Raw genomic sequence first — 57,671 nt, 5'->3', positions numbered from 1 at the left:
CGCCGTCCAGACGTCGGCCGCCGCCGCCCCCGGGCGCAGCAGGTCCAGGCAGAACCGCTGGGCCTCGAGGCAGAACTCGTACTCCTCGGCGTACCGCTGGGGGAGCGTCCCGAGCACGCAGGCCCGGCCGAGCTCGGTGTACATGCCGCCCGGGCCGTTGACCTCGATCATCAGGTAGAAGAGGTCGCCCTCGCGCATCACCCGGTCCTGGCTGTGCGGGTGGGCGACCCGCGCCGCCTGGCCGGGGGGCACCGAGGCGCACCAGTAGATGCCCTGCTCGCTGCCGAGGTCCTGGGCGACGTGTTGGGCGACGGCGGCGACCTCGCGGTCGCGGCGGCCCGGTTGCACGGCCTCGAAGGCGGCGGCCATCGCCGCGTCCTGCAGCGCCGCGGTGGCCCGGACGCAGTCGAGCTCCTCCTCGGACTTGACCGCGCGGATGCGGTTCACCAGGTCGGTGGCCTCCGCGAACGCCGCGTGCAGCTCGCGCCGGACGTGGTCGCCGAACGCCATGGGGATCGAGGAGGTCCCCACCCAGCCGATCCGCCCGGTGCGGTACGGGTGCAGGGCCTCGACGGCGAGCTCGGCGTCGTCCCGCTGGGTGTAGGGCGCCGAGGGCATGTAGGGGCTGGCCAGCGCCCGGCCCACCCCGCGCAGCACGGGGTCGCGCTCCGGGTCGACGAGGAGGTCCTCGCCGCGGCGGCCGTGCCGGACGACCGTCATCGGCGCCTCCCGGGGGAAGACGACGGTGACCGGGTAGCCGTTCGTGGCCGGGATGTCGGTGAACCAGCGGACGAAGCCGCCGACGTGGTCGTTGTTGTTCTGCATCACCAGGACGTCGAGGCCCTGGTCGGCCATGGCCGCGCGCACCTCCCGCCAGCGCCGCTCGAGCTCGGCGGTGCTGATCGGCCCGACGAGCCGCTCGGAGAGCGCCGTCACGAGCCGTGCGGTGCGGCGGTCCCGGCGGCAGCCGGCTCCGAGGTGGCCCGCGTGATCAGCTTGAGCACCTCGGTGCGCAGCTCGGCGAACCGGGGCAGGCCCTTGGTGTCGACCTGGCTGCGCGGGCGCGGGAGGTCCACGTCGAGGACGTCGACGACGACGGTGGGCCGGCTGGACATCACCACGACGCGGTCGCCGAGGTAGACGGCCTCGTCGATGTCGTGGGTGACCAGGACGACGGTCAGGCCGGCGTCCTGGCGGACCCGCAGGATGAGGTCCTCGAGGTCGGCCCGGGTCTGCGCGTCCACGGAGGCGAACGGCTCGTCCATGATGAGGAACTCGGGCCGGTAGGCCAGGGCGCGGGCGATCGCCACGCGCTGCTGCATGCCGCCGGAGAGCTGCCACGGGTAGCTCTCGGCGAACCCGTCCAGGCCCACCTCGCGCAGCGCCTCGTCGACCGCCCGCTGGCGCTCGCCGCGGTCGCGGATGGTGTTCTTCAGCGGCAGGGCCACGTTGCGCCCGACCTTGGACCAGGGCATCAGCGAGCGGCTGTAGTCCTGGAACACGCAGGCGATCTCCGGCGGCGGCGAGTCCACGACCTTGCCGCTCTTGGTCAGGGTCACCGACCCGCCGGAGCGGGGGAGCAGCCCGGCGAGGCACCGCAGCAGGGTGGTCTTCCCGGCCCCCGAGGGGCCGACCACGGTGACGAACTCGCCCTCCTCGACGGTGAAGGTGACGTCGCGGAGCACCTCCAGCGTGCGGCCGGAGACGGTGTAGGACTTCTGCAGGTGGTCGACGGTGAGCACGTCAGTCCTCGCGATCTTGGGTGTACCAACGGAGGAGTCTGCGCTCCACCAGGACGAAGAGGCCGTTGAAGAAGACGCCGAGGATGCCCAGCAGCAGCATCCCGGACCACATCAGCGACACCTGGAAACTCTGCTGCGCCAGCAGGGTGACGTAGCCGATGCCGTTGGTGGCGGCCACCAGCTCGGTGACGACCATCATCACGAAGGCCACGCTGAGCGCGATGCGCATGCCGGCCAGCACTTGCGGCGCGGCGGCGGGCAGCTGCACGTGCAGCACCCGCTGGACCCGGGTCAGCCGGAAGGAGCCGCAGACGTCCTCCAGCACCGGGTCGACGTTGCGCACCCCGTCGATCGTGTTGAGCATGACGGGGAAGAGGGTCACGAACGCGATGAGGATGATCTTGGGGGAGTCGCCCACCCCCAGGAGCACGATGCTCACGGGCACCAGCGCGGTGGCCGGCAGCGCCCGCCCGAACTGCAGGACCGGGTTGAGCGCGTGGGCCACCAGCGGCAGCCGGCCGAGCAGGACGCCCAGGGCCACGCCGACGACGACGGCGATCCCGAACCCGGCGAACATCCGGCCCAGGCTCGGCAGCACGTCGGAGGCGACCCGCTCGAACACCCAGTTCTCGCCGAAGTTGGTCAGGATCTTCTGCAGCGACGGGTAGAACGGCGAGACGTTGTCCGCCGAGGCGAACCACCAGGCCAGCACGACCGCCACCGGGACGATCAGCGACGTGGCGACCCGCAGCGGTCCGGCCGACCACTGGTTCCGGAGTGCCGGCGCGGTCACACCTGCCTCCCTCGATGTGAGCTGTGCCAGTGCAGCTGGCGGCGTTCCACCCGCTCCAGTACGACGTTGACGAGGACGCCGATCACGCCGACCATCCCGACGAGGGCGTACATCTCGGGGTAGACGCCGTTGGTCGCGAACACCGAGATGTCGCGGCCGAGGCCCTCCACCCCCGTGATGATCTCGACCGCGACGACGACGACGAGCACGTGCGAGGCCGCGATGCGCAGCCCCGTCGCGATGAACGGGGACACGGCCGGCAGCACGATGTACAGGAGCCGCTGGTGCGGCTTGAGGCCGAACACCCGGGCGGTGTCCCCGAGGATCGGCGCGATGCCGGCCACCCCGTAGTAGGTCTGGAACAGCATCGGCCAGACGGCGCCGACGGCGGCCAGGAGGTAGGCCATCTCCGGCGTCGCGCCCATCACGAGGATGAGCACGGGCAGGTACACCACGGCGGGGATGAACCGGAGGAAGTCCAGGACGTAGTGGGTGAGCCGGTACAGGAGCGGGATGGCGCCGAGCGCCACCCCGAGGGCCACGCCGATGGCGACACCGGCCAGCAGGCCGACCGCGAACTGCTCGACGGTGGCGCCCAGGCTGGTCGCGAACGTCGCGGTCGGCACCAGTTCCCAGCCCGCCCGGACGATCTCGCTGAACGGGGGGACCTCCTCGGGGAGCACCCCGGTCCGGGCGAGGACCTCCTCGACGCCGAGGAGGGCCGCCGTGGTGACCCAGGGGAGGAGCCGCACCAGCCAGCGGCGGCGGGCCTCCCCGCCGCCACCGGTCCCGCTGCCCGTCGGGGCGGGAGCGGCCGACCCGGCCGGGTCGACCTGCTCCCGCGGCCGCAGGGCCGAGCTCATGGCGCGATGAGCGAGTCGAGGTCGGGGGCCTCCTCGATCACGCCGTACTTCACGAGGAACTCGCCCTCCTTCTCGATCGAGTCGCGGTCGATCTCCGCCGAGTACTGCGGCAGCGGGGCGCTCTGGACCAGCTCGGCGTCGGCGCCGGTCTGCTCGATGATCTGCGCGCGGGTCGCCTCCGGGTTCGCGTTGGCGTACTCGGCGGACTGCTCCAGCGCGGTGCGCCAGCGCTCGACGATCCCGGGGTTCTCCTGGATGAACTGCTGCGACATGTAGAAGACGGTGTTGCCGTTCTCCGGGTTGTCGAAGGCGACGGCGGGGGAGTCACCGATGTCCCGGAACCCCTCCTGGCGCAGCGCCGTGGCGAACGGCTGCAGGGTGCTGATCGCGTCGACCTCCCCCTGCCGCAGGGCGGTGACGGCGTCCGGGAAGGGCAGCTGCACGAGCTCCAGCGTGCTCGGGTCGCCGCCGTCCTTCTCGACCGCCTCCCGGATCCAGAACTCCCAGCAGCACTGCAGCGAGTTCACCGCGACCGTCTTGCCCTCGAGGTCGGCGAAGGACTGCACGTCGCTGTCCGCCGGCACGATCGTCTGGTACTGCGTGCCCGCCGGGTCCTCGCGGTCGTTCACGGCGCCGGAGACGATGGACACCGGGATGTCACCGGCCGCCGCGGTGATCACCGGCGAGATGCCGCCGAGCGCCACCTGCTGCTGGCCGTTGATCAGCTGGGTGATCCCCGCGGCGCCCGTGGCGGACTGGCCGATGGTCACCTCGATGCCCTGGTCCTCGAAGAACCCCTGCTCGATGCCGAGCAGGAGGGCGGTGGACGACTGGGACGCCGCCACGCCCGCGGTGATCGCGACCGTCTCGGTCTCGCCGCTGCCGCCGCCGCTGCCGCCGCTCGACGCGGCGTCGTCGGAGCCGCCGCCGCAGGCGGTCACCAGGGTCAGCGCGAGGAGCGCGCCGGTGACCGCGACGCCGTCCTTCCGTCTGCTGAACAACAACGCTCGGTCCTCCAGTGGGTCGGGTGTCAGAGCGTGCAAGCCGCCCCCGGCAGGGCGCGGAGAGGCCGCCCCCTGAGCTTTAGTACGTATGCGTACGTTAGACCTGCGTCACAGTGCGGTGCAAGGGGCCGGGCGGGCGCCGACGGTCACCGGGACGGGGTTCCCGTGCCGGCCGGCTCCCGACGGGGGCGACGCGACGCCCTGCCGGGTGCGGTGGCTCCGGCGGGGGTTGACCGCCCCGGGCGCCCTCCCTACAGTCCCGGTCACTCGTCCGCATACGGACCGACGGTCCGGTTCCGCACCGACGGCGCGGGTCTCCGGCGGTGGGGCCGACCCGCGGCGTCGCGCCCGGGAACCCGCTGACACTGCCCACCGGCCGGGCGTTCCGCCGCGGCTCCCGTCCAGGAGGTGTGCCATGCCCGGCACCGTCGAGACGTCCGAGTACCCGTTCCGGCGGGAGATGTCGTGCCCGTTCGACCCGCCCCCGGACCTCGCCGAGCTGCGGCGCCGCGAGCCGGTGACCCGGGTGCGGCTCTGGGACGGCAGCTCGGCCTGGCTGGTCACCCGGTACGACGACGTCCGCGAGGTGCTCGCCGACCGGCGGTTCAGCTCCGACATGAACCGGCCCGGCTTCCCCACCCACGGAGCGGGTGTGGCGGCGACCCGGCAGAGGCACCGGACGTTCCTCAACATGGACGACCCGGAGCACGCGGCTCACCGCCGGATGCTGACGCGCGACTTCATGGTCAAGCGGGTGGAGCGGCTGCGCCCGCGGATCCAGGAGTCCGTCGACGCGCTGCTCGACGAGTTCCTCCGGCGTCCCGAGCCGGCCGACCTGGTCACCGGGCTGGCGCTGCCCGTCACCAGCGGCATGATCGCCGACCTGCTCGGGGTGCCCGCCGAGGAGCACGAGTTCTTCCAGAGCCGCAGCACCCTGCTGGTCTCCCCGGACGCCGACGTCGCGGAGTCGCTGCAGGCCTACGAGGACCTGCGCGATCTCTTCCGCGAGCTGATCCAGCGCCGACGGCGCGCGCCGGCCGCCGACGTGATCTCCCACCTGATCACGCTGGAGGACGACGGGCGGCTGGCCCCCGACGAGACGCTCAACATGCTCCGGCTGCTCATCACGGCCGGGCACGAGACGACGGCGAACATGATCGCGCTGGGCACCCTGGCCCTGCTCGAGCACCCGGACCAGCTCGCCTGGCTCATGGCCGAACCGACGGCCCGGGCGGCCGGGGCCGTCGAGGAGCTGCTGCGCTACCTGACGATCTCGCACTTCGGCCGCCGCCGCGTCGCCACGGAGGACGTCGTCGTCGCCGGCCGGCTCATCCGGGCCGGCGAGGGGGTGATCGCCGCGAACGACTCGGCGAACCGGGACGCCGCCGCCTTCCCCGACCCGGACGTGCTCGACCTGGGCCGCGACTCCCGGCACCACCTGGCCTTCGGCTACGGCACCCACCAGTGCCTCGGCCAGCCGCTGGCGCGGGTCGAGCTCCAGGTGGTGTACCCGACGCTGTTCCGCCGGCTGCCGCACCTGCGGGCGGCCGAGCCCGTCGGCGCGCTCCGCTTCAAGGAGTCGATGGTGTTCTACGGGCTCTTCGGCCTGCCGGTGCGCTGGTCGGCCGCCGATCCCGCGCCCGTTCCGTCGAGCGAGCAGGGAACCGCCCGGTGAGGGTCGAGATCGAGCCCGGCAGGTGCATCTCCTCGGGGCAGTGCGTCCTCATCGCCGGGTCGGTGTTCGACCAGGACGAGGAGGACGGGATCGTCGTCCTGCGGACCGAGGACGTCCCCGCGGCGGACGAGGAGGCGGCCCGCGACGCCGCCCGGATCTGCCCCGCCCAGGCCATCCGCACCACCGACACCGGGTGAGGGCCGTCCGCCCCTGTCCAGGAGGGGCCCGGCACCCGTATGATTGTCCGTATACGTAGTAGCTTTCCTCGCGAGGGTCCCTGCGCGCGCGGGCGTTCCGGTCGATGGAGTGCCGAGCCCGTGCGGCGGGGCTCCGACCCGGCGGGAGCACCGAGGGCGACGGGCCGCACGGCCACGAGGACCTGCCAGAGGGGGTTCCATGCAGTTCTACCTGAACGGCTTCCAGCCCGGTGATCCCGAGGTGCTGCCCGCGGATCCGCGGCGCGCCGCGGAGCAGTCGGCCGACCTGCCGGACGAGGTGGACGTCCTCATCGTCGGATCCGGTCCGGCGGGGTCGGTGCTGGGGGCGCAGCTCGCGAGCTTCCCGGGCATCACCACCCGGATCGTGGAGCGGCGGCCGGGGCCGCTGGAGATGGGCCAGGCCGACGGCCTCGCCTGCCGCTCGCTGGAGATGTTCGACGCCTTCGGGCTCAGCGGCCGCGTGATGCGGGAGGGCTACTGGGTCAACGAGACCGTCTTCTGGCGGCCGGACGAGCAGGACCGGACGCGGATCGCCCGGAGCGGCCGGATCCAGGACGTCGAGGACGGGCTGTCCGAGATGCCGCACGTGATCATGAACCAGGCGCGGGTCCAGGAACTCCTTGTGGGCGTCATGCGCAACTCGCCGAGCAGGCTGACGCCGGACTACGGCCTCGAGCTGCGGACGCTCACCGTCGCCGACTCGGGGGAGCACCCGGTCGAGGTCACCCTGCAGCGGACCGACCCGGAGCGGTCGGGAGACGAGGTCACCGTCCGCGCCCGCTACGTCGTCGGCTGCGACGGTGCCCGCAGCCGGGTGCGGCAGTCGATCGGCCGCGAGCTGCGCGGCGACTCGGCGAACCAGGCGTGGGGCGTGATGGACGTCCTGGCGGTGACCGACTTCCCGGACATCCGGTTCAAGGCGGTGATCCAGTCCGACGAGGGCAACATCGTGGTCATCCCGCGCGAGGGCGGCTACCTCGTCCGCTTCTACATCGAGCTCGACGAGCTGGAGCCGGGCGAGCGGGTGGCGGCGCGGGGGATCACCGTGGACCAGTTGATCGCCCGGGCCGGGCGCATCCTGCACCCGTACACGCTCGACGTCCGGGACGTCGTGTGGTGGTCGGTGTACGAGATCGGCCAGCGGCTCACCGACGAGTTCGACGACGTCCCCACCGCAGAGGTCGGCACCCGGTCCCCCCGGGTCTTCATCGCCGGCGACGCCTGCCACACGCACAGCCCCAAGGCGGGGCAGGGCATGAACGTGTCGATGCAGGACGCGTTCAACCTCGGCTGGAAGCTCGCCGCCGTCCTCGAGGGGCACGCGACACCGGAGCTGCTGCACACGTACTCGGCCGAACGCCAGGCGGTGGCCCAGCGGCTGATCGACTTCGACCGCGAGTGGGCGGCGATGCACAGCGCCCGGCCGGAGGACGGCGCCGGTGACGAGGAGGGCCACGCCCTCGGGCTGCAGCGCCTCTACACCGAGCAGGGCCGGTACACCGCGGGCGTGGCGACGCACTACGAGCCCTCGCTCATCACCGCCGAGGCGACGCACCAGCACCTCGCTCGGGGCTTCCCGATCGGGGAGCGGTTCCACTCCGCCCCCGTCGTCCGGCTCGCCGACGCCAAGGCGGTGCACCTGGGGCACGTGGCCCGTGCCGACGGCCGGTGGCGGCTCTACGCCTTCGCCGACCCGGCGGACCCCCGCGACCAGGCGTCCCGCCTCCGCGGCCTCTGCGAGTTCCTCGCCGCCGCCGACGAGTCGCCGGTCCGCCGGTTCACCCCCGACGGTGCCGACGTCGACGCGGTGTTCGACCTGCGCGCCGTGGTCCAGCAGGGCCACCGGGAGCTGCCGCTGGCGGCGCTGCCCCCGCTGCTGCTGCCGCGCAAGGGCCGGCTGGGCCTGGTCGACTACGAGAAGGTCTTCGGCCCGGACCCGAAGGCCGGCCCGGACGTCTTCGAGCAGCGCGGCATCGACCGCGAGCAGGGCTGCCTCGTCGTCGTCCGCCCCGACCAGTACGTCGCCGCCGTCCTGCCGCTGGACGGCCACGCCGCCCTCGCCGACTTCTTCGCGGGCTTCATGGTCGAGGCCCGGGACCTGGTCCCGGCGCGCTGAGGGGGACGGTCAGGACGAGCCGGCGTCGCGGAAGGCGACCCGGTCCAGCCAGCCGACCAGGGTCCCGAGCTCGCCGTCGAGGAGCGGCTCGGCCAGGGCCGCCTGCACCCGCTGCACCCGCTCGGTGAGCTGGAGGTGGGTCTCGCGGACGTCCGGAGCCAGGCTCAGCACCTTCTGCCGGCCGTCGCCGGCGTCGCGGGCCACGGTCACCAGCCCGCGGCGCTCCAGGCGGGCGACGATGTCGGCGGTGCTGGACTTGTCCAGCGACGCCAGCTCGCCGGCGGTGACCTGGTTCATCGACGGCCGTCCGTAGAGCGCGCTCAGGATCGCGTACTGCGACGGGGTGATCAGTCCGCCGACGTGCTCGCCCCACAGGCTCGCATGGACCTGCTCGACGCGCCGCAGCAGGTGCCCCGGGGTGGTCGTGAGCCCCAGCGCGGGGGCGGTCCCGGGCGCCGCGGCGTCCGGCGACTCCGGGTCGGGGAGCCGGCCGCGGTAGGCGACCCGGCCCAGGAGGTCGACGAAGGACCCCCGGTCGGCCTCGTCCAGGACGGCGAGCAGCCGTTCCTGCACCCGGGCCACCTTCCCGGTGACGCTCTCCAGGGCCGCGCGCGAGGAGCCGGTCAGCTCCAGGAGGTTGCGCCGGGCGTCCTGCGGGCTGCGCCGGCGGCGCAGCCACCCGTTGCGTTCCAGCCGCGAGACGATGTCGGCGGTCGTGGACTTGTCCAGCGACGCCAGCCGCCCCACCTCGCGCTGGCTCAGCGGTGCCCCGGCGGCGAGGGCACTGAGGACGGCGTACTGCGGTCCGGTGAGGTGTCCGTCGAGCTCCTCGGTGAACAGCGCGGTGTGCACCTGCTGGGCCCGGCGGACGAGGTGCCCGAGCGTCCCGTGCAGCGGGAGGATGTCCCCGCCGGCGACCGGCGCCCCGTCGCTCGTCGCGCCTGCGGGGCTCCGGGGGTGCTCCGGGACGGACCGCTCGACGGCCCCGGCGGGGGCGCCGTTCCCGTCGCCGTCCCCCGCGGGCAGTCTCCGGGCGCGACGATTGACGGGATCCATGCGACCACCATATGGTCCGTATACGCACAACCCAAGGCCGTCAGCCGATCCGGGGCGGTGCACCCCGGCGTCCTGCTCGTCCTCGAGGGTCGCCGGCACGGAGATCCAGGGGAGTCGCAGTGAGCAGAACCCGCACCGCACCGCCGGCCGGTGGGACCCCGGTGCCGCCGGGGCCGTCGACCCGGGTCCGGCCGGCGCCGGGGCAGGAGTGAGCGCGATGTCCCTCGGCAAGATCGACACCCACGCCCACTACGTCCCCCCGGTCTACCGCCGCTACCTGGCGGACGAGGGGTTCTTCGGCGGCCAGTCGACGCCGGACTGGAGTCCGGAGGCGGCGCTGGAGGAGATGGCCACCCTCGGGGTCCAGACCTCCGTGCTCTCCGTCGCCCGGCCGGGGTTCTGGTTCGGGGACGTCGGCAAGGCCGCGGGGATGGCCCGGCAGGTCAACGAGTACGCCGCTGACCTGGTGCGCGAGCAGCCCGACCGGTTCGGCCTGTTCGCCGCCCTGCCCCTGCCCGACCTCGCCGCCGCCCTGCAGGAGGTCGAGCACGCTTTCGACCAGCTGCACTGTGACGGCGTGGTGCTGCTGGCCAACACCGACGGGGTCTACCTGGGCGATCCGCGGCTCGACGAGCTCATGGCCGAGCTGGACCGCCGCGAGGCGGTCGTGTTCGTGCACCCGAACGCCCTCCCGGCCGAGCCGGTGCCCGGCGTGCCGGTGTTCGTCGCCGACTTCCTGCTGGACACCACGCGCGCCGCGCTCAACATGGTCCGCAACGGCGTGCTGCGCCGGTACCCGCGGATGAAGGTGGTCCTGTCCCACGGCGGCGGGATCCTGCCCTACGCCGCGCACCGGATCGCCAGCCTCACGCCGATGGGGGAGGGCGGGCAGGTCGACCGGGCGGGGTTCCTGGCCGAGTGCGGGGCCTTCTACTTCGACACCGCGCTGACCGCCAGCCCGCACAGCATGCCGAGCCTGCTGGCCTTCGCCCGGCCCGGACACGTGCTGTACGGCAGTGACTGGCCCTACGCGCGCGAGGACAACTCCGAGTACTTCACCGCGCAGCTCGACGAGTACCCCCTGGACGACGACGTCCGGCGCTCGATCGAGCGGGGCGCGGCGGAGAGCCTGATCCCCCGGCTCGCCCAGCCGCGCTGAGGAACGGTGCCCGCGGCGCCCGCGCCCTCCGGCGGGGGCGACCATCGATAGGATGATCGATGTTCCGTCGGCCAGGATCGGGTGATGTCGTGAGCGCTGCCTCGGCGAAGCGATGGCGGCGGGTGCACAGCGCCGCGAGCCGCAAGGTGGTCGAGACCCGGTTGCGCGAGGCGATCTCCCGGGGCGACATGGCGCCGGGGCACCGGTTGGTCGAGTCCGACCTCATGGCGCAGTTCGGGATGACCCGCAACGGGGTCCGGCTGGCCCTCGACGCCCTCGCCGCCGACGGGCTGGTGGAGCGCGTCCCGAACAAGGGGGCGCGCGTCCGCCTGGTCACCACCGACGAGGCGGTCGGGATCATGGAGTGCCGGATGGTGCTCGACGGCCTGCTGTCCCGGCGGGCGGCGGAGTCGGCGACCGACGCGCAGGTCGAGCGGCTGCTGGCCAACCGGGAGCGGATGCGCGCCGCCGTCGCGAGCGGGGACCTGGCCACCTACTCCGACCTCATCCAGGCCCACCACGCGATCGTGCAGGACATGGCGCGGCGCCCGGTGGCGGCCGACCTGGTCGCCCGGCTGCAGGGCCAGATCGTGCGGCACCAGTTCCGGCTGTCCCGGCACCCGGAGCGCGCTCCCGAGTCGCTGCAGGAGCTCGAGCTCGTCGTCGACGCCGTCGCCGACCGCGACCCGGACCGGGCGGAGGCGGCCGCCCGCGCGCACCTGCAGGGCGTCATCGACTCCGTTCTCAGCGAGCCGGTGCGCGCCTGAGCCGGCCCGTCCGGCGGCGGGGCGGCCGGAGCCGCCCCGCCGCCGGAGCCGTCACCGGGTGCGGTACTCGCCGCGGGCGAAGCTGACGAACGGCGCCGGGGCGACGGTGGCCCGGATCTCGCGCTGGACGTGCTGCTCGACGGCCGGCTTGGCCGAGTTGGGATCCTCGCCCCAGAGCACGGTGACCTCGGTGCCCGGCTCGGCGTGCGCCGCGTCGACGGTGGCCAGGGAGACCATCAGCCGGTCGTTGGCGAGGTAGCCGCAGTCCATGGAGATGCCCACGCGCCCACCGCCGGCGAGGACGGCGTCGGCGTGGTGGAGGCCGTACCGGGCCTTGGGCATCTCGATGTACTTCGCGCCGGGCCCCGGGCGGTAGAGCGAGCCGACGGCGTCGGTGACGTCGTCGCTGTCCCAGACCAGGGTGACCTTGGTCCGCGAGGGTTCCTGGGCCATCCGCTCCAGCGCCGCGCGGCCGACGAAGTCGTGGTCGAAGGCGATGGTGCGGCCGTAGCCGACGTCGTAGGGGGTGAGGTAGTAGTCGGTGATGTCGGGGGAGTCCAGGCTGCCCGACAGCGAGCCCATGGCCTGTGCGGGCAGCCACTCGCGGTAGGCCTTCGACCGCTCGTCGTCGGAGTAGATGGCCGGGAACGGTGCGGGCACCCACGCCGACTCGAGGTTCGCCGTGGAGTAGGCCTTGGCGCCGGCCCGGACGAGGCCGTGCTCCTCGCCCGCGGCCAGCAGCGCGTCGAGGACGGCCTCGCCGTCGGCCCACGGGCCGAACAGCTCGAAGCCGGGCTGGCCGGCCATCCCGTGCCGCAGGCCGCGGACCCGGTGACCGGCGATGGTGAAGTCGGCCATCTGGAAGAACCGGGTCGCCGGCAGCGGCGCGCCGGTGGCCTGCTCCAGGACGGCGACGGCGGTCGGGCCCTGCAGTTCGTACCGGTACACCTTCGGCGGGCCCTCCTCGCGGTCGTAGGAGTTGTCGTCCCGCTCGGTGGTGGCGTCGTACTCCCCGCTCTCGAGGTGGAACTGCACCCAGTCGAGCACCATCGGGTGCCCGACCAGGTCGAACAGGTCGTCCTCGAGGTGGAACAGGATCGCGTCGCCGATGAGGTAGCCGTCGTCGTTGACCGCGACGAACTGCTTGGCCTTGTCGACGCCGAAGTCGGCGAAGCTGTTGACGCCGACGTCCTGGAGCAGCCTCAGCGCGTCGGGGCCGGAGATGTAGAGGTCGGTCATGTGGTGGGACTGGTCGAGCAGCGCGCAGGACTCGCGCCAGGCGCGCTGCTCGGTGCGCCAGTTGGTGAACTCCGGGCGGACCGGGAAGGTGTGCGGCCGGATCTGGGAGTTGCGGAGCAGGTCGACGGGGTTGCCGGCGCGGGCGATGGCCGCAGCGAGGCTCTCGGAGGGCATGTGGGTGGGACCTCTCGTGCGATGGGTGGCGGAGGTAGTGCGGGACGCCCGGTCAGTCGCCGGTGTAGACCATGTCCTCGCCGGCGGGCGCGGTCTCGATCACCTCGTAGCGGACCGCGAGCTGGGCGAGCTCCTCGATGGCGGCGGGGTCCAGTTCGGCGTCGAAGACGGGCAGCCGGATCCGGTCGGCCACGTCCTGCGGGATCTGGGTGTAGGTCGGGATGATCCGGCGGACCTCGTCCGGGTTCTCCTGGGCGTACTCGATCGCCCGGGTCATGCCGGCCACGAACGCGTCGACCGCCTCCGGCTGCTCGGCGATGAACTGGTCGGTGGTCTCCCACGCGCCGTTGATGAAGCCCGGGGCGATCGTCGGCGGGGGAGCCAGGACCTGCCGGCCGCCGGCGTCGAGGATCGAGGTGATGAAGGGCTCGGGTGCGTAGGCGGCGTCGACGTTGCCGCTCTCCAGGTTGGCCGGCATGTCGGGGAAGGGGATCTCGACGAGCTCGATGCTGCTGGAGTCGACGCCGAGCTCGTCCAGTGCGGCGCGCAGGGCGACCTCGAGAACGCCCTTGACGGCGTTGACCGCGATCCGCTTGCCGGCCAGGTCGGCCGGGGTCTGGATCGGGCTGTCGCCCTTCACCAGGACGGTCTGCCACTCGGCCTCGTCGGTGTCGGCGCCGAGGTCGCCGCCCACCACGAACTTCAGCGGCAGGCCCTGGGACATCGCCGAGATGGCCGGCACGTAGCCGGCGCCGATGACGTCGAAGTCGCCGCTGACCAGGGTGGTCACCATCGTCGCGCCGCCCTGGGCGTACTCCACCGTGACGTCGAGCCCCTCGTCCTCGAAGAAGCCCTGCTCCACGCCGAGGTTGAGGGCGGCCGTGTTGGCGGTCGGCAGGGCCCCGACGACGACCGGTGTCAGGCCTCCGTCGCCGCCCTCCGCCTGGCCCCCGCCGTCGTCCCCGCCGCCGCACGCCGCCACGGCGAGCGTGACGACGAGCCCCAGGAGGGCCGCCCCCGCTCGCCGGGTGCGGCGGGCGGGCCCGCCGGTCCCCGCAGCTCTGATGCCCATGCTCCACCCCTGTCCGTCCGTGGTCGTGCGGCGTCGTCCCGTGTGACGGGCGCCACGGGCACAGTATCGATAATCGTGCCCGCCGGGAAGGGGTGCGGCCGACCGGTGCGGCATCCCGACGGGTCGCCCCGCCACCTCTGCGCCGGCCCGGCGGCACTGCGAGGCTGAGGGTCCACCCTCAGGAGGAGGTCCGCGATGGCCCACGTGTTCCCCGAGGACGCCGATCGCCGGCCGGTGGCCGTCGTCGGCGCCGGCTCCCTGGGTCGCCGCATCGCGGCCGTCCTCGCCGCGGGCGGCACGGACGTGCGACTCACCGACCCCTCCGCGGAGCAGCGGGAGGCCGCGCGGGGCTACGCGCTGGACTCGCTCGAGGAGTTCCACCGGGCGCTCGGGCTGGCCAACGAGGAGCGCGGGACGGTGTCCTCGACCGAGGACCTCCGGGACGCCGTGGCCGGTGCGTGGCTGGTGGTCGAGGCCGTGCCGGAGCGGGTGGACGTCAAGACGGCCGTCTTCGGCGAGCTGGACCGGCTGGCCGAGCCCGACGCCGTGCTCGCCAGCAACTCCTCGTCCATCCCGACCAGCCAGGTGATCGGCGAGGTGGCCCGCCCGGAACGGGTGCTCAACGCGCACTTCCAGTCACCGCCGGAGCACAACGCCGTGGAGCTCATGTCCTGCGGGCGGACCGACCCCGCGGTGGTCGACGCGCTGGTGGAGCGCCTCCCCCGGTACGGGCTCGTGCCCTTCCGCGTGCGCCGGGAGAGCGACGGGTTCATCTTCAACCGGATCTGGGCGGCCATCAAACGCGAGTGCCTCATGGTGGTCGAGGAGGGCGTGGCGTCGCCCGAGGACGTCGACCGGATGTGGCAGCTGTTCACCCGGCCGGGGACGCCGCCCTTCCGGCTGATGGACGTCGTGGGCCTGGACGTCGTCCTGGCCATCGAGGAGCACTACGCCGACGTGCGCGAGGGGATCCCCGACGGGCCGCGGCGGCTGGTGCGCGAGTACGTCGAGCAGGGGCGCCTGGGGCGCAAGAGCGGTCGCGGGTTCTACGACGACTACGGGTGAGGGCCGACGCGCAGTGGGGCCGCGCCCGGTGGTGACCGGAGGCGGCCCCGATGTGCGCGCGGACGGCGTCCGCCGCCGAGGTCAGACGTCGAAGCCGGCGCGGTCGATCTTGCGGTGGTAGCGCGTGCCCAGCTTGCCGCCGAGGACGGCGCCCAGCAGGGTCGCCAGCAGCGCCGCGACGAGGGCGATGATCCCGGCGGTGGTCAGGGTGTCCCCGCTGATGGGGATGGTCGGCAGGTTGAGCTGCGAGAGCACGTTGTACTGGGCGCCGAGGACGGCGCCGGCGACGGCGAGCAGCACCACGACGAGCAGTCCGATGACCCACACGGCGACGCCCTGCCGGACCCCGTCGAAGCGGGCCATCCGGCCGGCGACGTAGCCGCCCGCGAGATAGGCGAGGAACAGGACGACGAGCAACGCGATGCCGCCGGCGATGCCGATGGTGTCGGCCTGCTGGGTCGCGGCGTCGGCCGCCTGGTCGGCGGAGGAGGCCTGCGTCAGGCCGAAGGCCACCCCCGCGGCGGACAGGAGGGCGAGCAGGACGACGGCGAGACCGTTGGCGGACAGCCAGCCGAAGAAGGCCGCGCCCCACTTGATGCCGCCGAAGCGGGCGTGCTGCGCGTCGACGGCCTCGCGGGCGGCGCCGCGGGTGGCGTGCGCGCCGACGTCGGGCTCGGATCGGTTCGTGGCCATGAGTACTCCAGGGGTGGTCGGCAGGAGCCGCGAGCAGGCGGGCAGCGCAGCGCCGCCTGCGGGACGGCAGGAGAGGGACGGGGAGCAGCGGACGCCGGTCGGTTCCCGGCTCCGCGGTGCAGTGCGCCGGTGCTGGGTCCGGGTGCGCCTCTGAGTGGTGCCCCGTCGTATACGCCGTGAACAAGCTCCCGGCCGCGCCGCGACGCGCGCAGCTCCCGAGGTTTTGTCGACCCCGGCGTTGACGGTCGCCCCAGCAACTGTCTAGCGTTGCCGTGAGCGCCGCCACACTCGACCGGGGTGGCCTGTCCCGAGGAGTCGACATGCGCAGGTCCACAGTTCTCGCCACGGTCGCCGCGGTCTCCGTGGTGCTGGCCGGGTGCGGAGGCGGCGAGGCGGCCGACGAGGCCGAGGCGACGGGCACGGAGGCCGCCGTGACCCAGTTGTCCCTCGGGGTCCTCCCCCTGGTGGACCTGGCGCCGATCTACCTGGGGGTCGAGCAGGGCTTCTTCGAGGAGGAGGGGCTCGAGCTCAGCTTCACCACCGCCCAGGGCGGCGCGGCGATCATCCCCAGCGTGCTCGGCGGGGAGCTGGACTTCGGCTTCAGCAACCCCACGTCGCTGATCCTCGCGCGCAGCCAGGGGCTGCCCGTGAAGATCATCGCGCCGGGCGGGTCGAGCACCGGCGAGGTCGGGGCCGACTACGGCGCCGTCGTCGTGCGGCCGGACAGCGGCATCCCGGATGCCGCGGGCCTGGCCGGCCGCCGGGTCGCGGTCAACACGCTGCGCAACATCGGCGACACCTCGATCCGCGAGTCGGTCCGGGTCGCCGGCGGGGACCCGGACGCGGTCGAGTTCGTGGAGATGCCACTGCCGGACATGGGGGCCGCGCTCGAGACCGGTCAGGTCGACGCGATCTGGGTGGTCGAGCCCTTCCTCACCAGCGCGCTCTCCCAGGGGGCGGTGCCGGTGGCGTGGAACTGGATCGACGTCTCGCCCGACCTGATGGCCTCGGCGTACTTCACCTCGGAGGAGAAGCTGGCGCAGGACCCCGACCTGGTGGAGCGCTTCGCCGCCGCGGTCGCCCGGTCGGCCGAGTACGCGCAGCAGAACCCGGAGGAGGCCCGGGACATCATCACGACCTACACGCAGATCCCGGCGGAGGTCGTCGCCGAGGTCACGCTGCCGGGCTGGGAGCCCGAGGTGAACGTGGACTCGACCGAGCGGCTCATCGACCTCGCCCTGGAGGACGGCCTCATCGACGACGAGGTGAGCGTCGAGGACCTGGTGGCCGAGACTGCGCGGTGACCGCACCGGCGGCGGGGAACGGACGGCGGAGGACCGGGGAGGACGGGACAGCGATGACCTACACGGTGGACAGCATGCGGACGCCACCGCCCACGTACGCGTGGACGCGGTTCGGTGAGCCGGAGTACACCGACTGGCTGGACGAGAGCCTGTCGTGGAAGGACGCCTGCTACATCGGGAACTGGTCGTTCCTCTGGCAGCACCGGTTCACCGGGCCCGACGTCCTGCGGCTGTTCTCCGACTTCTCGGTCAACAGCTTCGCCCGCTTCGAGCTGGGCCAGTCCAAGCACGTGATCCACACCGACGTGAACGGCAAGGTGGTGCACGAGGGGATCCTCACCCGCTTCGGCGAGGAGGAGTTCATGCTGCACGGCCGCGGCGGCTTCTGGATGAGCCACCAGCTCGCGCGCGGGGCCTACGACGCCCGGGTCGAACGCGACGACTGGTTCATCTTCCAGGTGTCCGGCCCGAGCTCGGTCGACCTCCTGGAGGCGGTCTCGGGCTCGCGCCAGCTGCGGGACACCGGCTTCATGCGGGTCGCGCCGGTGACGATCGCCGGGCACCAGGTGTGGGCGCTGCGCCAGGGCATGGCCGGGGAGGTCGGCTTCGAGCTGCAGGGGCCGATCGAGCACGGCCCGGAGATCTACGACCTGATCGTGGCGGCCGGGCAGGAGTTCGGGCTGCGCCGGCTGGGCTGGCGGGCGGCGCCGATCAACCACCTGGAGGCGTGCTTCCCGACCATCGCGACCGACTACATCCCGGCCATCTTCGGCGCCGACATGGCCGACTACCTGGCCGAGTTCACCGCGTCCATGCCCGCGTTCGCCCAGCCCGCCTACATCGCGGGCAGCTACGACGGGGCGGAGGTCAGCGAGTACTACCGCAGCCCGGTCGAGCTCGGCTGGGCGCGCAACATCAGCCTGGACCACGACTTCCTCGGGCGGGCGGCGCTGGAGGCGGAGAAGGCGGACCCGCGGCGGGTGATCCGCACGCTGGTCTGGGACAGCCAGGACGTCGGCGACGTCTACGCGTCCCTGTTCCGGCCCGGGCAGAACTACCCGTTCATGGAGATGCCGCGGGACCCGCGGGGGTTCATGTGGGCCGACGAGGTCACCGTCGGGGACGACCGGGTCGGCGTCGCCACCTCCCGCGGCTACAGCTACTACTTCCGGGAGATGCTGTCCCTCTGCACCATCGACGTCGCCTCCAGCGAGCCCGGCACGCAGGTGACCGTGCACTGGGGCACGCCGCGGGGCCCGCAGAAGGCGATCCGGGCGACCGTCGCGCCCGCCCCGTACAAGGCCGACCGACGGCGCAGCGACCTGCACGCCGTCTGACGCCGGGGCCCGGGGCGAGGCCGGCTCAGGCCTCGGCCAGGGCCTCCGTGGAGGTGTGGTGCCGGGCGAGCTGCGCCGCAGCCGGGTCGTCGACGGCGACGAGCTCCCGGAAGCGGCCGGTGGCCTGCGGGCCCAGGGTGTCGTAGACGTCGGTGAACAGCTCGCGGGCGCGGTGCGCCGGCCATCCGCCGGGGAGGAGCTCGGCCGGCAGCTCCGGGTCGAGCGCCGGGAACGTCCGCCAGACGTCGATGAGCGTCGTCCGGAGGACCAGCGCCTCGGCGTCGGTGACCTCGCCCGCTCGCACCCGGTCCGGCACCCCGCCGAAGTCCCCGAGGAACCGGTGATAGGCCTCCCCCAGGTGCTGGAGGTCCCAGGCGCGCGCGGGGTCGCCGTCGCGGGGGCCGCACGCCGTGCCGACGACGATGGTGGCGGTGGTCAGGGCGAGCTCGCCCAGCAGGTCGTTGCCCTCTTCGGCGTGGTCGCCGGGCGCGACCCACACGCCGTCGAACAGGGCGGTGAAGCCCAGCCAGCGCAGCCGGGTGCGCAGCGTGGACCGCAGCGAGCGGTGCTCCTCGGGCACGGAGAAGGCGACCATGGTCCACCGGCCGTCCCACGGCTGCGGATCGCTCCCGAAGCGGAAGATCCGGCGGGTGCCCTCCACCAGGGTGGCGTGCCCGGTCTCGCTGAGGGCGTAGGCGGTCCGCCGGCCCTGGCGGGTGGCCACGAGCAGGTCCTTGCGGGCCAGGCGGCTGATGGCCGCCCGCGCGTTGGGCTCGGTGACGCCGAACTCGGCCAGGAGCCGGACCAGCGCCGTCGACGGCAGTGACTCGGTGCGGGAGTACCAGAAGTCGCCGAGCAGGGTCAGCAGCAGGTGCTGCGGCCGGGTCCCGACGGCCGCGCCGGTTCCGCCGTCAGGGCCCTGCGTTCCCTCGCTCACGCGGAGGATCGTAGGCAGCCCCGACCTCCCCACCTCGGTGGACAGCTGCGTTGACGCTCGTCCGCGTCGGCGTCTACCTTCAGGGGCGTCCCACAGGGCCGCGACGACGCGACGAACGAGGAGCCATGGACGACCTCCGGGAGCAGTACCGCCGCGCCAACCAGCACCGCGACCTGGCCTTCCTCGAGCGCCCCTACCTGGGCACGCCGGGCGCGCCGGCGCAGGACGAGACCAACACCAGCCGGCTGTGGGCCCACCTGAACGGCGGGTTCCTCATGGCGCACGAGTACACCCGCTGGTGGGAGGAGTCCCGCGCCCTGCGCACGACGGCGGTGCTGGGCGACTGGAGCTGGCTGAACAAGGTCCGGGTCACCGGACCGCGGGCCGAGGAGTTCCTGGACCGGGTCTCGGCCAAGAGCGTCACCAGCCAGCAGGTCGGCGCCACCCGGTTCACCCCCATGCTCAGCTCGGACGGGCGGATCGCCATCGAGGGCGTGACGCTCAAGCTCGCCGACGACGACTTCCTGTTCACCCAGTCCGGCGCCCAGTTCTGGCTGCCGCTGCAGGCGCAGGCCCTCGGCATCGACGTGGGCCTGGAGGACCAGACCCCCGACTGGACGTGCTTCGCCCTGCAGGGGCCGCGGTCGCTGCCGGTGCTCGAGGCGGTCACCGGGGAGTCCTTCGCCGACCTGCGCTTCTCCCGCTGGCGCCGGGTGACGCTGTTCGGCACCGAGGTGATCGTGCAGCGCCAGGGGGTCACCGGCGAGGTCGGCTACGAGTTCCTCATGCGCACCGACACCGGGCGCGCGCACGAGCTCTGGCGGCGGATCCGGGACGTCGGCCGCGAGGTCGGGCTGCGCGAGCTCGGCTACCGCGCCCAGATGATCGGCCACACCGAGAGCAACGTGCCCACCGTGATCCGCGACTACCTGCCCGACCGCTTCCCGGCCGACAAGCTGCCCCGCTTCGCCCGGCTGTGGGCGACCGAGGAGGAACTGGCGGCGCTCGACTCCGACCTGGGCGAGCACCTGGTCACCCCGGCCGAGCTCGGCTGGAGCCGTGCGGTCGACCTCGACCACGAGTTCGTCGGCCGGGACGCCGTGCGCGCCGAGGCCGACGCCGGGGGGCCGGCGCGCCGATGGCGGGCGCTGGTGTGGGACGCCGGCGATGTGGGGGAGCTGTTCGCCGCGCAGTTCCGCGACGCGCCCGCCCCGCCGGCGCCGGACCAGTCGTGGGGGCAGTTCCGGCTGCAGTTCCACCGCGTCCGGCGCGACGGCGAGCCGGCCGGCTGGGCGTCGGCGGCCGCGCACAGCCCCACGCTGCGCCGGATGATCAGCCACGCCCGGCTGGACGCCGGGGTCGAGACCGGCGCCGAGGTCACCGTCGACTGGGGCTACCCCGGCTCCCCGACGTGGCGGCTGCGCGCGACGGTCGCCGAGCAGCCGCTGCTGCCCGACCACCGCCGGGACGACCCGGTCGCGGCGGCCGCCGCCGCGACGGCCGCAGGAGGGGAGTGAGGACCGTGCACCAGTCCCTGGACATCGCCGCGATCCTGCGCCGGGCCGAGCAGTTCGCTCCCGGCCGGGAGGTGGTCAGCCGCCGGCCCGACCGTTCCCTGCAGCGCACCACGTACGCCGAGCTGGGGCGCCGGTCGCGGCAGCTGGCCTCGGCGCTGCTGGGGCTGGGCCTCGAGCCGGGCGCCCGGGTGGCCACCCTGCTCTGGACGCAGGCCGAGCACTGGGAGGTCTACTACGCCGCGCCGATCGCCGGCCTGGTCACGCATCCTCTCAACCCCCGGCTGCACGCCGACGACATCGCCTACATCGCCGACGACGCCGGTGACGAGGTCCTCGTCGTCGACGAGTCGTTCCTGGGCCTCTACGACCTGATCCAGGGGCGCACGCCGTTCCGGCACGTGGTCGTCGTCGGCGCCGCGCCGGAGGGGCTGCTGTCCTACGAGGAGCTGCTGGCCGGCGGGGACCCGGAGTGGCAGCCCGGCGAGCTCGACGAGTGGTCCACCGCGCTGGTGACCTACACCAGCGGGACCACCGGGCGGCCCAAGGGCGTCGAGGTCAGCCACCGCGCCATCGCGGTCCACGCGCTGTCGAGCGCGCTCGGCGGCTGGCTGGCGATCACCGACTCCGACGTCGTCCTGCCGGTGGTGCCGATGTTCCACGCCCTGGCCTGGGGCTGGCCCTACACCGCCGCGTTGCTCGGGGCCAAGCAGGTGCTGCCCGGCCGCTTCCTCGACCCGGCCAGCCTGCTCGAGCTCATCGCGGGCGAGCGGGTGACCCTCACCGGGGGCGTGCCCACCGTCTGGATGGGCCTGCTGACCGCCCTCGACGCCGAGCCGGGCGTGCACGACACCAGCTCGCTGCGCGCCGTCCTCAGCGGCGGCGCCACCGCTCCGCCGGCGATGATCGAGGGCCTGCGGCAGCGGCACGGGGTCCCGCTCGTCCACACGTGGGGCATGACCGAGCTGGTCATGGGCGCGATCGCCAACCTCACCGTCGAGCTGCAGGAGGCCCCGGAGGAGGAGCAGCGTCGGCACCGCTACGCGCAGGGCCTGCCGATGCCCTTCCTCGAGGTCCGGGCCCGCGGCGATGCCGGCCTCGTGCCCTGGGACGGGCGGAGCCTCGGCGAGCTGGAGGTCCGCGGGCCGTGGGTCGCCCGCGAGTACCTCGCGAACCCGCAGGCGAGCGCGGAGCAGTGGACCGACGACGGGTGGTTCCGCACCGGGGACGTCGTCGCGATCACCCCGCACGGCTACATCTCCATCCAGGACCGCGCCAAGGACCTCGTGAAGTCCGGCGGCGAGTGGATCTCCACCCCCGAACTGGAGAACGCCCTCATGGACCACCCCGCCGTGGCCGAGGCCGCGGTCATCGCCGTCGCCGACGAGAAGTGGACGGAGCGCCCGCTGGCCGTCGTGTCCTTCAAGTCCGGCGCCTCGGCCACGCCCGAGGAGCTGCGGGAGTTCATCGCCCCCAAGGTGGCCCGCTGGTGGCTCCCCGAACGCGTCGAGTTCGTCGAGGCGATCCCGAAGACGGCGGTGGGCAAGTACAACAAGATCGCCCTCCGGGAGCAGTTCGACAGCACCCGCGACCCCGCGGCTCCGCGGACGGACCGGGCGTGACCGGCGACGGGCAGGGGACGCCGCACCTGTACCGCGGGCGGGTCGCCTTCGTGGACACCGACGCCAGTGGCCGCATCCACTTCACCGCCGTGTTCCGCTGGGCCGAGGCGGCCGAGCACGACCTGCTCCGCAGCCTGGGTCACTCCTTCACCGGCGGCTTCCCGCGGGTCGACGTCCAGGCCGGCTACCGGGCCGCGCTCCGGTTCGACGACGAGTACGAGCTCGCCCTCGCCGTCGCCTCGGTGGGGAAGTCGTCGATCGCCTACACCTGGCGGATCCGCACCGGGGGCGAGGTGGCCGTCGAGGGGCGGCACCACGTCGTCTTCGTCGGCGACGGGGAACGCCCGCACCCCCTCCCCGAGGACCTCCGGGGACAGCTGACCAGCATGCTGCCGGCCGCTCCGCAGGGCGGGGCCTGACGCCGTCGCACCGCCGGCCCGACCGACCTCGCCCCGTCGAGCGCGGGAACGGGGGAGTGCAGACTCTGCGGGTGTCCCCGCCGCGCCCCTGGCCCCCCGTCCCCGGAGCACCGGCCGGGGGATCGGGGGAACGGTGCAGCAGGTGACCGGAGGCGCCGGCCGGGGGGACGTGGTGCTCGGCGGGCGCACCGCCTGGGTCGTCCTGGTCGTCGGCCAGGCGGCGGGGGTGGTCGCCGTCCTCCAGCGGTCGTCCCTGGGGGTCGCGGCCACCGACGCGTTCGAGCGGTTCGGCATCGCCGCCGCGACGCTGGCGACGTTCTCCGTGGCGCAGCTGGTGGTCTACGCCCTCATGCAGGTGCCGGTCGGCGTCCTCATCGACCGCTACGGCTCCCGGCGGCTGATCGTCACCGGCGCCCTCGTCATGGCCGCAGCCCAGGCGGCCTTCGCCGTCAGCGGCACGCTGCCGGCGGCGATCGCGGCGCGGATGGTGCTCGGCGTCGGTGACGCGCTGGTCTTCATCAGCGTCATGCGGCTGGTCCCGGCGTGGTTCCCGCCGTCCCGGAGCGGAACGGTCACCACGGCCGTCGGCCCGATGAACTCCCTGGGCTTCGTGGTCTCCGGGCTCGCCTTCGCGGCCGTGCTGCCCGCCCTCGGGTGGACGCCGTCCTTCCTCCTGGCCGCCCTGGTCAGCGTGGCGTCCGCGCTGGCGGTCCTCGCCCTCGTCCGGGACTCGCCCTCCCCGCGCCCGCCCCGCGTCCCCCTCGCCCGGGCCCTGGGCGTCGCGGCCTCGGACCTGCGGGAGGCGTGGCGCGAGCCGGGCACCCGCCTGGCGTTCTGGCTGAACTTCCTCACCCTCTTCCCGGGCATGATGTTCGGCGTCCTGTGGGGGTTCCCCTTCCTCGTCGAGGGCCAGGGGGTCTCGCCGGGGTTCGCCGGCGCGCTGCTGACCGTGCTGGCCGTCACCGGCGTGGTCTACGGCGCCAGCGTGGGCCCGCTGGTCAACCGCCACCCGTACCACCGCAGCCTGATCGGGATCGGCCTGGTCGGGCTGGTGGGCGCGATGTGGGGGACGGTCCTGCTCTGGCCCGGCCCGGCACCGCGGTGGCTGCTGGTCGTGCTGGTCCTCGTCATCCCGCTGGCCGGGGTGGCCGCGATCGTCACCTTCGACCTCGCGCGGACGGCCAACCCGCCCCGCCGGCTGGGCGCCGCGATCGGGATGGTGAACGCCGGCGGCTTCCTCGGCACCCTGCTGGCCGTGCTGGCGATCGGCCTCGTCCTGCAGGCGATGACCCCCGAGGGGTCCACCGAGTACTCGCTCGGCGCCTTCAAGTGGGCGTTCGCGACCCAGTACCTGCTGTGGGCGGGCGGCGCCGTCCTGACCCTCCGGTACCGCCGGCAGGCAGTGCGTGCCCTGGCCGAACGCGACCCGGCCGCGCTGGAGGCGCTGCGCCGCGGCGTGCACCTGACCCCGCCGACGTAGCGGCGCCGGCGGGCGGCCTCAGCCGGGCCGGTGCCCGTACAGCCGACGGGTCAGGTCGGCCAGGGCGCGGGCCCGCGGGGACAGCCGGACGTCCCCGGGCCAGGCGAGCACGACCGGGACGGCGGGCAGCGGCGGATCCACCTCGCGCTCGATGATGGGCAGGCCCTCGTAGCTGGACTTGTTCGGCGGCCGCTGCACCAGCAGCGCGTACGTGCGCCCCCGGGCGACGATCGAGCGGGTCAGCTCGTAGCTGCGGGTGTGGTGGCGGATGGTGGGCACGAGCCCCCGCTCCTGGAAGGCCGACATCGCGTAGTTGGTGCTGGGCGGCTGGTCGAACAGCACGAGTGGCTCCGGCGCCAGCTCCTCGAGGGTGACCGTCGGCTGCCGGGCGAGCGGGTGGTCCTCACCGAACAGGGCGTACCCCCGGGCCTCGTAGAGCAGGATCGACTCCAGCCCGTCGAGGCCGCCCATGTCGTACACGACCGCCACGTCGATCCGGCCCGTGAGCAGCGCCTCGTGCAGCAGGTCCTGCGATCCCTCCAGGAAGTCGAGGGTGACCTTGGGGTGCGCGGTCTCCATCTCGCTGAGCAGCCGGGGGAGCACCGTCGGCGCCAGCGTCACGAAGCACCCGATGCCGACCGGGCCGGCGAGCTCGGCACCGCCACCGCGGACCGTGTACGACAACTCGGCCGCGTCCGCGAGCAGCCGCCGCGCCATGTCGAGGACCTGCCGGCCCAGCGGCGTCAGCGTCACGCCCTGCGCGCGGCGCCGGACGCACAGCTCCGCGCCCAGGATCCGCTCCAGCTCGGTGATCGACCCCGACACGGCGGACGGCGACATGTAGAGCCGCTCGGCGGCGGCGCTGATCGTGCCCGTCTCCGCGACCGCCACGAAGTGGGACAGCTGGCGCAGCGAGAAGTCGCCCGGCCCGAGGTCGGTCGCGCTCACGGTTCCCTCCCGTCCCCGGCCGGACGACGGCGGCCCGTCGTCCCTCGTCGGTGCACCGGCGCGCGTCGGTCCTGGCCGGCCGCGGGCCCCACCCCGCTCATGATCACATCCGCGCCGTCCCGGGCATCCTCGGCTCCGCCGCAGTCCCTCCTCGGAACGCCCTGATTGACGGCTCCGACGGCCCGTGACGACACTCACACCACGCGGCAGCCGGCCCCGGAGGACGAGCGAGGAGTCCGGGGCCCGCCGCGGCTCAGCGGGGGAGCGCGGCCGATCGTGCTCCCCGAGACCCGGACCCGCGACGGTGGCGCACGCCCGCCGTCCGCTCCGTGCCGCCGCGAACCGCGACCGGTGCGACCGCCCAGAGGGAGACGACGATGACCAGCTCGACCGCGAGCCTGTCCGAGACGAGCACGGGCCTGCCCTCCGCGCCGGAGCCCATGACCGCGGACGAGGTGCTGGCGGCGGCCGAGCGGCTGGTGCCGGTGCTGCGCGAGCGGGCCGTCGAGACCGACCGTGAGCGCCGGATCGCGCCGGAGACCTTCCGCCTGCTCCAGGAGGCGGGGGTGTTCCACATCCTCAAGCCCAAGGAGTACGGCGGGTTCGAGCTGACCGAGCACGACCACGCCATGGTCATGATGACGCTGGCGCGGGGCTGTGCCTCCACCGCCTGGGTCGCCTCGATCCTCAGCTCCGACAACGTGGCGATCGTGGCCTACCCCCAGGAGACCCAGGACGAGATCTGGGGGGAGAACGGCTACGCGACGCTGGCCGGCAACACCAACCTCAACCCCAAGGCGACGGCCGAGCGGGTCCCCGGCGGCTACCGGCTCACCGGCAGGTGGGGCTTCTGCAGCGGGTCGGACTTCTCCGAGTGGCTGATCTTCAACGCGCCGGCGGGGGAGGACGGGGACGGGCACATGTTCCTCGTCCCCCGCGAGGACACCATCACGATCGACGACTGGTTCCCGACCGGCATGCGCGGCACCGGCAGCCGCACGATGGCCGTCGAGGACGTGTTCGTGCCCGACCATCGCGTGCAGGCGACGAAGGACACCGTCGACAAGATCAAGGAGCGGCGGGTGCTGCACCCGACGTTCGACGCGATGTACGCGCCGTGGCCCTCGCCGGGCAAGTTCCCGTTCGCGGCGGTCGGCGTCGGCGCCGCGCTGGGCGCGGTGGACTTCTTCGCCGAGACCGCGGGCTCCAGCACCCGGGTCGCCGGCGCCCTCGGCGGCACCGTGCGGCTCGCCGACCAGGACTACGTCGCCACCGAGTTCGCCGAGGCGGCCGGCGAGGCGGAGATGGCCCGGCTGATGGTCGAGGCCGGCAGCGCCGCGTTCTCCTCGCTCGCGCACCAGCGGCGGACGCCGACCCAGGCGGAGCTGGGCCGGGGCCTGCGGGACAACGCCCTGGTCACCCGGGTGGCCCTGCGCTCGGTGTCGCGGATCTTCTCGCTCGTGGGCGCCAAGGCCGGCTTCCCCGACCACCCGGTCTCGCGGGCCAAGCGCGACGTCGAGCTGGTCTCCCACCACGTGACCCTCAACTGGCGGCAGAACGCCGTCCACTACCTGGCGTCGCGGGTGTGAGGCGGGCGTGTCGCCGAGGCGCTCCAGGCGAGCGTCGGCGGCGACCTCGGCGACCGCGAGGACCTGGTCCCCCTCGCCCGGAGGTGGCACGGCATCGGCGCGGACTCGCGGGTGGCCTGAGCCCCCCGGTCCCCGTTCGTCCGGTACAACTCATCAGCCCCGCGTGTCCCACGTCCAAGGAGAGCCCGTGAACCACCGGCCACACCGCACCCGCACCCTGCTCGGCGGCCTCGCCGTCGTGGCGCTGACCGCCACCGCCTGCGGCGGCGACGACGGGGGGACCAGCGGGGGCAGCGAGGCGGGTGGTACCGGCGGCGAGACCGCCGAGCTGACCACCGTGCGGATCGGCACGCTGCCGATCGCCAACGCCGCCGCCATGTACCTGGGGATGGAGCAGGGCTTCTTCGAGGAGGAGGGGCTCACCCTCGAGCCCACCGTCCAGGCCGGCGGCAGCCAGATCATCACCGGCCTGGTCGCCGACGAGTTCGACTTCGGCTTCGTCGGCTGGATCTCCGCCGGCGTGCCGATCGCCCGCGGCCTGCCGGTCTGCGTGGTCACCGCCAACGACGCCACCGGCACCACCCCGGAGGACGACTGGCAGCTGATCCTCACCGGCGCCAACAGCCCCATGGACGGGCCCGAGGACCTGGCCGGCAAGCGGATCGGCGTCAACGCCCTGGGCGGGGTCGCGGAGCTGCAGACTCGCGTGGTGGCCGAGAAGGCCGGGATCGACCCGGCCTCGCTGCAGATGGTCGAGATGCCCTTCCCCGACATGCCGGCGGCGATCGCCAGCGGCACCATCGACGCGGCGTACGCCTCCGAGCCGTTCGTCACCACGATCCTGGACCAGGGCGGCAAGATCGTCGTCGCACCGGGCGCCTACATCGCCCCGGAGTACCCGCTGGGCAACTACATGACCAGCCAGCAGACCTTCGAGGGCGAGCCGGAGCTGGTCGAGGCGTTCACCACGGCGATGAACCGGTCGACCGACTACGCCCGGGACAACCCGGACGCGGTGCGGGAGATCATCCCCACTTACACCCAGATCCCGGCCGAGCTGGCGCAGCGGATCCGGTTGCCCATCTTCACCTCCGAGATCGACGAGGACGCCGTCGACGAGCAGATGGGCTTCCTCGAGCAGTACGGCGTGGTCGACGCCGCCCCCAGCGCCGACGACCTGCTCTGCGGCTGAGCCCGCTGTCCGCCGCGCCCGGCACCCGGGCGCGGCGGACTCCCGGACCCGGCGCGGGGAACGCACCGGGCACCCCGGCGGCGGCCCGCTCAGCCCGCCGTCCGGTCGGGCTGGTAGGTGTAGGCGGCGTCGCGGACGGCCTCGTCGGTCTCCAGCCCGGCGCCCAGCGCGCCGCCGACGGTGGCCAGCGAGCTGGTCAGCCAGGCCACCTCGACGTAGTCCGACAGGTGCACGGCGTGCGCCAGCCCGTCCTCGAACAGCGAGGGCGGCACCAGGAGCAGCGCGCCGGCGAGGGCCAGCACGAACAGCGCCGCGTAGAGCGCCAGGACGCCGATCACCACCGTCGTCGCGGTCGCGACGTTGAACAGCACCACCTGCTTGCGCACGCGCCGGTTCCTCGCCCGCTCCCACAGGTCCGCGCCGACGACCAGGGTCACCGCGATGGCCAGCACGGAGCCGACGGCGACCGCGGTCAGCCGCGGCCGGCCGAAGGCGTCGGCCAGCCGCCAGATGTCGGCGGTGACCAGCGCGAAGACCCCCGCCGCGATGGCCCCCGTCAGGGCACGGGACAGGCCGACCGCCAGCCGCCAGGGCCGGTTCGCGCGGACCATGCCCAGCAGCAGCCGCAGGTTGCCCGACAGCACCCGGGCGGTGAAGCGCACGCCCTCGGCCGACTCCGCGGGGTCGGTGGCCAGCTCGCGCAGCCGCCGCCCGAGCTGCTCGCGGTCGGGGACGTCGCCGGTGCCGAGCAGCGCCCGGACGAGACCGAGCGCGGTGTGCAGCGCCCGCCGGTGCAGGGCGACCGCGCCCAGGGCCGGCAGGGACAGCACCGCCACCCCGTGCACCGGGCTGGCGTGGGCGACGACCGGGCGGCGGTTCGCCGCCAGCGGCAGGTCGGTCAGGCAGAGGGCGAGGTCCCAGTCCTCGTCGAGCAGCCGGCTGCGGACGGCGGCGACGATCTCGGCGTCGTCGGCCGGTGGCTGCACCAGGCCGTCCTCGACGCACCGGACGTCCCAGGCGACCTCGGGGTGGTCCGCGGCCAGCCGACGGCCCAGCTCGCCGGTCAGCCAGCGGGCCAGGTCGGATGCGGCGCCGGGAGCGGCCACGAGCCCGACGACGACGTCGGGCAGGGCGGCCCCATCCACCGCCGGTCCTCCCTCGTCTCGTCCTGGGCCCGGGCCGGTCGCCCGGCGCGTGCGCGCCGACCGGTCCCCGGAACCCGGTGATCATGCACGGTCGGTCTCGGCCGACCGGTGCCGGGTCGGGCCGCCCCCGTCGGGGGAGTCCCGGGGCGGCGGCCTCGGCGGGCGCCCCGATCGTCCACAATGGACGCCGCCGGCTCCGCCGGGGGGTGCGCCGGCAGGAGACGGGGGACATGGACGACCACGGCAACGGGGCGTCGGGCGGGCTGCCGGACCTCGTCGGCAGCTCGGCCGCCACCGCCTGGGAGCTGCTGACCCTGGCCATCGACGCCGCCGGGATCGGCACGTTCGACTGGGACCTGCGCATCGGGACGCTGAGCTGGGACGCCCGGCTGATCGAGCTGTTCGGCTACGACGCCACCACGTTCGACCGCAGCATCGAGGCGTTCAACGCCCGGCTGCACCCCGACGACCTCGACCGGGTCGGCGCCCTCCTGAACCGGGCGATCGAGACGGTGGGCGAGTTCTCCGCGGAGTACCGGGTGGTCCTCCCCGACGGGGGGCAGCGGTGGCTCGCCGCCCGCGGGCGGGCGCTGGCCGACGAGTCGGGCACGGCGGTGCGGCTGCTGGGTGCGGCGTGGGACATCTCGGTCCGCCGGCAGGCGCAGGACCGGCTGGCGCAGCTGGTCGAGTCGATGGCGGTCGGCTTCATCGCGATGGACTCCGACTGGGTGATGACCCACGTCAACGCCCAGGCCGAGCGGGTCACCGGCATGCTCCGCGCGCAGCTGCTCGGGCGGACGCTGTGGGAGGCGTTCCCGGCCGCCGTCGGCTCCGCGTTCGAGGTCAACTACCGGCGTGCGGCCGAGACCGGGCAGCCGGTGGTGTTCGAGGCCTTCTACCCCGAGCCGCTCGACGTCTGGATCGAGGTCCGGGCCGTGCCGAGCCCCGACGGGGTGGCGCTGTACTTCCTCGACATCACCACCCGCCGGCGGGACCAGGAGCTGTCGGAGCGGGCCGCCGAGCGCGAGCGGCTGCTGTCGCGCATCACCGAGGAGCTGTCGGCGACGCTGGACGCCGAGGAGGCCGCCCGCCGGCTGACCCGGCTGGTCGTGCCCGGCATCGCCGACTGGTGCATCGTCACCCTGATCCACGACGAGGAGGCCAGCGGCGACCGCCGCGCCCTGCGCCAGGTCACGTCCTGGCACCACGACCCGCGGCTGCGGACGGCGGTGGACGCCTACGCCCAGGTGCGGCTGGGCGCGCTGCGCGACGACTCGCTCGTCGTCCGGGCCATGCGGACCGGGCAGCTGCAGCTGCTCTCCCGGGAGGCCACCGCACAGGCGCGGGAGATGGTCCAGCCGGGCCCGGTGCGCGACCTGCTGCTGGAGCTGGCCCCGGAGTCGATCGCCGTGCTCCCGCTGCCCGGCCGCACCGGCCCGGTCGGGATGCTGACACTGTGCTCGGGCCCGGGCCGGGGGGAGTTCACCCCGGCGGACCTGGTGACGGCCCGCCACGTCGCCGCCCGGGCCGGCGTGGTGCTGGACAACGCCCGGCTGTACCGGCAGCAGCGCGACCTGGCCGAGGGCTTCCAGCGGTCGCTGCTGACCCCGCCGCCGGAGCCGGACCACGTGCAGATCGTCGTCCGGTACGTCCCCGCCGGGGAGGCCGCCGAGGTCGGCGGGGACTGGTACGACGCCTTCCTGCAGCCCACGGGCGCCACCGTGCTGGTCATCGGGGACGTCGTCGGCCACGACGCCCAGGCCGCCGCGACGATGGGCCAGGCGCGGACGATCGTGCGGACGCTGGCCGCCCGTGACCACGACGGGCCGGCCGCGGTCCTCACCGAGGTCGGGCAGGTCATGCAGACGCTGCAGTCGGAGATCCTCGCGACGGCGGTGGTCGCCCGCCTGGAGCAGACCGAGCAGGAGCGGGCGGCGGGCCTGACCCGGCTGCGCTGGTCGAACGCCGGTCACCCGCCGCCGATGGTGATCACCCCGGAGGGGCAGGTGCGGGTCCTCGACGGCGGCCGCCCCGACCTGCTGCTCGGCGTCCGTCCCGACGCGCCGCGCCGGGAGTCCGAGGTGACGATGCCGTGGGGGAGCGTGGTGCTGCTCTACACCGACGGGCTGGTCGAGAACCGGCACGAGGACATCGACCACGGCCTGGACCGGCTGCAGACGGTCCTCCGGGAGCTGGCCGGGAGCGGCCTCGACGACCTGTGCGACGAGGTGCTGGCCCGGATGCTGCCGACCAACCCCGGCGACGACGTCGCCCTCATCGCCGTCCAGCTGCACCCCCAGGACCGACCGCGGCCGCCGCAGGCCGGACCCAACCGGGTGCCGCCGAACGTGCCGGCGGACTGAGGCCCCCGGTCCGGGCGCTCAGCCCCAGCTGGTGGACAGCCGCACGCTGACCCCACGCCCGTCGCGGCGGATGGCCACGTGGTCGCACAGCTGCCGGGCCAGCCACAGGCCCATGCCGCCGTGGGAGAGGTCCTCGCCGTGGGCGGGCCCGTACCCGGCGAAGGGGTCGTCGAGCCCCGAGCCGGAGTCGCGGACGGTCGCCACGAGCCGGCCCGGAGCGGTCCACAACCGCAGGCCCGCGGGCGGAGTGCCGTGCCGGACGGCGTTGGAGGTCATCTCGTCGACGGCCATGAGGAAGTCCTCGAGCACGTCCGGCGGCCCGTCGACGGTGCCCAGCAGGTCGCGGACGGCGTGCCGCAGGCCGGTGTAGTCGGTGATGGCGTCGTCGGCGAGGGCGGGCCGGGTGGCCTCCAGCGGCTCCTCGGGCACCGGCAGCGCCCGCAGGTAGCTCGCCGGGTCGACGAACTCCGCGTTGGGTGCCCGCCCGGTGGCCGTGGCCAGGCGGGGGTGGGTCCGGCGGACCGAGGCCAGGACCGGCTCGGGCAGGGCGGCGTCGAACACGCACAGGCCCCACAGCGGATGGGGGGCGAAGGCGACGTTGACCACCGCCTCGTAGGCCTGCCACTCCCGCCAGTCGGCCGCCGAGGTCCCGAAGTCGGTCTCGCCCACCACGCGGACCCGGTGACCCGGCGCGGCGTGCTCGGCGGCGAAGCGGCGGAAGGCGGTGATGGCCGTGGGGGTGCGGGCCCGGTAGAGGGCGTGCCGCTCGACGACCATCACCCGCGGATCGGCCCCGACGGCGGCGCGCAGGGGGCCGGTGGCCGCCGGTCCGACGGCGATGAGCGCGGCGTCCCCGGCGGACAGACCCTCGAGCAGCCACGGCGCGGCGATCGAGGTGAGCTGCTCGACGTCGTCGTAGACGAGGGCCTCGTGCCGGAACCCCGGTGTCGCGCGGCCGGTGGCCGGGTCGGGGCCGCCGTCCGGGTCGACCGGGTGGCTCGCGTCCAACGCCCTCGTCCCCCCGTGGTGCCGGCCCGCCGCAGTGCGGCCGCGTGGTCTCCGCTGCCGCTCACCTCCTGTCTACCCCACGACCGGCCGGCTCCGCCGCAGGACGGGGAACGGCACCGGCGATCCGCGCGGCCGGCCGGGGGACGGGCTGCTCGCCCTCGGGGGAGCGGCGAGCAGCCCGACGGGCTCAGTCCACCGGTGCGACGAGGGCGTCGAGGTCCTCGATGGGCTCGTCGATGAACCCGAAGTCGAGCATCGCCTCCATCGTGACCTCGGCACGCTCGGTGCTCGGGGCGCGGTCCTCCAGCCAGGCCGGGAGCTCCATGCGCGCGGCCAGTTCCGGGGTGAGCTGGGTGTAGGTCGGCAGGATGTCGAGCACCTGCTGGGGGTCGGAGGCGGCCAGCTCGGCACCGCGCTCCAGCGCCCGGGCGAACGCCGCCACCACCTCGGGGTTCTCCTCGGAGTACTGCGCGGTGGTCATGAAGCCGATGACCGGCATCTCGGCGAGCCGCTCGCTGCAGTCAGCAGGCCCGGCGATCGACCGCGCGCCCTGGTCCTCGGCGATGGTGACGAACGGCTCGCCGATGAACGCGGCGGCCACGTTGCCCTGCTGGACGGCCGCCGGCATGTCGGGGAAGGGGATCTCGACGAGCTCGTAGTCGCCGTCCTGCAGGCCGTTGGCGGCCATGCACTCCCGGACCTGCAGCTCCACCAGGCCGGCCAGGGTGTTGACCGCGACCCGCTGGCCCCGGAGGTCGGCCGGGGTCTGGGCCGGGGAGTCCCCCTTGACCATGATCCCGTTGACGCCCTCCTTGGGGCCGGTCATCTCCCAGACCATCTGCACGGGCAGGCCCTGGCCGGCCGCCTGGAGCACCGTGGTCCAGTTGGAGCTGCTGAACTGCAGGTCGCCGGCGACCATCGCCGGGAGGGCGGCCGACCCGCCGGCGACCGCCTGGGTCTGGACCTCCAGCCCCTCCTCCTCGAAGTAGCCCTCCTGGATGGCCAGGAACAGCGGCGCGTTGTCCGGGATGGGCAGGTTGCCGACCAGGATCGACACCGGGTTGTCGGGGCTCAGCTCCGTGCCCCCGCCCTCGGCGGCGGGCTCGTCGTCACCCCCGCCGCAGGCCACCAGCAGGGCGGCGGCCAGGGCGACCGGGAACCCCCGTCGGACGAAACGACTTCCTGCCACGTGCTCTCCTCGGATTCGGGACCGGACTCGACGCGCTCGGGTGCCGCGTCCCCGTTCCCCGCTCCCTGGGAGCAGCGGCGACGCGGACGGTGCCCCCGAGGGCGGCGGCCAGTGTGGCTCACGACACAGGGCTCCCACCAGTCGCCGCTCCCACGCGTCACGGGTTCCCGGCCGGTGGATCGCACTAGGCGATGCTCTGCACCCGGAACAGGTATTTGATCCCGGCCGCTGTGAGCACGAACACTCTCCGCACGACATCCGCCACGCGGACGCGGGCAGCGAGCGCCACGCACCGGCCCGCCGGCCGGCCCTGCCGGCCCACCTGTCACCTGCGCGAACGAGGGGATCCCGCATGTCCACCACGAAGCCGCTCGTGCGGCCCGACCGGCTCGGGGACGCGATCGCGTCCCGCCGGATGAACCGCACGGCCTGGGTCATCACCGGCATGCTGGTGCTGTTCCAGATCATCGCCTTCGCCGACAAGGCCGTCCTCGGGCTGGTCGCCGACGACGCGATGCGCGAGCTCGGCATCACGCCGGTGCAGTTCGGCTTCATCGGCAGTGCCTTCTTCTTCCTCTACGCGATCGTCTCCTTCGCCACCGGCATCCTCGCGAGCCGGGTCAGCGTCAGGTGGATCCTGCTGGTCATGGGCCTGACCTGGGCCGTGATGCAGTTCCCGATGCTCGCCGGGGGCGGTGCCGCGGTGCTGCTGGTGACCCGGATCGTGCTGGGCGGCGCGGAGGGCCCGGCCACGGCCATGTCCCTGTCGTCGGCGCACGGCTGGTTCCGGTCCGAGGACCGGGCGCTGCCCAGCAACCTCATCGCCGCCGGTTCCACGCTCGGGCCGGTCATCGCCGCCCCGCTGCTCATGTGGGTCATCGTCACCTGGGGCTGGCGCTGGGCGTTCGGCGTGCTGGGCATCGTCGGGCTGATCTGGACCGTGGCGTGGCTGCTCATCGGTTCGGACGGGCCGTTCGCCCGTCGCCGGCCCGCGGAGCAGGACCGGGGCCGCGCCGGCGACGCCGCGGAGCCGGGGGGCGAGGCGGTCGAGGGGGCCGGGATCGAGGTGGCGCCGCCGGCCGGGCGCGCGGTCGAGGAGCGGCACGGCTTCGACAGCCAGCACCCGGTGCCGGTGCGGGCCATCCTGCTCAGCGGCTCGTTCGTGGTCGCCGTCCTCGCCGGGGCGAGCAACTTCTGGACGCAGGGGTTCCTCACCACCTGGTTCCCGAAGTACCTGGGCAGCGTCATCGGGCTGACCCCGGGCGAGGTGGGCTGGGCCACCACCTTCCCGTGGGTGTTCGGCGCCGCGCTGCTGCTCGGGCTGGGGTTCCTGGGCCGGCAGCGGATGCGCGGCGGGTCGACGGTCCGGGCCTCGATCGTCCTGCCGTTCTCGGTGGCGCTGGTCATCGCGGGCGCGTGCTTCCTGCTGGCCCCCATGACCGGCGGCCTGGTGACCGTCGCCCTCCTCACCGTGGGCGCCGGCTGCAGCGTCATCTACCCGATGGCGCCGAGCGCCATGGCCTACGCGGTGACGCCCAGGCAGCGGCCGCTGGTGATGTCGGCCCTCGGCGGCCTCGCCTCCATCGGCGCGATCATCTCGCCGACCGCGGTGGGCGTCTTCATGGACCGGGCCGGCTACCGGGCGGCGCCCAAGGGCCAGCCGGAGACGGCGGAGATGGCCGCGAACATGGCCACCGGGGTGGACCACGCGTTCCTCCTGGCCGGGGCGATCCTGCTGGTCTGCGGCGTGCTGTCCGCGTTCTTCTTCCGCCCGGACCGGACCGGCCGGCGGCTGCAGAGCCGCCACGCGGAGCGGGTGGGCTGAGCTCCCGCCGCCCGGACCGGTCCGGGCGGCCCGCCCCGGTCAGGGTGCGGCGGGGTCGTCGGGCTCCGAGCTCCCCGGCCGGGGCGCCGTGAGGGCCGCGGCGGCGGTGCGGCACTCCTGGGCGAAGACCTCCATGCGCCGGTTCGGCCGCACGCCGTCCAGCCGGACCAGCCCGATCGCGAGCTCCTCGGCGTCGGTGATCATGACCGCCTCGACCTCGCCCTCCTGCGCCGCCGGGGACCGCGGGCGCTGGTTGAGGATCGCGAAGCCCGTCCCCGCCGCCACCAGGCCCCGCATGGTCTCGAAGCTGGTGGTGCGGACGATCTCCGGCGGCGTCACCCCGGCCCGCTGCAGCATGCCGAGCATGAAGCGGCTCGTCTCGGGCAGGTCGAGCATGACCATCGGCGCGGTCGCGAGCTCCCGCAGCGAGGCCGACCGCCGTCCGGCCATCGGGTGCTGGGCGGACAGCAGCGCGTAGGGCCGGATCCGGGCCACGGGCTCGAAGGCCATGTCCTCCCCGATGTCCAGCCCGTAGGTCAGGGCGACGTCGCAGGAGCCGGCCCGCAGTGCCGCCTGCAGCGTCCGCCCGTCGGCCTCCAGGACGTCGACGGTCATCGCCGGGTGGGCGGCGCGCAGGCGCGGGACGACCTGCGGGACGTAGAAGGGCGCCAGGGTGGTGAAGAAGCCGGCGTGCAGCCCGCCGGTCAGCCCGGTCTGGAGGTCCTCGCCGGCCTGCTGCAGCTCGGCGGCCAGGCGCAGCAGCTCCCGGGCCCGCTCGATGAGCTGGTGGCCGCTGGCGGTGAGCGTGATGCCGCGCGCGGAGTGGCGGATGAACAGGTCGCACCCGAGGTCGCGTTCCAGCCGCTGGATGGCCGTGGACATCCCGGACTGCGAGGTGTGCAGGCGGGCCGCGGCGGCGGAGATGTTGCCCGCCTCCGCCGCGGCGACGAAGTACTGCAACTGGGCGAGGGTGAAGCGCGGACGCGGGTGCACCGGTCGACCTCCCGATCGCACAAGGCGATGCGCTGTGCCCAGAACAACTGTTTGTAGCGGACCCCTGTGACCGCGAACACTGTTCGTAGCACATCCACCAGCGGGTTCGACGGCGAACGGCACAGCCACCGCTGACCCGTGGACCACGACGCGAGGAGCCGAGATGACGCTGACCCAGGACGAGCCGGACGTCGCCGTCGAGGCGAGCACGGACCCGTTCGACGAGGTGCTCGCCGAGCTGGCCGGGCGCCGCCAGGAGTTCCAGGAGCAGCGCTACGTCTCCCGGGACTTCGTGGACCGGCTCAAGCAGCTCGGCCTCTACCGCTCGGCCACGCCGGAGCGCTTCGGCGGCCAGACCATGCCGCCCGCCGACTTCCTGCGGGCCGTCGAGCGGATCTCGGTGGTCGACGGCTCGACCGGCTGGGTGGCCAGCTTCGGCTCCCAGCTGATCTACCTCGGCTCGCTCCCGCTGGAGAGCCAGGCGCAGCTCTACGCGAACGGGCCGGACGTCGTGTTCGCCGGCGCGCTGTTCCCGCTCGGCCAGGCCGCCCCGACCGACCGCGGCTTCCTGGTCAACGGCCGGTGGAAGTTCGCCAGCGGCTGCATGGCCGCCGACACGATCTGCGTCGGCATCCCCGGCGACGACTCCACGTCCGGCAAGCCGCGCGGCGCGCTGGTCTCCCCGGATCGGCTGCGGATCGTGCAGGAGTGGGACGTGGTGGGCATGCAGGGGACCGGGTCCTTCGACCTGGTCGCCGAGGACGTCGAGGTCGACCGCGAGTGGACGTTCATCCGCGGCGGGGCCCCCGTGGTCGACGAGCCGCTCTACCGCTATCCCGCGATCACCTACGCCGCGCAGTCCCTGTCGGTGGTCTCCGCCGGTGTCGCGCGCGCCGCGCTGGACTTCGCCGAGGGGGTCGGCAGCGGCCGGGGCAGCATCACCGGCGCCCCGAAGCTCGCCGACCGCCCCTACTACCGGGCCGGCATCGCCACGGCCGAGGCGACGCTGCGCTCGGCGCGCGCCTACTTCTACGAGGTGGCCGAGGAAGCCTGGGACGCGCTGGTGGCCGGCGGGGTGGTCAGCGACGAGCTGAACGCCCACCTGCGCCTGTCCGCCGCGCACCTGGCCCGCACCTCCTCCGAGGTGGTGCACCAGGTGGTCTCCCTCTCGGGCACCGCCGCGATCTACCGGAGCCACCCGCTCCCGGCCCTGCTCGACGACGCGCTGGTGCCGCAGGAACACGCCTTCCTCAGCCCGGCCATGTACGACGCCGCGGGCGCCGTCCTCATGGGCCAGCCGGCGACCGTCCCCGCCTTCCGATGAGCGCCCGCGCACGCCTGCAGGGCGCGTTCCGGGAGGCGATGGCGAGCGTGGCCGCGCCGGTGTCCGTCGTGACCTCGATGACCGGCGGCCTGCCGCACGGGGCCACCGTGAGCGCCTTCGCCTCCCTGTCGATGGACCCGCCGATGGTCCTGGTGTCCCTGGACCGGCGGTCGGGCCTGCTCGCCGTCATCCGGGAGTCGGGCAGCTTCGGGGTCAACGTGCTCGGCGCCACGCAGTCCTCGCTCGCCCTCGCCTTCGCGAGGACGGGCGGGACGGCGAAGTTCGACGGCGTCTCCTGGCAGGTCGACTCCGGCCTGCCCCGGCTGCCCGGGGCCCCCGGCTGGGTGGCGTGCGACGTGGCCCGGCTCGTGGAGGGCGGGGACCACGTCGTGGTCCTCGGGGACGTCGTCGTGGCGGAGACCACCGCCGGTGAGCCGCTCACCTACCACGGGCGGGCGTTCGGCACCCACGCGATCCTCGAGGCGGCCTCCTGAGCCTGCGCCGGCCGGCGTCGGCTCATTGCGGGGAAACCACCCCGTCTCGTGCGTGACACGCGACCGTCGTCTCAGTCACCGGAACGAACCGCTCGGCCGGGAGGCCGCGTGGGGGGCAAGGTCGTGTCAACCGCAGCGTGAGGACAGTGATGACATCAACGACCGGGTCGCAGGACCTGCCACTCGACGAGAAGACGGCCGCGGCCGAGGCGGCCGAACGGCTGACCGCCGCCGCCCGGACCCGCGTCCCCTGCGCGCCCGTGCGCGACCTCATCGGCTCCGACGACGTCGAGCAGGCGTACGCGGTGCAGCGGCGCCTCACGGAGGCACGGCTGGCCGAGGGCGCGCGGATCGTCGGCCGCAAGATCGGCCTGACCTCGCCCGCGGTGCAGAAGCAGCTCGGCGTGGACCGTCCCGACTTCGGGGTCCTGTTCGAGGACATGGACGTCTCGGGTCTCGCGGAGGTCCCCTCGGACCGGCTGCTGCAGCCCAAGACCGAGGCCGAGATCGCCTTCGTCCTGGCCACGGACCTCGGCGACGGCCCGCTGGACGACGAGCAGGTCCGCGGCGCGGTCGCGTACGCCACCGCGGCACTGGAGATCGTGGACAGCCGGATCGCCGGATGGGACATCACCTTCGGTGACACCGTCGCGGACAACGCCTCCAGCGGCCTGTTCGTCCTGGGTGAGAACCGGCTGCCCCTCGAGGACTTCGAGCCGGTCGCGGCGACCATGCGGATGCACCTCGACGGCGCGCTCGTCTCGGAGGGGACCGGCGCGGCCTGCCTCGGCGACCCCCTCGCCGCTCTGGCTTGGCTGGCCCGCACCGCGCGGGAGCTCGGCGACCCCCTCCGGGCCGGCCAGGTCGTCCTCTCCGGCGCACTCGGTCCGATGGCCGCCACCCCGCCCGGCTCGGTGGTGACCGCTGAGATCAGCGGGCTGGGCTCCGTCACGGCGACGTTCTCGAAGGAAGGGTGAGCGGTGAGCAAGACGAAGGTTGCCATCATCGGCTCCGGCAACATCGGCACCGACCTGATGATCAAGGTGATCCGGTACTCCGACGTGCTGGAGATGGGCGCGATGGTCGGCATCGACGCGGAGTCCGACGGGCTGGCCCGCGCCCGGCGGATGAAGGTGCCCACCACGTCCGACGGGGTGGACGGGCTCATCGCGATGGACGGCTTCGCCGACATCGAGATCGTCTTCGACGCCACCTCGGCGAAGGCGCACGTCGCCAACGCGCAGAAGCTGGCGCCGTACGGCAAGAAGCTGGTCGACCTGACCCCGGCCGCGATCGGCCCCTACGTCGTCCCGCCGGTGAACCTGGACGAGCACCTGGCCGCCGACGCCACCAACGTGAACATGGTGACCTGCGGCGGGCAGGCGACCATCCCGATGGTGGCCGCGGTCGCGCGGGTCACGCCGGTGCCCTACGCCGAGATCGTCGCCTCGATCGCGTCCAAGTCGGCCGGGCCCGGCACGCGGGCCAACATCGACGAGTTCACCGAGACCACCGCCCAGGCCATCGAGGCCGTCGGCGGTGCCGGGCGCGGCAAGGCGGTGATCATCCTGAACCCGGCGGACCCGCCGCTGATCATGCGCGACACCGTCTTCTGCCTGATCGGGGACGCCGACCACGACGCCATCCGCGCCTCGGTGGCGGAGATGGCGAAGTCGGTCGCCGAGTACGTGCCGGGCTACCGCCTGAAGCAGGAGGTGCAGTTCACCCCGATCCCCGAGGGAGAGCCGGTGCACACGCTGCTGCCCGAGGGCGCGCCCCCGGTGACCACGAAGGTGACGGTGTTCCTCGAGGTCGAGGGCGCCGCGCACTACCTGCCGGCCTACGCGGGCAACCTGGACATCATGACCTCGGCGGCCCTGCGGGTCGGCGAGAGCCTCGCCACCCGGACCCCTGCGCAGGTGACGGCATGACCGGCACGACCGCACCCGACCTCTACATCCAGGACGTCACGCTGCGGGACGGCATGCACGCCGTCCGGCACCGCATCACCCCGGCCGACGTCGGCCGGATCGTCGCCGCGCTGGACGCCGCCGGGGTGGACGCCATCGAGGTGGCCCACGGCGACGGCCTGGCCGGCGGCAGCCTCAACTACGGCCCGGGCAGCAACACCGACTGGGAGTGGATCGAGGCCGCCGCGGACAACCTGTCCCGCGCCGTCCTGACCACGCTGCTGCTGCCGGGCATCGGCACCATCGCCGAGCTCAAGCACGCCTACTCCCTCGGCGTGCGCTCGGTGCGCGTGGCCACCCACTGCACCGAGGCCGACGTCGCCGCCCAGCACATCGCCACCGCCCGCGACCTGGGCATGGACGTGTCGGGCTTCCTCATGCTCAGCCACATGGCGCCGGCCGCCGAGCTGGCGCAGCAGGCCAAGCTGATGGAGTCCTACGGGGCGCACTGCGTCTACGTCACCGACTCCGGGGGCCGGCTGACCATGGACGGCGTCCGGGAGCGGTTCCGCGCCTACCGCGACGTGCTCGACCCGGGCACCCAGCTGGGCATCCACGCCCACCAGAACCTGTCGCTGGCGGTGGCCAACTCCGTGGTCGCGGTCGAGGAGGGCGTCACCCGCGTGGACGCCTCGCTGGCCGGGCACGGCGCCGGTGCCGGCAACTGCCCGATCGAGCCGTTCATCGCCGTGGCGGACCTGCAGGGCTGGGCTCACCGCTGCGACCTGTTCGCGCTCCAGGACGCCGCCGACGACCTGGTCCGCCCGCTGCAGGACCGCCCCGTGCAGGTCGACCGGGAGACGCTCACCCTCGGCTACGCGGGCGTCTACTCCAGCTTCCTCCGGCACGCCGAGGCGGCCTCGAAGACCTACGGCATCGACGTCCGCACCATCCTGCTCGAGGTCGGCCGCCGGGGCCTGGTCGGCGGGCAGGAGGACATGATCGTCGACATCGCGCTGGACCTGAAGGCGTCGCGGGCGGTCCCCGAGGTCGCCTGACACCGGACCGTCACCGGGCCCCGCCCGCACCACTCCCGACGGTGCGGGCGGGGCCCGGTCGCGCGGTCAGCCGGCGGTGATGTCCGTGACGAGGGCGGCGGCCCGGTCGACGGCGTCCTTCTGGTGCGGCTCCAGCTCGTGACCGGCCTGGCCGGCGATGATCGGCAGGATCGGGTCCTCCAGCACCGGCACCCCGGCCAGCGTGGCGATGGTCAGCAGGCCGCAGAACGGCACGTAGACGGGGCTGTACCCGCCCTCCTGGACGAGCACCAGCCGGCCACCGGCCGAGGAGTCGGCGGCGGCCATGACCGTCTCGGTCAGGTGGACGAACGCGCGGCTGGAGATGAGCTGGCGGGCGAGCGGGTCCATGCCGTTGGCGTCGAACCCGGACGCGACCACGATGAGCTCCGGGCGGAACGCCTCGAGTGCGGGGGCGATCACCGCCTCCGCCGCGTAGCGGTAGCCGCCGTCCCCGGTGCCGGGCGGCATCGGGATGTTCAGGTCGTACCCGGTGCCCGCGCCCCTGCCCCGGTCGGTGACGGGGCCGGAATCGGGTGGGAAGCAGTTGTCCTGGTGCAGGGAGATGGTCAGGACCGTGGGGTCGTCGGCGAACGCCGCCTGCGTCCCGTTGCCGTGGTGGACGTCCCAGTCCACGACGGCGACCCGCCGGATGCCGAGCTCGGCCTGCGCGTGCCGCACGGCCACGGCGACGTTGTTGAAGATGCAGAAGCCCATGCCGGTGCCCGGGAGGGCGTGGTGCCCGGGCGGGTTCACCAGCGCGTAGCCGTTGTCCACGGACCGGCCGGCGACGGCCTCGACCATCGCGATGGCGCTCCCTGCGGCCAACGCCGCGATGTCGTACCCGCCCTTGCCGAACGGGGAGAAGCCGTCCCCGGCGTCACCGCCCTTCGGCAGCCCGCTCTCCCGCTGGATGCGCTCGACGTGCTCGGGGGTGTGCACCCGCAGGATCTCGGCCTCCGTGGCCACGCGGGTCGGGATGCGGGTGAGGTGGTCGAGGAGGCCCGAGACGGCGATCAGCTCGTGCATGCGCCGCTTGGTGTCGGGGTGGGCCAGATGCGCCAGGGGCTGGATCCCGGCCGCGGGATCCGCCGGGAACAGCGGTCCGCTGCCGGTGTCGTGCCAGCCGAACAGCTCGTGCCACACGTAGCCCGTCGTCATGGGTCAGCTCCTCACTCGTGGGGTGGTGCGGTGCGGTGGAGAGTGGCACGCCCGGGGGCCGTCACTGGGCCGTGTAGCCCCCGTCGACGTGGACGACGGAACCGGTGACGAAGGCACTGCCCTCGGCGAGGAGGGGGAGGACCGCGGCGCTCACGTCGGCCGGCGTTCCCCACCGGCGCACCGGGAGCTTGGCCGTCAGGGCCTGCTGGACCTCCTCGTCGCCCTGGACCTGGTTCATCGGGGTCCCGATGGGGCCGGGAGCGACACAGTTGACGGTGACGCCCGTCCCCGCGACCTCGAGCGCGATGCAACGCGTCAGGGCGTGGACCGCCCCCTTGGTGGCGGCGTACCCGCCGCGCTCCGCCGTCCCCACCGTCCCCAGGACCGAGCCGATGGTCACGATCCGCCCGAAGCCCCGCTCGAGCATGCCCGGCAGGACGGCTCGCACGGCCAGCCACGTGCCGAGGACGTTGGTCTCCCAGGCGGCTCGGAAGTCCTCCACCGGGAGCTCCAGCGCCGATCCCCGGGCCAGCCGGCCCGCCGCGGTGACGAGTCCCTCCGGGGGGCCCAGCTCGGCGGCGACGGTCGCCACGGCGCGGGCGAGAGCGGACTCGTCCGTGACGTCCGCGGGCAGGACGAGACCGCGGCCACTGCCGGCCTCGTCGAGTGCCTGCGCGGCGAGCTCTCCGCGGCCGGGGTCCCGCGCCAGGACGGCGACGTCCCGGCCGGCGGCCACGAGCGCCGTCGCGATCCCCAGGCCGATGCCGCTGGTCCCGCCGGTGACGACGACAGAGCCCATGGGTGCACCACTCCGGTGGGTCGGGGGGTCGGTGGGGGACGACCCGAGCTGCCCTGCCACGTGCACCGGCCGGGCGCCGCCCGGGCCCCGTCAGCCCCAGAGGGGGAAGCGGGGGGCGCCCAGGTCGATGTTCACGGTCTTGCTGGCGCTGTACTCGAGCATCGTCTCCCAGCACAGCTCCCGGCCGAAGCCGCTGTCCTTGACGCCGCCCATCGGAGCACCGGCGGGGAGGTCGAACCACTTGTTGACCCAGACGATGCCGGCGTCGAGCTCGGCCGCGATGCGGTGGGCCCGGGTCAGGTCGTTGGTCCACACCCCGGCGGCCAGGCCGTACCGGGTGCTGTTCGCCCGCGCCACGGCCTCGGCGTAGTCGGAGAAGCGCTCCGCGACGGCCACCGGGCCGAAGACCTCCTCAGCGGCGATCGAGGACCGGCCCGCGGGATCGGCCAGCACCGCGGGGCGGAGGAAGAAGCCCTGGCTGTTGGCCTCCGGCAGGGCGAGCTCCTCGTTCCCGGCGAGGAGGGTCACGCCCTGCTCGCGGGCCGTCTGCAGGTGCTCGCGCACCCGGGCGTGGTGCGGCCGGGACACCAGCGGCCCGAGCTGGGTGGCGGGGTCGAGGGCGTCACCGACCCGGATCGTCCGGGCGAGGGCGGCGAACTGCTCGAGGAACTCGTCGGCGATGCGCTCGTGCACCAGCAGCCGCGACGAGGCGATGCAGGCCTCCCCGTTGGCCAGGAAGATCCCCATGGCGGCGTCACTGACGGCCCGGTCGAGGTCGGCGTCCTCCGCCACGATGAGCGCGCTCTTGCCCCCCAGCTCCATGAGGGTGGGGGTCAGGGCCTCCGCCGCGGCCGCCATGACCGTGCGGGCCGTGGCGCCCCCGCCGGTCAGGGTCACCGTGGCGACGTCCGGGTGGCCGACCAGCGCGGAGCCGACCTCCGGCCCGAACCCGGGCACGACGTTGACGACACTGGGCGGCACGAGGTCGGCCACCAGGCGGACGAACTCCAGGATGCTCGCCGTCGCGTACTCCGACGGCTTGACGACCACGGTGTTGCCGCAGGCCAGGGCCGGCGCGAGCTTGTTGGCCAGGGTGATGAGGGGCGAGTTCCACGGCAGCACCACGGCGATGACCCCGAGGGGCTCGCGCAGGGTGTAGACGAGGGACTCCGGGCTCTCCACCGGGATCTGGTCGCCCCGGTGGTCGCGCACCAGGCCCGCGAAGTACCGGTAGATCGCGGCGCTGGACGGGATGTCCGCGAGCGCCACCTCACGGACCGGCCGGCCGTTCTCGGTGGGCAGCAGCCGCATCCAGAGGTCGGCGTGGGCCTCCACGCGATCGGCGATCGCGGCGAGGACGGCCTGGCGGGTGGCCAGGGACGTCCGACGCCACCCCGGCAGCGCGGCGCGGGCCGCGGCCACGGCCCGGTCGACCTGCTCGGCGCTGGCGGAACCGACCACCGCCCACGGCCGGCCGGTGCTGGGGTCGACGGCCTCGAAGCTCGACGTCGTCGACAGCCAGTCGCCGTCCACGAAGACCTGGTAGTCCTCCGCCGGCTGGAAGCGCTGGATCGTCTCGGCGGCGTCGGCGGTCATGTCGCTCCTCGGTGCAGCGTTCTCGGGTGGGCAGCGGCACGGCCCCTCGTCCCGCAATCTGGTCGGGGGAGCCGACGGCGGCAAAGGAACCGTCTCGGTGACCGGACCACGGGCGGTCCGGCCGTCGGCGACTCGCCGGCCGGGGCCCGGGTGCCCGGCCGCCACTACCCGCGCAGCGGCAGCTCCTCCCGGTGGAGGAACGCGTCGAGCACGTTGCGGGTCACGGCCGAGACGTCGTTGTCGCCGTCGTCGACCAGCAACGACCCGCACCACGCGATGCTGCCGGTCGAGAAGACCGCCCCACCGGAGGGCTTGGGCACCAGCACGAGGTCGCAGCGCACCTTGTCGCTCGTGGTGCCGTCGTAGCAGCCGTCGGGGAGGGCCACCTCCACCGGGTCGAGCCCGTACGCGCGGGAGAAGCCCGTGGCGGTCGCCAGGACGATCGCGTCGTCCGGTGTCCCGAGCGCGGCGTCGGCGCGGTCGATCTCGACGCCCGCGGCGCCGTGCCCGTTGACCATCGAGTCGAAGTCGCCGATCCGCCCGGCGGCGAGGTCGACGCCGTCGAAGACGAACGAGATGCGCGGGTCCTCGGGGTCCACGACGACGTCGTAGGGCCGGTTGGTGTCGAAGCCCTGCGAGGCCATCCCGACGCCGAGCAGCTTCTGCGGCGCCTTGCCCCGCAGCCGCCACAGGCCGCCGAGTTCCCCGGTGGTGGCGTGGTGCCACTCCCCGGGTTCCGGTTGCCAGGCCCGGATGCCGGCGGTGCGGCGGATCTCCATGGTGTGCTGCCGCTCGGGGTCGATCGAGGTGACCCAGTAGAAGCCGTTGCCGCCCATGTACATCAGCCGGCCACCGCCGCCGACGTACTCCTCGTAGGCCCTCACCATGGCGGTGGTCGGGTACTCGGGGTGGCTGCCGGTGAGGACGACGCGGTAGGGCGACAGGGCGTCCCGCCCCTGCCGGTGCACCTCCTCGTCGGTGATGACGTCGAACGCGTACCCCTGGCGGGTGAGCCAGCTGATCAGGTGCAGGTCGGCGCTGAACTGGTGCGCGGAGGTGGGGCCGCCGGCCACGGCCGCCCAGCGGTGGTCGTGCCGGACGTTGGGCAGCGGCTTCTGGGAGGAGGCGAAACAGACCCCGGACAGGTCGGTGTGCACGTCGTAGAGGCTGCGCAGCCCCTGCGCCACCAGGTACTCGTCGTGCTTGTTGCCCCCGAAGTGCGGCGGCGCCTCGACGCCGACGCCCTCCAGGTAGGCGCGCGCGCCGGGGTCGGCCATGACGTGCTCGCAGCTGTAGGCCAGGTAGCTCAACGTCGGCAGGACGACGACGACGTCGTGCCGCGTGGTGGTGGGGACGACGACGAAGGGGACGGTGTCGCTGGTGCCGTCGCTCGCCTCGACGTGGATGCCGTAGACCCCGCTCGGGAGGTCCGCGGGGAGTTCGAGGACGACGTCGTCCGCCCAGTTCGCGTCGTCGAGGTCGTCGTCGTGGAAGTGGATGGCGTTGTAGGCCTCCGGCGCCAGCCGCGGGTCGACGTCGTCGGCAGCTCCCGCCATGCCCAGGCAGGCGCGCAGCGGGAAGTTGACGCTGTGGCCGGCGAAGGTGTCCCCGAGCCGGTTGGCGACGGTGCGGAGGGAACCGGAGGAGGGCCCGAAGTCCCACGCCGCCACGAGCCGGCCCTCCGCGGGGTCCGCGCCGGGCGTGGCCCGCAGGGTGGGGGAGTCGATGCGGCCGTTGAAGTGGTCCGTGGGCACCGCGTCGCGTGCCGCCGTGGCCGCGAAGACGACGCCGACGGGCCCGGCTGCGTCCAGCCGCACGGCGGTCGAGGCGAGCAGTCGGTCGCCCTGGTCCGAGGTGAGCTCGAGCTCGGCGGCTCCGGACGCGACGTCCACGGCCAGCGTCATCCGGTACCAGCGACCGCTGACCACAGGGCCGGCAGCCGTGGGACCGCACGCGCCGCAGAGGCTGATCGCGCCGTCCTCGTCGAGGGCGGCCGCCACCACCGGGACCCCCTCCTGGGTGAGGGACACGACCGTCTGACGGTGCCCGGCCCGCGGCAGGGTGGGCCGGACGGCGGCGGTCAGGTCGAGCCGGACCGTGCCGGGCGGCAGCGGTGACTCCGCCGTCCGGACGGAGGAGCCGGCCCGCAGCGGCTGCACCCGGCCCGGGAAGCGGGCGCCGTCGAGGGCACTGGGGACCGGGCGGATGTCCGGCCCGGGCCCCAGTGGGTGGGGGTCACCGAGGACGAGGCGGACCAGCCGGGCGGTGAAGCTCTCGGCCGGAGTGCTGAAGCGGCCGCGCACCACCTCGCCGGGCTCGGAGCTCAGCCGGTCGACGTACCCGATGACGTTCACTGCTGGCGTTCTCCCTCTCTCCGCGCGGCCGGCCGGCCGGAGTCGTTGCCCGACTCGGTGACGACCCCGGTCCCGCGCGCACTCTGCAGAGATCGCGGCCGGGCGGGAACGGCGCCGGTTCGCTGAGCGGGCCGGGGACGCCAGGTCGTGCGCAGCGGCGGCCCGTCACAGGAGGGAAACCCCGAACTGACGAAGACGGAACACGGGGACTCTGGACGCTGAGGTTATACGAGTGGAGAATCGATCGTGGTGCAGGTCACTCGATGAGCAAGGAGCCCCCCATGTCCCTCCCGGCGCTCACCCGGCCCGATGCGCCGGACGAGGACGACGGCTGCCCCAAGTCGGTGCTCGGCAAGGCCCACCTGCTGCTGTCGGCCTTCGGCGCCGGCGCGTACCAGCTCCGGCTGACCGAGTTGAGCCGCCGCTCGGGCGTGCCGAAGGCGTCGGCCCACCGGCTGGCCCAGGAGCTCGTGCAGTGGGGGCTGCTCGAGCGGGCCGGGGACGGCTACCAGCTGGGCCTCCGGGTGTTCGAGCTGGGCCAGCGCGTGCCCATCGCGGCCGTGCTCCGTGGCGTGTCCCGGCCGGTGCTGGTCGACCTCTTCGCGACGACGAGGGCGACCATCCACCTGGCCGTGCTCGACGGCGGGAACGTGCTCTACGCGGAGAAGGTCGCCGGCGAGGCCAACATCCAGACGCACTCCGAGGTGGGTGGCCGGCTGCCGGCGACCTGCACGGCGACCGGCAAGGTCCTCCTCGCGCTCGCGCCCGACGGCGAGGCGGCGCTGCAGCAGTGGGAGCGGTTCGGTGTCGTGCGGCCGACCTCGCGGAGCGCCGCCACGGTGGAGGCGCTGCGCGCCCAGCTGGTGGAGGTCCGCAGACGCGGGTTCGCCGTCGAGGTCGAGGAGACCCTGGTGGGCTACGCGAGCGTCGCGGTCCCCGTCGTCGGATCCGACGGCAGCGTCTACGCCGCCGTCTCCGCGACCGCACCGGTCAGCCGCCTCGTCGTGGGCAGGCTCGTGCCCCAGCTGCAGGCGGCGGCCGCCGGCATCGCCCGAGCCGTCGACCGGCGGATCCCCGGGGGTGTCACGGCCTCGGACCGTCTGGCCGGGGGCGTGTGCACCGCCCGCTGACCCGGATCCCCGGCCCGGCAGGGGCCGCCGGCCGCTCCGGCTGACCGCCCGCCACCTGCCGCGGCAGGTGGCGGTCCGGTCACCGGACCCGCCACCCCAGCGGCAGGCCCACTCGGTGGTTCCCTTCCGGCACTCGACTGCGGGCCACCCGGCCCGCAGCCGGAACCTCGGAGGAGTGGACATGCAGGAAGCCATGAGCACCGGCGGGGGACTGGGCAACTCGCAACCGGACGGGAGGGGCGGCCGGCTGGCCGCCGGCAGTCTCACCGCACCGCACGTCGTCTTCATGGTGCTGGCGGCCGCGGCGCCGATGGCGGTCGTCGTCGCCATCATGCCGATCGCCTTCGCCCTCGGGAACGGTGCGGGGACGCCGGGGATGTTCCTCCTGGCGGCGCTGGTCCTCCTGCTGTTCTCCGTCGGGTACGTGCGCGCGGTCCCCTACGTCCGCAACGCCGGCGCCTTCTACGCCTACATCGCGCAGGGACTCGGCCGGCCGCTCGGCCTCGTGGCCGCGTACACCGCCGCCATCTGCTACAACGCGCTGTCGGCGGCCACCTGCGGGGCGCTGGCCTTCTTCGCTGCCGACACCGCGAACCGGATGCTGGGCATCGACCTCCCGTGGCCGGTGTGGGCGGCGATCGGCATCGCGCTGGTCCTGCTGCTGTCCTTCCGCAAGGTGACCGTGTCGGCCCGCGTGCTGACCGTCGCGCTCCTGCTCGAGGTCGCCATCCTGCTCGTCCTCGTGGTCGCGATCCTGTTCCAGGCCGGGATCTCGGCGTTCTCGCTGCAGGTCTTCGCACCGAGTGCCATCGCCAGCGGCTCGATCGGGGTGGCGGTCATCTACGCGCTCTCGTCGTTCCTGGGCTTCGAGGGGACCGCCATCTACGCCGAGGAGACCCGCGACCCCGTCCGCACGGTCCCGCGGGCCACGTACGGCGCGGTCGCCGTCGTGGGCGTCTTCTACGTCCTGTGCGCCTGGGGGCTGGCCGCGGCCACGGGCGTCGACCAGGTCGCCGCCGCCGCCGGCGAGGACCCGGGCAACTTCCTCTTCGCCGTCACCGAGCAGTACCTCGGCACCTGGGCGGTCGACGTCGTCGGCGTGCTGGTGGTGACGAGCTCCTTCGCCGCGGTGCTGGCGTTCCACAACGCGGCCGCGCGCTACTTCTACGCCCTGGCCCGCGACGGCTTCCTCCCGGCGCCGCTGGCCCGCACGCACCCCCACCGGGGCTCGCCCTACGTGGCGGGCATCGCCCAGGTGGTCGTCCTCTCGCTGCTGGTGTTCGGGTTCGCCGCGGCCGGCCTCGACCCCCTGCTCAACCTCGCGACGTCCCTGACCGGCCTCGGTGCGGTCGGCCTCGAGTCGCTGCTGACCCTGACCTCGGTCGCGATCGTGGTCTTCTTCTGGCGACAGGGACGGCGGGACTTCGGGCACGTGGTCGCGCCCGCGATCGCCGCGGTCGCCCTGGGCGTGGCGACCGTCCTGTCCTTCGTCAACTACCCGTCACTCACCGGCAGTCCGTCGCCGATCATCAACTCGCTGCCCTGGCTCCATCTGGTGACCGTCGTGGTCGGGCTGGCCGTCGCGCTCGTCGTCCGCCGGCGTGACCCCGCCCGCTACGCGCGGATGGGCAGCACGCGGGTGGACGAGGAGACCGCCACCCCGTCGTCCCTCCCGTGACGCCGCCCTGATCGACGCCACCCGGCAGCACCACCCCGCACAGAGAGAGCGAGGACGACCGCGATGCGGCACGACCTGTTCAACCCGCTGACCGCCGACGAGATCAGCACGGTGTCCCGGCTGGTGCGCCAGCACCCGGAGTTCGCCGGCCAGCGGATCGGCTTCAGCGCGGTCTTCCCCGACGAGCCGGACAAGGCCCGGCTCCGGGCCGGTGACGCGGTGTCGCGCCGGGCCCGCGCCATGGTGGTCGACCGCTCGTCCGGGCGGTCGCTCGACGTCCGCGTCGACCTCGACCGGGGCCAGGTCGACCGGCTCGAGGTCGTCGCCGAGGGCGCGGCCCCGGTCCTGCTCGAGGAGTTCGAGAACGTCGGAGCGGCCGTCAAGAAGGACCCGCGCTACCTGGCCGCGCTGGCCGAGCGGGGGATCACCGACGTCACCAACGTGCAGGTGGACCCCTGGTGCATCGGCAACGTCCCGGACGTCGACGGCGCCCGGGTCTGCGGGGCGATCTCCTACCTCCGCAACTTCCCGACCGACAACGGCTACGCGCACCCGATCGAGGGCGTCGTCGCCTTCGTGGACCTCGTCACCGAGGAGGTGCTCGAGGTCAAGGACCACGGGGTCCGCCCGATGAGCCAGACCGAGGCCAACTACGACCAGGCCTCCAACGCCCCCATGCGCACCGACGTCAAGCCCCTGGAGATCACCCAGCCCGAGGGCGTGGGGTTCACCATCGACGGCAACGAGCTGACCTGGCAGAAGTGGCGGTTCCGGGTCAGCCTCCACCCGCTCGAGGGCCTGGTGGTCCACGGCGTCGAGTACCGGGACGGGGACGAGTACCGCAGCATCCTGCACCGCGGGTCGGTCGCCGAGATGGTGGTCCCGTACGGCGACGCCGCGCCGGAGCACAACTGGCGCAGCGCCTTCGACGTCGGCGAGTTCGGTCTCGGCAAGCTGACCAACTCCCTGGTCCTGGGATGCGACTGCCTGGGCGAGATCCGCTACCTCGACGCCGTCCTGGCCGGCGAGGACGGCGAGCCCTACACGATCGGCAACGCCATCTGCATCCACGAGGAGGACGACGGCATCCTCTGGAAGCACCAGGACTGGGTCACCGGCACCACCGACGTCCGGCGGTCCCGCCGACTGGTCGTCAGCTCGATCGCCACGGTGGGCAACTACGAGTACGGCTTCTTCTGGTACTTCCACCAGGACGGCTCGGTCCTCGTGGAGGCCAAGCTCACCGGGATCGTGCAGACCCGGGCCGTCCACGACGGCGAGGAGACCCCCAGCGCCACGCGGATCGGGGAGAACCTGGTGGCCTCCTACCACCAGCACATCTTCAGCTTCCGGCTGGACTTCGAGGTCGACGGCCACGAGAACACCGTCTTCGAGAACGACGCGGCACGGATCCCGGTGGGGCCGGAGAACCCGACCGGGGCCGCCTTCACGGTCCGCAGGACGCTGATCGAGACCGAGCAGAGCGGAGTGGGCCTCACCGACCCGCAGGTGTCCCGCAACTGGACGGTCGTCAACCGGTCCAAGACCAACGCGTGGGGGGTGCCGGTCGGGTACAAGCTGCTCCCGGGCTGGTCCTCGGCCACCCTGCTGGCGCAGGACGAGGCCCCGGTGGCCCAGCGTGCGGGCTTCACCAAGAAGAACCTGTGGGTGACCCCCTACTCGCCCGACGAGATGCGGTCGGCCGGCGACTACCCCAACCAGCACCGCAGCGGCGCCGGCCTGCCGGCCTGGACCCGCGCCGACCGGTCGACCGTCGACACGGACGTGGTCGTGTGGTTCACCCTCGGGGTGACCCACATCCCGCGTGCCGAGGACTGGCCGGTCATGCCGGTCGAGCGGGCGGGCTTCCACCTGCTGCCGGTCACCTTCTTCGACCGCACCCCCGCCCCCGACGCCCCCCCGTCCGGGGCCGGCCACTGTCACTGAGCCGGGTGGCCCGGCGGGCGGTCGCGGCCGGATCCCTCCGGCCGCGACCGCTCCGGCACCCGCGCCGACCGTCCGGTCCCCGGGGGATCCGGCCCGCTTCCCGCACGGAGGACGACGGCGTGTCCGCACCGCTCCAGGAGACGGGGCGTCCCGGCCGTGCGCTCGCCGGCGGAGGCCTCCCGCGCGGCGTCGTGCGGCCGGTCCGCCTCGCCGCGCTCGCCAGTGCCCTGGGGGGCTGTGCGCACCTGGGAACCGCGTGGGCGCACCCCGGGGCGGCGGTCCGGGTCCTGCTGGTCGCCATGGCGGCGGTCTGCCTGCCCTGCGCGGTCCACCTGTGGCGGGGCCGGGCGGGCGCGGGCACGTGGTGCGTCACGGTGCTGATGGCCGCGGCGATGGTGCTGGTGCACCTGGTGCTCGTCGCCTCGGGCGGCCACGGCCACCACGATCCCGGGACGGTGTCGTGGCTGGTCCGGCCGGGGTTCGTGCTGGGCCTGCCGGTGGTGCTCCTCGTGGCCATCGGGGGAGCGGGGTACCGCAGCTACCGGGCGAGTCGGCTGTCCGGCTGCTGAGCGTCGCGCCCGGCCGCCGCCAGCTGTCCCAGCAGCTGCCGCAGGAGGCGCAGGGCCGCCTCGGTCCGCTCGGTGGAGCGGAACAGCGCGTGCTGCAGCACCAGACCGTCCAGAGCCGCGAACAGCAGCGTGACCTTGGCGCCGTCCTCGTCCTCGATCCCCAGGGAGTCGAGGGTCTGGCCGATCGCCGACAGGTACCGGTCGTAGAGGCCCGTCGCGAGCGCCCGGTCCCCGATGCCGCGGATGGCGTTGAGCACGACGTCGTACTGGAGGACCCGGTGGCTCCAGTCCTCGGTGTCGGTCAGCCCCTCCGCGAAGGACTCCAGGCGGTCGGTGGACAGCCGGACCTCGGAGATGTCCTCCGTGATCGCCCGCTCCAGGGCCTCCTCCAGCATGGCCTGGCGCGTGCCGAAGTAGTGCCGGACGAGGCCGTGCGTGACCTGGGCGCGCGCCGCCACCGACCGGTGGGTGACGGCGTGCTGGCCCTCCTCGCCGGCGATGGCGATGACGGCGTGCAGCAGCTGCTCCCGGGTGCTCGTCGGCTGGGCGTCGTGGGTCGCCCCGTCGGGCGGAGAGGACGACACGGGGGTTCCTCCGTCGATGTGGTGAGGATGGCGGCGCCCTGCCCGTGCCGGTGACGGCACGGGCACGTGGCCTCCCCCACAGCGTCCCCCGTGCAGCCGGGCCCGGCTGCACGCCGGTCCGCTGGACGGTCCGCCGGCGTTGACCCTCCCGTGAGCGGCCGCGAGGTTCGTCCGGGGAACAGGGCGCACGCACTCCGGCGTGCCACGGCGGGAGGACACCATGACGGTCGTCGAGAGGCTGCTGGTCGGCGGGGACTGGGTCGAGGCGGCCGACGGTCGGACGAGTCCCACCTTCGACCCGTCGACGGGCGGGCAGCTGGCCACCTTCTCCGAGGCGGGCGCGGAGGACGTCGAGGACGCGGTCGCCGCGGCGCGGCACGCCCTCTCCGCAGCGGCGTGGCGGGGCCTCACGCCGGACGCCCGGGGCCGGTTGCTCTGGCGGGTCGCCGAGCTGCTCGAACGGGACGCCGAGGAGCTGGCGGAGCTCGAGACCCGCGACGTGGGCCAGCCCATCGCCATGTCCCGCGGCGTCAACGTGGTCCTCGCCGCGCAGGTGTTCCGGTACTACGCCGGGTGGGCGACCAAGCTGGAGGGCAAGCTGTCCTCGGTCTCCGTGCCCGGCACGCTGCACTACACGCGCCGGGAGCCGGTCGGGGTCTGCGCGCTCATCACGCCGTGGAACTTCCCGCTGGCCATCGCTGCCTGGAAGCTGGCACCGGCGCTCGCCACCGGCAACACCGTCGTCCTCAAGCCGGCGGAGCAGACGCCGCTGAGCACGCTGCGCCTGGGGGCGCTCTGCCTGGAGGCCGGCATCCCCGCGGGGGTGGTGAACGTCCTCACCGGCGGGCCGGAGGTCGGCCAGGCCCTCGTCGCGCACCGGGACGTCGACAAGGTCTCCTTCACCGGGTCCACCGAGGTGGGGCAGCAGATCGTCGCCGCGGCCGCCGCCGACCTCAAGCGGGTCAGCCTGGAGCTGGGCGGCAAGGCCCCCAGCATCATCACCCGCGACGCCGACATCGACGCCGCCGTCGTCGGCAACCTCCAGGGGGCGCTGTTCAACACCGGTCAGGCCTGCGGGGCCTACACCCGCTTCTACGTCGACCGGGCTCGCGTCGACGAGTTCACCGAGAAGATCGCCGCCGCCTCGACGACCCTGCCGATGGGGCGCCCGTTGGACCCCGCCACGGTCCTGGGCCCGCTGATCTCCCAGGAGCAGCTCGACCGGGTGGCCGGCTACGTCCGGAGCGGGGTCGACCAGGGCGCCCAGCTGGTCGCCGGGGGAGACCGTGCCTCGGGCCCCGGGCTCGACGACGGGTACTTCTTCACCCCCACCGTGTTCACCGGCGTCGGGGACGACATGACCATCGCCCGCGAGGAGATCTTCGGGCCGGTCTTGTCGATCTTCGCCTACGACGACGTGGACGAGGTCGTGGCCCGGGCCAACGACAGCGACTTCGGGCTGGCGTCGGTCATCTGGACCCGCGACCTGGTCACCGCGCACACCCTGGCCGAGCGGATCTGCGCGGGCACCGTCTTCGTCAACCAGCTGCCCCTCATCGACCCCGGCGCCCCGTGGGGCGGTTTCGGCCTGTCAGGGTGGGGGCGTGAGATGGGGACCTTCGCCCTGGACGAGTTCACCGAGACCAAGGGCGTGTGGGTGAACCTGGCGTCGTGAACCCGACCTGCGCTCGGGAGCCGATGACCGGCGCGGTCCTCGACGTCTCCGCCCACCCGGAGACGCTGGCCGACGTCCTCGCCCGGCGGGCCGGCACCGATCCGGGCGCGCCGCTGGTGACCTTCCCCGGCGGCCGGACGCTGACGGTGGGGGAGTGCTGGGCCGTGGCCGAGGACACGGCGCGGACGCTCCTGGCCCGGCCCACCGGTCTCCGGCCCGGCGACGCGGTCCTCACCTGCCTCCAGCCGGGCGCGGCGCTCGTCGGCGTCCTCGCCGGTGCCGCCCGGGCGGGTCTCGTGGAGGTGCCGCTCGCCCTCGACGTCCCGGCCGGGACGGCGGTGGCCACGGCCCGGGACAGCGGCGCCACGGTCGCCGTCCTCGGGACGTCGGCCGTCTCCGCGAACCCCGGCCTCCTGCAGGCGGCCGGCTCGCTCCGCGTGTTCACCGTGGACGACGGCGGCCCGGTCGCGCGCGTGCCCGGCCTCGCCCGCCTCGGGGACGTGCACGCCGGCCGGCTCGGCCCGCTCCCGCCCATGCCGGCGCCGGGGGACCCGGCCCTCGTCATGAGCACCTCGGGGACCACGGGCCGGCCCAAGGGGGTGCTGCTCCCGCACTTCGCCGGGGTCCGCCACGCCCGCCGGGTGGCCGCGTCGCTGCGGTACGGCCCCCGCGACGTCCTCTACAACGCCTTCCCCTGGAACCACGTGAACATCCGGCACGCGGGGCTGGGCGCGGCGCTGGTGAGCGGCGCCCGCCTGGTCGCCGTCCCCCGCTTCTCGGCGTCGTCGTTCTGGGACACCTGCCGGGCCGAGGGGGTGACGGCGTTCAACTTCATGGGCGCGGTCGCGGCGATCCTGCTGCGCGCCCCGGCGAGCGCCCGGGACCGCCGGCACGCCGTGACCCGGGCCTACGGCGGTCCGGCGCCCGCCTGGCTGGTCGAGGCCTTCCTCGACCGGTTCGGCGTGCAGCTGCTCGAGGCCTACGCCTGCACGGAGCTCGGCGACGTCAGCAGCAACGCCGTCGGCGACGTCGTCCCCGGCACGGCCGGGCGCCCGCTGCCCGAGTACGAGGTCCGGCTGGTCGACGACGAGGGCTCCCCGGTGCCCGCCGGCGCCCCCGGACGCATCACCGTCCGCCCCCGTGTGCCGCACACCAGCGCGCTCGGCTACGTGGGGACCGCCGCGGGCGCCACCCTGGACGGCGGGTGGACCGACACCGGGGACCGCGGGCTGCTCGACGCCGGCGGGCGGCTGGTCTTCGCGGGCCGCTCCGGGGACGTCGTCCGGCGGCGCGGGGAGAACATCTCGGCCTGGGAGGTCGAGACCGTCGTCAGCCGGCTCCCCGGCGTCCGCGAGGTGGCGGCGGTGGGCATCCCGTCGGAGTTCACCGAGGAGGACCTCCTGCTCGCCGTCGTCCCGGCCGACCCGCAGCTCGACGTGGCGGCCGTCCGGGACTGGTGCCGGCGCCACCTGCCCCGGCACGCCTGCCCCCGCTACGTGGCCGTGCTCGACGCCCTTCCCCGCAACGCCGCCACCAAGGTCCGCAAGGAGGCGCTCCGTGCCCGGGAGGTCGTCGCCGCCGCGGACGACGCCGAGGCCCGCACGCGGGGTCCCGTTCCCGCACCCCGCCCGGGGCTCGCGTCCGAGCCCACGTCCTGAGAGGAGCTGCATGTCCGGCCCAGAGCCAGCACCGGTGCCCCTGCGCGTGCTCGACCTGACCGACGAGCTCGGCGGCGCCGCCGTCCGCACCCTCGTCGGCATCGGAGCCGAGGTGGCCCGCTGCCCGGCCCCCGGTGCCCGGTCCGAGGGGCTCGCCGCCGAGCTGCACTGGTACGCCGGCACCTCGCTGCTGGCGCCGGAGCCCGCGGGGTCGCCGGCCCTCGACCGGTGGGCGCGCGACGTCGACGTCGTCCTCGAGAGCGGGCCGGTGCGCGCGCTCCGGGGCGTCGAGTTCGACGCGGCTACCGGGCAGCCGAGGTCGCGGTGGCCGCACGCCGTGCACGTCGTGGTCACCCCGTTCGGCCTGACCGGTCCGCGCCGGGACTGGCTCGGCGACGACCTCGTCGCCGCCTCCGCCGGGGGCATGACCTGGCTGGGCGGTCGCGCCGACGGCCCGCCCAAGCCCCCGCCGCGCGAGCAGGCGGTGCAGCTGGCCGGCGTGCACGCCGCCATCGCCGCCCTCCTCGGGGTCCTCGCCGCCGACCGGGACGCCGCCGACCGGGAGGGCGGGACCGGCGAGCCGGCCGGGCAGCTGGTCGACGTGTCGGCCCAGGAGGCGGCGGCGGCGACCCTGGAGACGGCCGCCATCAGCTGGATCCACGCCGGGTCGTTCCCGCGGCGCAACGGCGGCGTCTACCAGCACGTCGCCCACCGCGTGTTCCCGGCCGCCGACGGGTTCGTGGCCGGCGGCTACTCCGGCAGCGACCGCATGTGGACCGACCTGCTCGCCTGGATGGTCGAGGTCGGCGAGGCCGAGGACCTGGCCGACGAGGCCTGGGCCGACCCGATCCACCGGTGGGCCGGCCGGCCGCACGTCGACGAGGTCGTCGCGCGCTTCGCCGCTCGGCGGCCGGCCGCCGAGCTGGCCGCCGAGGGCCGCCGGCGCGCCCTCCCGTGGGCCGAGGTCAGCCGCCCGGAGCAGCTGCCGGACAACGAGCAGCTGCGCAGCCGGGACTTCTTCGTGCGGATCGCCGGGGAGCCGGGGCGGCCGGAGCTGGTCGACGTCGGGCCGCCCGTGGCGGTGCCCGGGGTGGACCGGCCGCGCACGCTGGCGGCACCGCGGGCCGTGGCGGCGCCCTCCTGGAGCGCCGGTGCCCGGCCCGGGCGCGCACCCGCCGGCCGGACCGCTGGCCGGGCTCCGGGTTCTCGACCTCA

Annotated in this window: 48 protein-coding genes (1 of these 48 running past the window's edge); 28 read left to right on the top strand and 20 right to left on the bottom strand. The window is 74.1% G+C overall.

All coding sequences use genetic code 11. The features are described 5' to 3' along the window. The 5 genes in view from PGN05_RS02120 to PGN05_RS02100 are tightly spaced (at most 1 nt apart) and all read right to left on the bottom strand, a layout consistent with a single transcriptional unit that may run on beyond the window. Positions 1-936: the 5' portion of a M24 family metallopeptidase gene (locus PGN05_RS02120; RefSeq protein ID WP_419750757.1), read on the bottom strand. It extends 261 nt beyond the left edge of the window; the window shows 936 of its 1,197 coding nt (coding positions 1-936); its start codon is at positions 934-936; its stop codon lies beyond the left edge, outside the window. Continuing rightward, positions 933-1,742, bottom strand: coding sequence for an ABC transporter ATP-binding protein (locus PGN05_RS02115; RefSeq protein WP_419750755.1), 810 nt, complete (start codon positions 1,740-1,742; stop codon positions 933-935). The genes PGN05_RS02120 and PGN05_RS02115 overlap by 4 nt, the downstream gene beginning before the upstream one ends. 1 nt (position 1,743) lies before the next feature. Further along, positions 1,744-2,535: an ABC transporter permease gene (locus PGN05_RS02110; RefSeq protein WP_419750754.1), complete on the bottom strand. Its 792-nt coding sequence runs from the start codon at positions 2,533-2,535 to the stop codon at positions 1,744-1,746. Then, entirely contained in the window at positions 2,532-3,398 is an 867-nt protein-coding gene (locus PGN05_RS02105; protein WP_419750752.1) for an ABC transporter permease, read from the bottom strand. The genes PGN05_RS02110 and PGN05_RS02105 overlap by 4 nt, the downstream gene beginning before the upstream one ends. Continuing rightward, positions 3,395-4,399 carry an ABC transporter substrate-binding protein gene (locus PGN05_RS02100; RefSeq protein WP_419750750.1) on the bottom strand — a complete coding sequence of 335 codons (1,005 nt, stop codon included), beginning with the start codon at positions 4,397-4,399 and terminating at the stop codon, positions 3,395-3,397. The genes PGN05_RS02105 and PGN05_RS02100 overlap by 4 nt, the downstream gene beginning before the upstream one ends. Positions 4,400-4,817: 418 nt before the next feature. Between PGN05_RS02100 and PGN05_RS02095 the strand changes: the two genes are divergently transcribed. The 3 genes from PGN05_RS02095 (at position 4,818) to PGN05_RS02085 (ending at position 8,411) form a co-directional block, all read left to right on the top strand. Then, positions 4,818-6,077 (top strand): cytochrome P450, encoded by a 1,260-nt coding sequence (locus PGN05_RS02095; RefSeq protein ID WP_419750749.1) that lies wholly within the window; start codon positions 4,818-4,820, stop codon positions 6,075-6,077. Continuing rightward, positions 6,074-6,274, top strand: coding sequence for a ferredoxin (locus PGN05_RS02090; protein WP_419750747.1), 201 nt, complete (start codon positions 6,074-6,076; stop codon positions 6,272-6,274). The genes PGN05_RS02095 and PGN05_RS02090 overlap by 4 nt, the downstream gene beginning before the upstream one ends. A 199-nt stretch (positions 6,275-6,473) precedes the next feature. Continuing rightward, positions 6,474-8,411: an FAD-binding monooxygenase gene (locus PGN05_RS02085; protein ID WP_419750745.1), complete on the top strand. Its 1,938-nt coding sequence runs from the start codon at positions 6,474-6,476 to the stop codon at positions 8,409-8,411. 9 nt (positions 8,412-8,420) lie between these two features. Here the strand turns inward: PGN05_RS02085 and PGN05_RS02080 are convergent, their stop codons facing one another. After that, complete coding sequence (locus PGN05_RS02080) at positions 8,421-9,467, bottom strand: MarR family winged helix-turn-helix transcriptional regulator (RefSeq protein ID WP_419750743.1); 1,047 nt, start codon at positions 9,465-9,467, stop codon at positions 8,421-8,423. Positions 9,468-9,684: 217 nt separating this feature from the next. Here PGN05_RS02080 and PGN05_RS02075 point away from each other — a divergent pair, with 217 nt between their 5' ends. Then, a complete protein-coding gene (locus PGN05_RS02075; RefSeq protein WP_419750741.1) occupies positions 9,685-10,626 on the top strand; it encodes an amidohydrolase family protein in 942 nt (313 codons plus the stop codon). Positions 10,627-10,715: 89 nt separating this feature from the next. Then, entirely contained in the window at positions 10,716-11,393 is a 678-nt protein-coding gene (locus tag PGN05_RS02070) for a GntR family transcriptional regulator (RefSeq protein ID WP_419750739.1), read from the top strand. A 51-nt stretch (positions 11,394-11,444) separates the two neighbouring features. Here the strand turns inward: PGN05_RS02070 and PGN05_RS02065 are convergent, their stop codons facing one another. Next, on the bottom strand, positions 11,445-12,806 hold the full coding sequence (locus PGN05_RS02065; RefSeq protein WP_419750737.1) for an aminomethyl transferase family protein: 1,362 nt from the start codon (positions 12,804-12,806) through the stop codon (positions 11,445-11,447). Between the two features lie 52 nt (positions 12,807-12,858). Further along, on the bottom strand, positions 12,859-13,878 hold the full coding sequence (locus tag PGN05_RS02060) for an ABC transporter substrate-binding protein (RefSeq protein WP_419750735.1): 1,020 nt from the start codon (positions 13,876-13,878) through the stop codon (positions 12,859-12,861). A gap of 195 nt (positions 13,879-14,073) precedes the next feature. Here PGN05_RS02060 and PGN05_RS02055 point away from each other — a divergent pair, with 195 nt between their 5' ends. Continuing rightward, on the top strand, positions 14,074-14,943 hold the full coding sequence (locus PGN05_RS02055; protein ID WP_419750733.1) for a 3-hydroxyacyl-CoA dehydrogenase family protein: 870 nt from the start codon (positions 14,074-14,076) through the stop codon (positions 14,941-14,943). Positions 14,944-15,024: 81 nt separating this feature from the next. Here PGN05_RS02055 and PGN05_RS02050 read toward each other — a convergent pair whose 3' ends face one another. Then, entirely contained in the window at positions 15,025-15,636 is a 612-nt protein-coding gene (locus PGN05_RS02050) for a hypothetical protein (protein ID WP_419750731.1), read from the bottom strand. Positions 15,637-15,956: 320 nt separating this feature from the next. Between PGN05_RS02050 and PGN05_RS02045 the strand changes: the two genes are divergently transcribed. Together PGN05_RS02045 and PGN05_RS02040 are read left to right on the top strand one after the other, a co-directional pair. Next, positions 15,957-16,940 carry an ABC transporter substrate-binding protein gene (locus tag PGN05_RS02045; RefSeq protein WP_419750729.1) on the top strand — a complete coding sequence of 328 codons (984 nt, stop codon included), beginning with the start codon at positions 15,957-15,959 and terminating at the stop codon, positions 16,938-16,940. 53 nt (positions 16,941-16,993) lie between these two features. After that, positions 16,994-18,277: a hypothetical protein gene (locus PGN05_RS02040; protein ID WP_419750727.1), complete on the top strand. Its 1,284-nt coding sequence runs from the start codon at positions 16,994-16,996 to the stop codon at positions 18,275-18,277. Positions 18,278-18,302: 25 nt separating this feature from the next. On the opposite strand, the gene PGN05_RS02035 is transcribed toward PGN05_RS02040, so the two are convergent. Further along, a complete protein-coding gene (locus tag PGN05_RS02035) occupies positions 18,303-19,214 on the bottom strand; it encodes a PaaX family transcriptional regulator C-terminal domain-containing protein (protein ID WP_419750726.1) in 912 nt (303 codons plus the stop codon). 125 nt (positions 19,215-19,339) lie between these two features. Between PGN05_RS02035 and PGN05_RS02030 the strand changes: the two genes are divergently transcribed. The 4 genes from PGN05_RS02030 (at position 19,340) to PGN05_RS02015 (ending at position 24,249) form a co-directional block, all read left to right on the top strand. After that, entirely contained in the window at positions 19,340-20,731 is a 1,392-nt protein-coding gene (locus PGN05_RS02030) for a hypothetical protein (RefSeq protein WP_419750724.1), read from the top strand. A gap of 5 nt (positions 20,732-20,736) precedes the next feature. Continuing rightward, positions 20,737-22,350, top strand: coding sequence for a long-chain-fatty-acid--CoA ligase (locus PGN05_RS02025; protein ID WP_419750722.1), 1,614 nt, complete (start codon positions 20,737-20,739; stop codon positions 22,348-22,350). Then, on the top strand, positions 22,347-22,769 hold the full coding sequence (locus PGN05_RS02020; protein WP_419750720.1) for an acyl-CoA thioesterase: 423 nt from the start codon (positions 22,347-22,349) through the stop codon (positions 22,767-22,769). The genes PGN05_RS02025 and PGN05_RS02020 overlap by 4 nt, the downstream gene beginning before the upstream one ends. Before the next feature lie 142 nt (positions 22,770-22,911). After that, a complete protein-coding gene (locus PGN05_RS02015; RefSeq protein ID WP_419750718.1) occupies positions 22,912-24,249 on the top strand; it encodes an MFS transporter in 1,338 nt (445 codons plus the stop codon). Positions 24,250-24,267: 18 nt separating this feature from the next. Here the strand turns inward: PGN05_RS02015 and PGN05_RS02010 are convergent, their stop codons facing one another. Further along, positions 24,268-25,197 (bottom strand): LysR family transcriptional regulator, encoded by a 930-nt coding sequence (locus PGN05_RS02010; protein WP_419750716.1) that lies wholly within the window; start codon positions 25,195-25,197, stop codon positions 24,268-24,270. Between the two features lie 377 nt (positions 25,198-25,574). Between PGN05_RS02010 and PGN05_RS02005 the strand changes: the two genes are divergently transcribed. Next, positions 25,575-26,786, top strand: coding sequence for an acyl-CoA dehydrogenase family protein (locus PGN05_RS02005; protein WP_419750714.1), 1,212 nt, complete (start codon positions 25,575-25,577; stop codon positions 26,784-26,786). Between the two features lie 187 nt (positions 26,787-26,973). Continuing rightward, on the top strand, positions 26,974-27,978 hold the full coding sequence (locus tag PGN05_RS02000; protein WP_419750712.1) for an ABC transporter substrate-binding protein: 1,005 nt from the start codon (positions 26,974-26,976) through the stop codon (positions 27,976-27,978). Positions 27,979-28,067: 89 nt separating this feature from the next. On the opposite strand, the gene PGN05_RS01995 is transcribed toward PGN05_RS02000, so the two are convergent. Further along, a complete protein-coding gene (locus tag PGN05_RS01995) occupies positions 28,068-29,123 on the bottom strand; it encodes a hypothetical protein (RefSeq protein WP_419750710.1) in 1,056 nt (351 codons plus the stop codon). A gap of 230 nt (positions 29,124-29,353) precedes the next feature. On the opposite strand from PGN05_RS01995, the gene PGN05_RS01990 reads away from it, so the two are divergent. After that, positions 29,354-31,486: a SpoIIE family protein phosphatase gene (locus PGN05_RS01990; protein WP_419750708.1), complete on the top strand. Its 2,133-nt coding sequence runs from the start codon at positions 29,354-29,356 to the stop codon at positions 31,484-31,486. Positions 31,487-31,504: 18 nt separating this feature from the next. Here the strand turns inward: PGN05_RS01990 and PGN05_RS01985 are convergent, their stop codons facing one another. Then, positions 31,505-32,494 carry an anti-sigma factor RsbA family regulatory protein gene (locus tag PGN05_RS01985; RefSeq protein ID WP_419750706.1) on the bottom strand — a complete coding sequence of 330 codons (990 nt, stop codon included), beginning with the start codon at positions 32,492-32,494 and terminating at the stop codon, positions 31,505-31,507. 187 nt (positions 32,495-32,681) lie between these two features. Continuing rightward, a complete protein-coding gene (locus PGN05_RS01980; protein WP_419750704.1) occupies positions 32,682-33,683 on the bottom strand; it encodes an ABC transporter substrate-binding protein in 1,002 nt (333 codons plus the stop codon). A gap of 352 nt (positions 33,684-34,035) precedes the next feature. Here PGN05_RS01980 and PGN05_RS01975 point away from each other — a divergent pair, with 352 nt between their 5' ends. Next, positions 34,036-35,508: an MFS transporter gene (locus PGN05_RS01975; protein ID WP_419750702.1), complete on the top strand. Its 1,473-nt coding sequence runs from the start codon at positions 34,036-34,038 to the stop codon at positions 35,506-35,508. Between the two features lie 39 nt (positions 35,509-35,547). Here the strand turns inward: PGN05_RS01975 and PGN05_RS01970 are convergent, their stop codons facing one another. Next, a complete protein-coding gene (locus tag PGN05_RS01970) occupies positions 35,548-36,501 on the bottom strand; it encodes a LysR substrate-binding domain-containing protein (RefSeq protein ID WP_419750700.1) in 954 nt (317 codons plus the stop codon). Between the two features lie 163 nt (positions 36,502-36,664). Here PGN05_RS01970 and PGN05_RS01965 point away from each other — a divergent pair, with 163 nt between their 5' ends. From PGN05_RS01965 to dmpG, 5 genes are all read left to right on the top strand, one after another. Then, positions 36,665-37,825, top strand: a complete 1,161-nt coding sequence (locus PGN05_RS01965; protein ID WP_419750698.1) for an acyl-CoA dehydrogenase family protein — start codon at positions 36,665-36,667, stop codon at positions 37,823-37,825. Further along, positions 37,822-38,319, top strand: coding sequence for a flavin reductase family protein (locus PGN05_RS01960; protein WP_419750696.1), 498 nt, complete (start codon positions 37,822-37,824; stop codon positions 38,317-38,319). The genes PGN05_RS01965 and PGN05_RS01960 overlap by 4 nt, the downstream gene beginning before the upstream one ends. Positions 38,320-38,468: 149 nt before the next feature. Beyond that, positions 38,469-39,296, top strand: a complete 828-nt coding sequence (locus tag PGN05_RS01955) for a 2-keto-4-pentenoate hydratase (RefSeq protein ID WP_419750694.1) — start codon at positions 38,469-38,471, stop codon at positions 39,294-39,296. Between the two features lie 3 nt (positions 39,297-39,299). Next, on the top strand, positions 39,300-40,250 hold the full coding sequence (locus PGN05_RS01950) for an acetaldehyde dehydrogenase (acetylating) (protein WP_419750692.1): 951 nt from the start codon (positions 39,300-39,302) through the stop codon (positions 40,248-40,250). After that, the gene (gene dmpG / locus PGN05_RS01945) at positions 40,247-41,287 is read left to right on the top strand and encodes a 4-hydroxy-2-oxovalerate aldolase (protein WP_419750690.1); all 1,041 of its coding nucleotides are present in this window, start codon (positions 40,247-40,249) and stop codon (positions 41,285-41,287) included. Before PGN05_RS01950 ends, dmpG begins: the two co-directional genes overlap by 4 nt. A 66-nt stretch (positions 41,288-41,353) precedes the next feature. Here the strand turns inward: dmpG and PGN05_RS01940 are convergent, their stop codons facing one another. From PGN05_RS01940 to PGN05_RS01925, 4 genes are all read right to left on the bottom strand, one after another. Then, the gene (locus PGN05_RS01940; RefSeq protein WP_419750688.1) at positions 41,354-42,466 is read right to left on the bottom strand and encodes a class II histone deacetylase; all 1,113 of its coding nucleotides are present in this window, start codon (positions 42,464-42,466) and stop codon (positions 41,354-41,356) included. A gap of 61 nt (positions 42,467-42,527) precedes the next feature. Then, complete coding sequence (locus tag PGN05_RS01935) at positions 42,528-43,265, bottom strand: SDR family NAD(P)-dependent oxidoreductase (protein WP_419750686.1); 738 nt, start codon at positions 43,263-43,265, stop codon at positions 42,528-42,530. 90 nt (positions 43,266-43,355) lie between these two features. After that, positions 43,356-44,861 (bottom strand): aldehyde dehydrogenase family protein, encoded by a 1,506-nt coding sequence (locus PGN05_RS01930; RefSeq protein ID WP_419750684.1) that lies wholly within the window; start codon positions 44,859-44,861, stop codon positions 43,356-43,358. 164 nt (positions 44,862-45,025) lie between these two features. Then, positions 45,026-47,215, bottom strand: coding sequence for a N,N-dimethylformamidase beta subunit family domain-containing protein (locus PGN05_RS01925; protein ID WP_419750683.1), 2,190 nt, complete (start codon positions 47,213-47,215; stop codon positions 45,026-45,028). A gap of 263 nt (positions 47,216-47,478) precedes the next feature. On the opposite strand from PGN05_RS01925, the gene PGN05_RS01920 reads away from it, so the two are divergent. From PGN05_RS01920 to PGN05_RS01905, 4 genes are all read left to right on the top strand, one after another. Then, on the top strand, positions 47,479-48,345 hold the full coding sequence (locus PGN05_RS01920; RefSeq protein ID WP_419750681.1) for an IclR family transcriptional regulator: 867 nt from the start codon (positions 47,479-47,481) through the stop codon (positions 48,343-48,345). Positions 48,346-48,526: 181 nt separating this feature from the next. Continuing rightward, entirely contained in the window at positions 48,527-50,023 is a 1,497-nt protein-coding gene (locus PGN05_RS01915; protein ID WP_419750679.1) for an APC family permease, read from the top strand. A gap of 63 nt (positions 50,024-50,086) precedes the next feature. Continuing rightward, complete coding sequence (locus PGN05_RS01910) at positions 50,087-51,970, top strand: primary-amine oxidase (protein WP_419750677.1); 1,884 nt, start codon at positions 50,087-50,089, stop codon at positions 51,968-51,970. Between the two features lie 119 nt (positions 51,971-52,089). Continuing rightward, on the top strand, positions 52,090-52,539 hold the full coding sequence (locus PGN05_RS01905) for a hypothetical protein (protein ID WP_419750675.1): 450 nt from the start codon (positions 52,090-52,092) through the stop codon (positions 52,537-52,539). Here the strand turns inward: PGN05_RS01905 and PGN05_RS01900 are convergent. Then, positions 52,509-53,123 (bottom strand): TetR/AcrR family transcriptional regulator, encoded by a 615-nt coding sequence (locus tag PGN05_RS01900; protein ID WP_419750674.1) that lies wholly within the window; start codon positions 53,121-53,123, stop codon positions 52,509-52,511. The two genes, PGN05_RS01905 and PGN05_RS01900, sit on opposite strands and share 31 nt — an antisense overlap. Positions 53,124-53,343: 220 nt before the next feature. Here PGN05_RS01900 and PGN05_RS01895 point away from each other — a divergent pair, with 220 nt between their 5' ends. The 3 genes from PGN05_RS01895 to PGN05_RS01885 all read left to right on the top strand — a co-directional run. Continuing rightward, positions 53,344-54,798 carry an aldehyde dehydrogenase family protein gene (locus PGN05_RS01895; protein WP_419750672.1) on the top strand — a complete coding sequence of 485 codons (1,455 nt, stop codon included), beginning with the start codon at positions 53,344-53,346 and terminating at the stop codon, positions 54,796-54,798. A 23-nt stretch (positions 54,799-54,821) separates the two neighbouring features. Beyond that, complete coding sequence (locus PGN05_RS01890) at positions 54,822-56,456, top strand: class I adenylate-forming enzyme family protein (RefSeq protein WP_419750671.1); 1,635 nt, start codon at positions 54,822-54,824, stop codon at positions 56,454-56,456. Between the two features lie 10 nt (positions 56,457-56,466). Beyond that, positions 56,467-57,671 (top strand): CoA transferase (locus PGN05_RS01885; protein ID WP_419750669.1); only part of this gene is annotated, 1,205 nt, incomplete at its 3' end.

The sequence above is a fragment of the Geodermatophilus sp. CPCC 206100 genome (genome assembly GCF_048569675.1).
Taxonomy (GTDB): Bacteria; Actinomycetota; Actinomycetes; order Mycobacteriales; family Geodermatophilaceae; genus Geodermatophilus.
Note: the sequence above shows the minus strand (reverse complement) of the source record. Positions and strands in the feature narration are given on the sequence as shown.

Coding starts and splice junctions, on each gene's coding strand:
- PGN05_RS02105 (WP_419750752.1), bottom strand. CDS start 3,398: ATGAGCTCGGCCCTGCGGCCGCGGGAGCAGGTCGACCCGGCCGGGTCG.
- PGN05_RS02095 (WP_419750749.1), top strand. CDS start 4,818: ATGCCCGGCACCGTCGAGACGTCCGAGTACCCGTTCCGGCGGGAGATG.
- PGN05_RS02085 (WP_419750745.1), top strand. CDS start 6,474: ATGCAGTTCTACCTGAACGGCTTCCAGCCCGGTGATCCCGAGGTGCTG.
- PGN05_RS02080 (WP_419750743.1), bottom strand. CDS start 9,467: ATGGATCCCGTCAATCGTCGCGCCCGGAGACTGCCCGCGGGGGACGGC.
- PGN05_RS02075 (WP_419750741.1), top strand. CDS start 9,685: ATGTCCCTCGGCAAGATCGACACCCACGCCCACTACGTCCCCCCGGTC.
- PGN05_RS02065 (WP_419750737.1), bottom strand. CDS start 12,806: ATGCCCTCCGAGAGCCTCGCTGCGGCCATCGCCCGCGCCGGCAACCCC.
- PGN05_RS02060 (WP_419750735.1), bottom strand. CDS start 13,878: ATGGGCATCAGAGCTGCGGGGACCGGCGGGCCCGCCCGCCGCACCCGG.
- PGN05_RS02055 (WP_419750733.1), top strand. CDS start 14,074: ATGGCCCACGTGTTCCCCGAGGACGCCGATCGCCGGCCGGTGGCCGTC.
- PGN05_RS02050 (WP_419750731.1), bottom strand. CDS start 15,636: ATGGCCACGAACCGATCCGAGCCCGACGTCGGCGCGCACGCCACCCGC.
- PGN05_RS02045 (WP_419750729.1), top strand. CDS start 15,957: ATGCGCAGGTCCACAGTTCTCGCCACGGTCGCCGCGGTCTCCGTGGTG.
- PGN05_RS02040 (WP_419750727.1), top strand. CDS start 16,994: ATGACCTACACGGTGGACAGCATGCGGACGCCACCGCCCACGTACGCG.
- PGN05_RS02030 (WP_419750724.1), top strand. CDS start 19,340: ATGGACGACCTCCGGGAGCAGTACCGCCGCGCCAACCAGCACCGCGAC.
- PGN05_RS02005 (WP_419750714.1), top strand. CDS start 25,575: ATGACCAGCTCGACCGCGAGCCTGTCCGAGACGAGCACGGGCCTGCCC.
- PGN05_RS01990 (WP_419750708.1), top strand. CDS start 29,354: ATGGACGACCACGGCAACGGGGCGTCGGGCGGGCTGCCGGACCTCGTC.
- PGN05_RS01975 (WP_419750702.1), top strand. CDS start 34,036: ATGTCCACCACGAAGCCGCTCGTGCGGCCCGACCGGCTCGGGGACGCG.
- PGN05_RS01965 (WP_419750698.1), top strand. CDS start 36,665: ATGACGCTGACCCAGGACGAGCCGGACGTCGCCGTCGAGGCGAGCACG.
- PGN05_RS01960 (WP_419750696.1), top strand. CDS start 37,822: ATGAGCGCCCGCGCACGCCTGCAGGGCGCGTTCCGGGAGGCGATGGCG.
- PGN05_RS01955 (WP_419750694.1), top strand. CDS start 38,469: ATGACATCAACGACCGGGTCGCAGGACCTGCCACTCGACGAGAAGACG.
- dmpG (WP_419750690.1), top strand. CDS start 40,247: ATGACCGGCACGACCGCACCCGACCTCTACATCCAGGACGTCACGCTG.
- PGN05_RS01940 (WP_419750688.1), bottom strand. CDS start 42,466: ATGACGACGGGCTACGTGTGGCACGAGCTGTTCGGCTGGCACGACACC.
- PGN05_RS01935 (WP_419750686.1), bottom strand. CDS start 43,265: ATGGGCTCTGTCGTCGTCACCGGCGGGACCAGCGGCATCGGCCTGGGG.
- PGN05_RS01930 (WP_419750684.1), bottom strand. CDS start 44,861: ATGACCGCCGACGCCGCCGAGACGATCCAGCGCTTCCAGCCGGCGGAG.
- PGN05_RS01920 (WP_419750681.1), top strand. CDS start 47,479: ATGAGCAAGGAGCCCCCCATGTCCCTCCCGGCGCTCACCCGGCCCGAT.
- PGN05_RS01915 (WP_419750679.1), top strand. CDS start 48,527: ATGCAGGAAGCCATGAGCACCGGCGGGGGACTGGGCAACTCGCAACCG.
- PGN05_RS01910 (WP_419750677.1), top strand. CDS start 50,087: ATGCGGCACGACCTGTTCAACCCGCTGACCGCCGACGAGATCAGCACG.
- PGN05_RS01895 (WP_419750672.1), top strand. CDS start 53,344: ATGACGGTCGTCGAGAGGCTGCTGGTCGGCGGGGACTGGGTCGAGGCG.
- PGN05_RS01890 (WP_419750671.1), top strand. CDS start 54,822: ATGACCGGCGCGGTCCTCGACGTCTCCGCCCACCCGGAGACGCTGGCC.